Here is a 52,509-nt window from a genome sequence, read left to right on the forward strand (position 1 = left end):
CGGTCGCCGAGGCGCGAGACGGGCCGTGAACTTTGAGGCTCGGTCTCGCTTCGCTCGAAATTTGATGCGCGCCGGCCGCTGCTATGGGCCCGGTGGGACCGGTTCGCGCGTGTGGGGCTGGTCACAGCAGTTGAGCTCACACCGCCCGGCCGGGCACCCGGCGTTCATCCCGTGGTAGCGTGCCTTCCGTGCAGCGCGTGTATTTCTGGTTTAGCAAGCCGGCCCTGGGTGGGCCGGTCTGCGGCAACCGCGCGCGCTGACCAGATTCCCACCCCGAGCCGGATGATGACCGGCTCGACGGGGTTCACCACCGTGGGTCGGCCTGGAGATAAGGAACCAACCCCACGATGACCACCGCAGTAGACGTCGATTCCCGCCATTCCGATCTCGACGATCAGCGCACCCTCAGCGTCAGCCCGTTACGCTCCCCGGCTGAGGTTCGCCTTGTGCACGCCATTACCGACGAACTCGCCGACACCGTCCGCGCGGGCCGCAAGGCCACCGTCGACGTGCTCAACGGCGACGACGACCGCCTGATGGTGATCGTCGGACCGTGCTCGGTGCACGACCCGGCCGCCGCGCTCGACTACGCGCGCCGCCTGGCCGCCAAGGCCGCCGAACTCGACGACCGGCTGCACGTGGTGATGCGGGTGTACTTCGAGAAGCCGCGCACCACCCTCGGCTGGAAGGGCCTGATCAACGACCCGCACCTGGACGGCAGCTTCGACGTCAACACCGGGCTGGGCATCGGCCGCAAACTGCTCACCGACATCACCGCGCTCGGCCTGCCGGTGGCGTGTGAATTCCTCGACCCGATCACCCCGCAGTACATCGCGGATCTGGTCTCCTACGGCGCGATCGGCGCCCGCACTGCCGCCAGCCAGGTGCATCGTCAGCTGAGCAGCGCTTTGTCCATGCCGGTGGGCATCAAGAACGGCACCGACGGTGACGTGCAGGTCGCTGTCGACGGCGTGCGGGCGGCCGCGGCCAGCCACGTGTTCCCCGGCACCGACCTCGACGGGCGTTCGGCGCTCATCCGCACCACCGGCAACCCGGACTGCCACGTCATCCTGCGCGGCGGCAGCACCGGCCCCAATTACGACGCCGCCTCGGTCGCCGAGGCCTGCCTGCGGTTGGAGAAGGCGTCGCTGCCCAAGCGCATCGTCGTCGACGCCAGCCACGGCAACAGCAACAAGGACCACAACAAGCAGGTCGACGTGGTCACCGATATCGCCGAACGACTCGCTGCCGGTGAACAGGGCGTCGTCGGTGTGATGCTGGAGAGCTTCATCGAGGCCGGCCGCCAGGACCTGACCCTCGGCCACGCCGAGGACCTCACCTACGGCCAGTCCATCACCGATGCCTGCATCGACTGGAACACCACCGCCGCGCAGCTGGACCGGCTGGCCGACGCCGTGGCCCGGCGCCGCGAGCGCTGAAGTTCCGAGGCCAGCGGTGATCGAGACGACCTACCGGGGCGTGGCGATGACGCCGAGCAGCTCACCCGAGGTGACCGTGCCGACGTCGAACCTCGCCCCGGTCAGGTGGTCGGTCAGATGGCGCGGCGTCGGCGCGGGCGCCGTCGAGGTGCGGTCACCGGGTTCGCCGTAGCCGTAGAACAGGTGTAGTGCGCCGCCCGGCGCCAGGGATTCGCGCAGGACCGCCAGTTCGGCGGCGGGATCGCGGGTCCAGAACACATTTGCATTGACCGCGAGGATCTTGTCGAACCCACCCGGCGCCAACGCGGCCGCGTGCTCGCGGGTCAACTCCTCGAGCGCGAGCTGCCGCACCAGCACCCGCCCGGATTCGATCAACGCGGCATGCCGTTTCGCCGCGCGTGCAACAGCCGTGGCCGAGCGGTCGATCCCGACGATGAAGCCGGTATCGAGCGGTTCGGCCAGCACCGCGAGCGAATCGCTGGAACCCGGGCCGATCTCGAGCAGGCGATCGGCCGGGGCCGGGGCGACGATCTCGCGGAACCACAGGAATCGCGCATCGTGTGCCATACCCTGCGAAACTACGCCGGCAACCGGTCCGCGGGCGAAATCCACTGCTGTTCACTGCGCGGAACCTGTACGGTGTCGACGTTGCCGCTCCATCGCGGTGGGGTCGGAAGTGATCGGCGGGATTACTCGTCGGAGACGAGGTCCGCGGCTCGCGTGGGTGCGCTTGGCGCTAGCGCGGCCCGGACCGAGCGTGGGCGTTGTTTCAACGGATACCTGCCTCGGGCCGAGCCGGGTCCTCGAGCGTGTGCGCCGGCCAGTCCGATGCAGGGCCCGGCGGGTCGGTGACCAGCCGGGCGCCGAGCCAGCTGTCGCGCCGGACGCCACGTTGCAGGCTGCCCAACCGATCGGTGCCCTCGTAGCGGAACCCGTTGCGGCGCACCACCGCCGCCGACGCATAGTTGCCGACGAATGCGCGCCAGCTGATCCTGATCAGGCCCAGGCCCGCACGGTCGAAGCCGAAATCGCAGGCCAGACGCACGGCACGCGACATCACGCCCTTGCCACGAAAATCCGATCCGAGCCAGAAGCCGATCTCGGACGCTGTCTCGTCGCGCGCGCCGAGCGCGATCATGCCGATCACCGGTCCGTCCTCGGCGGGGCGGATGGCCCAGGTAGGGCTACGTGCGGCCCAACCCGGATCGACCATATCGGTGAGGAAGGACTCGGCCTCGCCGCGGCCGTAGGGCACCGGGATCGTCACCCATTCGCCGATGGACGGCTCCTGGCACAGTGCGGTGATCGTGTCGATATCGGCCGCACGTGGCCGCGACAACCAGACGGTGCCGTCGGTGAGTGTCCGTTCCTCCATCGCCTCATGGTGGCACGGACCCGCCGGTCGGTTCATCGGGTTTTCCTGGAGGTGAGGGCGGCGTGGGTGGATGATCCACGGTCCGTAGACTCCGACTGGTGGTAGCCGCATTGCTCGCAGACCTGTTCGAATCGCATCGGTCGCATCTGCTGTCGGTGGGCTACCGATTGACCGGCAGCGTGGCCGATGCCGAGGACGCGGTGCAGGAGAGCTGGCTGCGGCTGGCCGGCGCCAGGCAGTCCGAGATCGAGGATCTGCGGGCCTGGCTGACGACGGTGGTGAGCCGAATCTGCCTGGATCGCTTGCGCAGTGCCGCGGCGCGGCGGGAAAGCTATGTGGGGCAGTGGCTGCCGGAACCGGTGGTCACCGGGGTCGGCGCGTCGAGTGCCCCCGATCCGCTGGAAGCAGTGGTGCGCAGGCAGGAATTCCGGTTTGCCGCCATGGTGGTGCTGGATTCGCTGACCCCGGCCCAGCGGGTGGCTTTCGTGCTGCACGATGGGCTTTCGGTGCCGTTCGACGAGATCGCCGAGATTCTGGAGATCACCCCCGACGCGGCCCGGCAGCTGGCCGTGCGCGCTCGCAAGTCGGTGTCGCGCGCTCCGGAGCCGGTCGCCGACGACGACCATGCCGCCGCGGTGCAGCGTCTGCTCGAGGCGCTGACGACGGGGGATGTGCGGGCGGTGACGGCGGCGCTGCACCCGGACGCGGTGATGATCGGCGATGCCAACGGCACCACGTCGACGGCGGTCAATGTGCTGCACGGGGCGGACAAGATCGCCAGGTTCTTCGTCGGGCTGCTGCACAAGTACGGCATGGCCGATGTCGGGGAGGAATTCCTGCGCCGGATGGAGATCGTGTCGGTCAACGGCCAGCTCGGTGCGCTGGTGCCCGAGCAGGCGGGGGATGGGCGTTATCCGGGGACGCCGCGACGGGTGGTCGGATTCGCGGTGCGCGATGGGTTGGTCTGGGGCACGTACGATATCGCCAACCCGGACAAACTCAGGGGCGTCCGCGTCGGCTGAGCAGGGCGAGCGCCCCCGCCGGACCGGGCCGCGCATCCCGGCCCGGCGGGTTCTGCGCTACGGCGTAGCCGAGCCGGTGAACCAGTCGCCGGTCGAGGAACCGGTGCTGTGATCGCCGGTCGACGATCCCAGACCCCAGTCGGGGGTCGAGGAGCCGAAACCCGCGATCAGGTCGTTGGCTACGTCGCGAAGCTGACCCAACAGGAATCCGGCGACCTCCGACGCGGCCGGATTCGCTATCAGGTCGAGGTATGAGGCCATAGACGCCCCTTTCGAGATACCCGCCGTGACGGGCTGTGAAATAGAACACGGCGAGGCTAGCTGTCCATGGGGCAACGCACAACCATGCAGGTAGAAGCGGGAAAAGAAATGTGAAACATAGCCGTTCGCTATCTGGTGGCAACGCTAGCGATTCGCGGGTTAATTCTGGCGGGATTTCGCCGCGCTCTAGGCTCGCCGGTATGCGCCAGCACCCAGCGACCGTCGTCCGCCTGCGGCCCTTCGGCGCCACGATCTTCGCCGAGATGACCGAACTCGCCGTCCGGCACGACGCGATCAACCTCGGCCAGGGCTTCCCCGATTCCGACGGCCCGGCGGGCATGCTCGAGGTGGCCAGGCAGGCCATCGCCGACGGCCTCAACCAATACCCGCCCGGCCGCGGCATGCCGGTGCTGCGCCGGGCCGTCGCCGCCGACCGGGCTCGCCGCTACGGCACCGAATACGACCCGGAAACCGAGGTCCTGGTAACCGTCGGCGCGACCGAGGCGATCAGCGCGGCGGTGCTCGGCCTGGTGGAACCCGGGCAGGAGGTGGTGCTGATCGAGCCCTACTACGACTCCTACGCCGCTGCCGTGGCCCTCGCGGGTGCGCACCGCCGCACCGCCCGGCTCGTCGCCGACGGCGACCGATTCGTGCTGGATCTGGACAGCCTGCGCGCCGCGATCACCCCGAAAACCCGGATGATCATGGTCAATTCGCCGCACAACCCCACCGGAACCGTGCTCGATCGCCACGACCTCACCGCCATCGCCGAACTCGCCTGCGAACACGACCTGCTGGTGCTGGCCGACGAGGTCTACGAACACCTGGTCTTCGACGGTGCCGAGCACATCAGCCTGGCCACGCTGCCGGGAATGCGGGAACGGACGCTGGTGGTGTCGAGTGCGGCCAAGACGTTCAGCGTCACCGGATGGAAGACCGGATGGGTCTGTGCCACACCGGAATTGATCGACGGCGTGCTCGCCGCCAAGCAGTTCATGACGTTCGTGGCCGGCGGCCCGTTCCAACCCGCCGTCGCGCACGCGCTCACCGAGGAACTCGACTGGGTGGCCGCATCGCGCACCTCGCTGTCGGACCGGCGGTTACGGCTGTCATCGGCCTTGGCCGACACCGGTTTCCACGTCTACTCCAGCGCCGGCGGCTACTTCGTCTGCGGCGATATCCGGCCTTTCGGCGCCACCGACGGCCTCGCGTTCTGCCGTGAGCTGCCGACCCGGCTCGGTGTCGTCGCGGTCCCGGTCAGCGTCTTCACCGATCATCCCGAGGAGTGGAAGCACCTGGTGCGCTTCACTTTCTGCAAGCGCGACGAGACCCTGGACGAGGGAGTGCGGCGATTGCGAGTCGGTGCGCCCATCGGATGAGGCGCGGGCCGGCACCGCCGCGGCGATCTCGGCAGCCCCGGCTCGCGATCGAATCGCCAGGCCGCGGCATCGACCTCCCGGCGCGAGTCGGTGGAGATATCAGGCGGGTACCGGCCGAGCGCGGTCGGTGGCGACCACCGCGGCGATGCCCGCCAGCGCCGTCCCCATGAAGTAGCGCTGTATGCGCAACCACACCGGCCGTGCGGTGAAGAACGCCGCGACCTGACCCGCGCCGAGCACGATCAGCGCGTTGACCGTCAACGCGACGCTGATCTGGATCGCCCCGAGGCACAGGCTCTGCACCCACACCGGTGTCGGTCCCGGATGCACGAACTGCGGGATCAGTGCCATGTACATGATCGCGATCTTCGGATTCAGCAGATTGGTGACCAGGCCCATGGCGAACAGCCGCCGGACCGGATCGGCGGGCAGCGTGGTCGGCGTGAACACCGACACACCGCCCGGACGCAGCGCCTGCCAGGCCAGCCACAGCAGGTAGCAGGCGCCGGCCAGCTTCACCGCCAGGTACAGCCCGGGGACCACCGCGAACACCGCGGTGATACCGGCGACGGCGGCCAGCAGATACACCCCGAATCCGGCCGCGACACCGGTCAGCGACACCAGTCCGGCGCGCCTGCCCTGCGAGACGGTTCGCGAGACCAGATACATCATGTTGGGCCCGGGCGTGAGCACCATCCCCAGCGCGGCCGCCGCCACACCCGTCATCGCCGCGATCTCGATCATGTCGATGATCTTCGCGTGGACGGTGCCCGTTCGTCTCGGTCCAGTTGGCCGCCGGTGGCCCGCTCACCGTCGGTGAGCAGGGAGTACCGTCGTCGCGGGGGTATGTCGGTGGGTTCGGGAACAATGGGTGGGAGCAGATCACAGGAGGCACCGGTGGCCGAAGGTCCACTAATCGTTCAGAGTGACAAGACGCTGCTGCTCGAGGTCGATCACGAACTGGCCGACGCGGCGCGTCAGGCCATCGCGCCCTTCGCCGAGTTGGAGCGCGCGCCCGAGCATGTGCACACCTACCGGGTCACCCCGCTGGCCCTGTGGAACGCGCGCGCCGCCGGGCACGACGCCGAGCAGGTGGTCGACGCCCTGGTCAACTTCTCCCGCTATGCGGTGCCGCAACCGCTGCTGGTCGACATCGTCGACACCATGGCCCGCTACGGCCGATTGCAGCTGGTGAAGCATCCCGCGCACGGGCTCACCCTGGTGAGCCTGGACCGCGCGGTGCTCGAAGAGGTGCTGCGGCACAAGAAGATCGCGCCGATGCTCGGCGAACGCATCGACGACGACACGGTGATCGTGCATCCGTCCGAACGCGGCCACATCAAACAGATGTTGCTCAAGATCGGCTGGCCCGCCGAGGACCTGGCCGGCTACGTCGACGGCGAGGCGCATCCGATCGAGCTCGACTACACCGGCGGCCACTGGCATCTGCGCGACTACCAGGAGATGGCCGCCGACTCGTTCTGGGCCGGCGGCTCGGGTGTGGTGGTGCTGCCGTGTGGTGCGGGCAAGACGATGGTGGGTGCCGCCGCCATGGCGCGCGCGAAGGCCACGACGTTGATCCTGGTCACCAATACCGTCGCCGGGCGGCAGTGGCGGCGCGAGCTGCTGGCGCGCACCTCGCTCACCAAGGACGAGATCGGCGAGTACTCCGGCGAACGCAAGGAGATCCGCCCGGTCACCATCGCCACCTATCAGGTGATCACCCGGCGCACCAAGGGCGAGTACAAGCATCTGGAACTGTTCGACAGCCGTGACTGGGGCCTGGTCATCTACGACGAGGTGCATCTGCTGCCCGCGCCGGTGTTCCGGATGACCGCCGACCTGCAATCACGGCGTCGCCTCGGGCTCACCGCCACCCTGGTGCGCGAGGACGGCCGCGAAGGCGATGTGTTCTCCCTGATCGGCCCGAAACGCTATGACGCGCCGTGGAAGGACATCGAGGCGCAGGGCTGGATCGCCCCCGCCGACTGCATCGAGGTGCGGGTGACGCTCACCGATGCCGAGCGCATGGCCTACGCCACCGCCGAACCCGAGGAGCGCTACAAGCTCTGCTCCACCGCGCACACCAAGATCGCCGTCGTGGAATCCATCCTGGCCAAGCACCGGGACGCGCCGACGCTGGTGATCGGTGCCTACCTCGAACAACTGGAAGAACTGGGCGCGGCCCTCGACGCGCCGATCATCCAGGGATCGACGAGAAACAAAGAGCGCGAAGCGCTTTTCGACGCCTTCCGCCGCGGCGAGATCCCGGTACTGGTGGTGAGCAAGGTCGCCAACTTCTCCATCGACTTGCCCGAAGCCTCGGTGGCGGTGCAGGTTTCCGGTACCTTCGGGTCCAGGCAGGAGGAGGCGCAGCGACTCGGCCGGCTGCTGCGTCCCAAGCAGGACGGGGGTCAGGCGCATTTCTATTCGGTGGTCGCGCGCGACACGCTCGACGCGGAGTACGCGGCGCATCGGCAGCGTTTCCTGGCCGAACAGGGGTATGCCTATCGCATCACCGATGCCGACGACTTGCTGGGGCCTGCCGTCGGATAAGCGGAGGCAGCGGGCGCCGGATAAGCGGAGGCTCCACCTCCACAACTGTGCTAGGAATGAGACGTGCGACGCTTCGAATTCGTGGTGGACCGCAGCCATGCCCATGCGGTCAACGAAGTTGTCGCGGATCTGCGCCGGTTGCGCATCAGTGCGGTGGTCGCCGCCGCGGTCGCGGCGGCCGTCACCGCCTATCTGGTGTGGTTGAACCACCCCTGGTCCTATCTGCTGGCCGTGGCCTCCGCGCTGGGCGCGGTCACCGCGCTGTGGGTGGCGCTGTGGGCGCCGCGCCGCTCCCGCATCGACCGGCTGTACGCCGAGGGTGAGCTGGTCCCGGCCGTCGTCTCGCACACCTACCCGAGCGGGATGGTGCTGCTCGCGCTGGTGAACGTCGGCTGGCCCGATGAGACCCGCTACGCGCTGGTGGTGCGCAAGGTGCGGGCGCTGCCGGGTCATGAGGCCAAAGCGGGGGAGCGGGTGCCCGCGATCGCGGTACGCGGCGATCGCGCCTCCAGGACCGTCGGTGAGCTGCGTCAGGCCGTCGATGCCATGCCCATCGCCTGGGGTACCCGCGACGGCAGCGTCATCGAACGGGCCCGCGCCGCCATCAGCGAAGTGGAATGGCGACTGCTGTCGGACAATCTCGCCCTGGCCGACAAGGTCCGGCGCAGCTCGGCCAAACGGTTGCTGCTCGATCCGCAGCAGCTGCCAGGAGATCTCGGCTCCTGAACCGGACACCGCCTCTAGACTGAGCGGATGGTTCCGGCCGCCAACCTGCTGGCATTCGCTGTTGCTGCCACCGTGATCGTCGTCGTACCCGGGCCAGGGGTGCTGTTCACCATCGGCCGTGCGCTGGTGCTCGGCCGCCGCGCGGCGCTGGTGTCGGTGCTCGGGCACTGTGTCGGCGTTCTGGTTGCGCTGGTAGTGGTGTCGGTCGGTCTCGGCACGCTGCTGACCGCCTCGGCGGTGGCGCTGACGCTGGTGAAAATCCTCGGGCGCCGCGTATCTGATCCATCTCGGCATCCAAGCCATCCGGGAACGCAAGAGTCTGCGGGAGGCCCTCGGCAGCGAGGTCGCCGCGTTCGCCGACGCGCGGGTGTTCCGGCAGAGTTTCGTCGTCGGTATCACGAACCCGAAGGCGATCGTTTTCTTCGCCGCGGTGCTCCCGCATTTCGCCGATCCGGCCTCGGGGCCACTTCCGGTGCAGTTTCTCATCCTGGGAACCGTCTTCCTCGCGATCGCCTTGGTCAGTGACAGCGCGTGGGCGTTGCTGGCGGCCGCGGCGCGCAGCTGGTTCGCGCGTTCGCCGCGGCGACTGGAAGCGATCGGCGGAACGGGTGGCGCGATGATCGTCGGGCTCGGCGCGTCGGTGGCGTTGAGCGGAACCTCCCGCTGAGGCGACTACCATCCAACGGGGCCGGTGCACCGGTACCGGGTGGTGCGGTGTCGAACGAGGGGTGTGGGTTCGTATGAGGTTGTCCGGCGTGTCGGTCGTCGCGGTCGTGGCGGCGCTGCTGTGCGGGCTCGCGGGCCCGGTGAGCGCGCAGTCGGCGAACGATCCACTGGCCGGCGCACCCGGACTCGGTGATTCCTACTACCCGCTCGACGGCAACGGCGGCTACGACGTGCGCCATTACGAGGTCGGCATCGGCTACGAACCGCTCGCCAAGCAGCTCACCGGATCCACCCGCATCGACGCCACCGCAACCCAGGCCCTCACCTCGTTCAACCTGGATTTCGCCGGGCCGCCGGTGCAGCGGGTGACGGTGAACAACATCGCCGCCGGTTTCGAGCGCCACGGCGAACACGAACTGACCGTGCGGCCGTGGCTGCCGCTGCTGCCCGGGCTGCCGTTCACGGTGACCGTCGAGTACGCGGGACCGGCGACGGAGTCGGCGGGCGAGGGCTGGACTTTCGCACCGAGCGGCGGCGCGTTCGTCGTCGGTGAACCGCATTCGGCCACCAGCTGGTACCCGCTCAACGACACTCCCCGCGACAAGGCCACCTTCACCTTGCACGCCACCGTGCCCGCCGAATGGGAGGTGGTCTCCAACGGAATCCGCACCCGCGACGAGGTCCGCGACGGATCGCGCACGGTGAGCTGGGAGGCACGCCAGCCGATCCTCGGCTATCTGACGACCATCGCCATCGACAAATTCACCTACCTCGAGCAGCGCCGCGCCGACGGGACCCCGCTGCTGAGCGCCTTCGCGCCCGGTGCCGCGGGCAACCGCGAGCATGAGCAGCGGCTGCCGGAGATTCTCGATTTCACCGAATCCCTCTACGGCCCATACCCATTCGACACCTCCGGCGGCATCTACGTCGACGCGGACCTGTCGTTCTCGCTGGAGACCCAGACCCGTCCGATCTACGCGCCGTGGACCGATCTGAACACCGTGGTGCACGAAATCGCTCACCAGTGGTGGGGCGATTCGGTCTCGGTGTACAGCTGGGCCGATATCTGTCTCAACGAATGCCTGGCCAGCTACACCGCGGACTATCTGTGGCCCGAGCGGATGGAAGGCGCCGACGTCGACGCGATGTACCGCGAGACCGTGGCGCAGGCCGCATCGATGCCGCACTTCTGGGACATCCCGCTGCAAAACCCCGGCGCCGGAAACGAATTCACCTCCGTCTACTACCGGGGCCCGCTGTTCCTGCACGCGCTGCGCAAGCAACTGGGCGATGACGTCTTCTTCGCGGCGCTGCGCGAGTTCGCCACTGCCAACGCCTACGGCAACGCCTCGATGCCGCAGTTCCGTGACTTCATCCAGTCCGAGTCCGGCACCGATCTGAGCGGTTTCTTCGCCGCGTGGCTCGATCAGGCCGCGCCGCCGGCGGACGAATACCTGTTCCCCGGTGACCTCAGGGCCTGAGTGGCGCACACACGCCATCGTGTGATCAGAGTCACTGGCGCAGCGGAATATTGAGCTCGGGCAGGGTGATCGCAGCGGTCGCGTCGATCGGGTGCGCAGTCCATACTCGTTGGGCGTAACAACGCGCCGTCCGGCACCGACTCAGTGTTCGGATTGGACGTACGTCCATTACGTGGGCGGAATGTGGAAGGCACTACTGATGAATTATTTCGGTTTCCAAATGCTCGGCCGACTGCTCCCGAGCATTCTCGCCCTGTCGATGCTCGGCTTCTCCAGCATCTACTGAGCATCGGCTCCGCAGCCCGACCAGATGCGGCCGTCGTGATCGTGCGGGTATCCTCACCCGCGCGTTCATGATCCAGTGAACGCTTCGGTGAGAGAGGTTTTCACGTGAAGTTCCCAGGAACGCGGCTGCTGGCGCGCATCATGCTCGCTTTCGTCGCAGCGGTCGCGCTGGCGGTTGCGGTGACCGGATGTTCGATGTTCGAGGACGCGGGCAAGTCCGACACGGCCAAATCCGAGGTCGGCGACTGCATCAACGTCATCAGCTCTTCGGCGGTCGACTCGGAGACCGAGCCGGTGGATTGCTCGTCGGACAAGGCCGTCTACAAGGTCGTTCAGACCTACGACACCAAGACCGAATGCGCCGAGGACTACACCTCCTACGAGGAGACCCTCAACGGCGGAACCACCGCGTTCCTGTGCCTGGCGCCCAACTTCAAGCAGGGCAGCTGCTACGCCGACAGCATGCTCTCCGGCTACAGCTTCGCTGATTGCGCCGCTCCCGAGGCCAGCTTCCGGGTGATCCAGCGCATCGACGGTCAGGTCGACGAGCTGCTGTGCGGCGCGGACGCCAACAAGTTCATCACGGTGGCCGAGCCCAAGACCACCTTCTGCCTCGGTGATCCGAAGGCCTGATCAACCGGTCGTCCAGAACGGGCCGTGCCATTCCGGCACGGCCCGAGCTATTTCCGGGGGCGGGGGTTGTCGAGCGTGCGCGAGGCCGGCCAGTCGAGCGGCTTGCGACCTAATCGATCAGGGCGACCGACGCGATCCGGTGCAGCGTGAAGTGCCGGACGGCGCCGGTCACCGGATCCACCGCGTCGAGCTGACCGTTGCCGATCCGCACCGGCTCCACCACCCGCTGGATCGCGGTACCCGCCGCGTCGACGTAACCGATGTTCACCGCCCGGCGTCCGCGCGCGGCCAGTTGCAGCAGTGCCAGCGTCGCCGCGGTGCCGGTACGGGTCCCGTCCGGGCGCACCGATTGCGCCGACCGGGCTCCGGCCGCGCGCTCGCCGGCGCGCAATTCCCGCACCAGCAGTTCCAGTTGTTCGGTGCTCGGCGGGACCGGCCGATACGCCTGCCTGGCATTGGGCCGCACCGCGATGCGGGCGCCGCGCCGCCGCAGATCCACGATCGTGCCCGCCGAATCCTCCCCGGCCGGTGCGAAACCCGCGGCCCGCAACCGGTCGAGCAGCTCGCCAAGCGGGGCCTGCGAGATGGCGACCGTCGGGGCGATCGCGCGCAAGGCCAGCTCCGCGGCCACCGGCGCGTTCAGCACCTGGGTCAGCAGCGCCGGATCATCGCTGCGGACGAACGACTGCGCCATGCCCGCGCGTAGCTGACCGTGCCGCCGCGCCACGTCATCGATCAGGTAGGTCAGGGCCTGCGGGATCGGGGTGCGCGAGTGCCTGCTGAACAGCCCGTGTAGTTCGGCGGCGGTGAGCCCGGCGTCGAGCGCGCGCCGCACCGAGGCCTCGCCGATCCGGTACACGGTGGCCGCACCCGCGGATTCGACATCGGCGACCAACGCGATCCGACTCTGCAATTCCGCCGTGAGCGGACCGGGCGCGATCACCGTCAGATCCGCTTGCACCAGGACGTGATCCACCGGATCGGGCAGTGCCTGCTCCATCGCCGCTTCCGCCGCGCCGGCAGTGCCGGACTGTGCCGACAGCAGCGCCCGCCCCGGGCCACTCAGCGCGCCACGGCCGACGATGCCGAGGGCCGCCGCCTCCCCGAAGGTGCGTTCGACCGCTTCGAGCCGGAAATGCCTGCGCCAGCGCGGTGCCCGCCAGGCCAGCAGGCGCGCCGCGCCGGACGGCTCGAGGGCGGTGCCCGCGGGCAACTCCGCCAGCACCGCGAGCATCGCCCGCCGGTCGCGGACCGCATGCGGGGTGCGCAGTTCATGGGCGAGAGCCGCCAAGGGCTTGTCGTTGGCGTCGCGCATGCCGATCATCCACGGCACCCGATCCGATTCCAGCCAGGCCTGCGCCAGCGTCACCCAGCGCCGGGCCGGTGGCGCTTCCAGCCAGGAGTCGGCGGCCGGGGTGGGTGCCCAGAAATCGTCGGTGCTCTCGATATCCGGCGGCGGATCCGGCAGCCCGCGATCGATCAGCTTGGCGGCGGCGAGCAGTTCGATCAGCAGGCCGGTGCGCTGTTCGTCGGTGCCGGTGTGCTTGGCGATCCGGCGGGTCTCGCGCACCCCAAGACCGCCCGCGCGCAGGGCGGGTGCGGGCACCTGGCCGAGAACCTCGAGCACGCTCGCGCAATGACGCAGCAGTTCACCGACCTCGCCGGCACCCACCGCGTCCACCTCGTCCGGCGCATGAGTGGTGGTGGCCGGCGCCGGTGGGGTGAGCGCGTGCGGATCGGTGACGGGCTCGCCGCGCAGCACCTGGGCAACGGTGAGCGGTAGTTCCACGGTCTCCGCGTCCAGGGGCCGCAGCAGCCGCCGGTTCAGCAACTGCTGCACCGGACGGTCGGGCGGGGTGCCGGGGGCGGCGTCCTTGGTGCGTCCGCGCGGGCCGGTGGCGGCGAGTTTGTCGAGCAAAGCCCGTTCGGTGGGGGAGATCTCGGCCAGCGCGGCGGTGACCTCCGGTTCGGTCAGCGCGTCGGGCAGTTCGGTGGTGCTGCCCATCGGCCACGGAAGCGCCTCCGCGGCGGCGGGTACCACGCGCAGGGCGTCACCGTCGGTCCATACCAGGGCGCGGTCGGTGAGCCGCTTCAGCGCGGCGTCGACCGGCGCGGCCTTGACCCGCTCGCGCAGCAGCTTCTTCAACTCGCGACGGGTCAAGGGCGGCTGCGCGGAGGCGGCTCGCACGGCCAGGGTCTCGATGATGGCGAACTCGAGCGTGTCGAGCTCGTCGGCGGCGCGCAGCACCGAGGCCCGCTGTTCGGCGCGGGCGGCGAGCACCGTCATCGAGGAGGGCAGCGGCACCGCCAGATCGGGCCGCAGCTCGAGCAGCGACACCAGCTCGGCATCGCTGCGGGCGCCGAGCCAGTCGGCCAGAGAGTCGGTACCGGTCATCGGATTCAGCCTACGATGTGCGCCCGCACACCGCCGGAGCAGGAGCCGTGGCGGGCCTGCCACCGCATTCGGGGGCGACCATGTGCCCGGTTCGCGCCGGCCGCATGCCAGAATGGGCGCGTGGTGAACAAATCGAAGAAGCCCTATGTCGACAACGGCTGGCCGCAGGTCGCCGACGGTGAGCATGCGGTGACCGAGCTGTCGTCCTCGCGCTCCGGCAACCTGTCCCCGTTCGGCGAGGACACCGAATTCCCGGTGGCCGCCGACCAGCTGCCGTACGTCCACCCGCACACCGTTATCAACCGCTGAGCCGCGCCCCCGCGTCCGTCGACGTCGTCGCGGACCGTGGGCGACACGAAGGCTGTCGCCTTCGGTAGTTCATCGCACTCGGCAATGCTCTCGAAGTCCGTCCGCGTCGACGCATGTCCGCGGACGGCTTCGGTGTGCCCGGGGCGTGATTCAGCCTGCCCGGTGCCGAAGAGTTTTCGCCACCCGCCGCTGCCGGGTCCCGCCTTGCAGAAATAGCGCATCCAACCGAGGCGCGCGAAAACGACTGAAAACGACTGTGGCCCCGCATCCGATGGGATGCGGGGCCACAGTCGTAGTGAGACTCGGGTCAGGAGGGGAGCAGACCCTTGTTCGCCTCGAAGAAGTTCACGACGGCCGGGTCGAGCTTGGTGCCGTTGGCCTTGGCGGCGTTGAACACATCCAGCGCCTGCTGCGGCACCTGGACGCCCTGCGCCTGCACCACCGCGATGGCGCGGTCGACGGCGTCGAAGACCTGCTGGCTGCTGTCGGCGGCCGCCTGCTGCGGCGCGGCCTGCTGCTGCGGCGTGGGCTGCCAGCGCGGGCTCTCGGACTCGGCGGGGACCGAACGCTGGGTCGGGCCGCTGCTCAGGCCCAGCGAGGCCGAGCAGGAGGGCCATGCGCCCCAGCCCTGAGAGGCGAGCACGCGCTCGGCGACAGCGATCTGCTGTTCGCGGGTGGCCTGGTTCGCAGTGGCCGCGTATTCGCCGCCGCCGTGGGCCTTCCAGGTGCTCGGGGAGAATTGAAGTCCGCCTTGGTAACCGTTGCCGGTGTTGATCGCCCAGTTACCCCCGGCCTCACACTGCGCGAGTCGATCCCAGTCGGAGTCGGGTGCCGCGCTGGCGTTTCCGGCGAGGGCCACACCTGCGGTGCCCATGATGGCGCCGGTGACGGCGACCTTGGCTACGGTGCGCCCGGTGGAGGTTGGCTTGCGATGGCGTCCACTCATATCGGGTTCGTCTTCCTCTCGTACGCACCTGCGAGGCGCTCTCGCTCGGGTTCGGACTGAGAGGTCGTCCGTCCCGCCCTCACCCCTCAAGTCCGTCGGGGGTCCGGTACCCGCGGGGTGAGGTTCGGTGCGGCGGGCCGGTGGTTTGGTTGCCGGGTGGACCGGCTGGGTAAGACGGTACGACGAACTCCGCGAAAAATCACCATTTGGTAACCGGCGTGTACGCGGGGGTCTCGGCGCGGTCTCGGACGGGCATAGACCCCTCTGTGCAGCTAGGCGGGCTGCGCGGTGGGGGCGGCGACTGCAAGAACGTTCTGTTACCTGGCCGTTATGTGATGAGGATCACAGGCCGGATTGGGTAACGATTGCCCGGGGTAACTAGTTGAGGTCACTTGGCTCGTCGCCCGGAGCGCAGGGTGAACACCAGCGCCAAGACGAAGCCGATCGGCGTGAGCATCGCGAGCAGATACAGCCACAGCCCCGGCTTCCCGTCGGTGAGGATGGGCGTCAGGAAAATGGCGACGATCGCCAGCAGGCCGACCGTGAAGACACCGAGCGCGAGCTGGAGCAACCAGTCACCGGAGCGGCGCGGCGAGCCGCCCGATGGCGGCTGCGGGGGAGTGTTCGTCACCGCTGCACCGTAAAACTGATGTGCTCGAGCGGTGGGCACCGGGGTAGACTCGACGGCAATGCGCGTCCTGCATACCTGTGGGGCGCGTTCTTTCGCACAAGGGCAAGACCTGATCGCGGCGCCGCCGCGCGGGTGCTTCGAAGATGGATCCGCCCGGGCCGCAAGGGTCCGGGTTTTGAATGATGAACGGGTGAGCGCAGTGCCGACCGGCAGGGTGAAGTGGTACGACGTCGAAAAGGGCTTCGGCTTCCTTTCCCAGGACGAGGGTGAGGACGTCTACGTCCGCTCTTCCGCGCTGCCCCAAGGCATCGAGACCCTCAAGCCGGGCCAGCGCGTGGAGTTCGGGATGGCCGCGGGCCGTCGTGGACCGCAGGCGCTGAGTCTCAAGTTGCTCGAGGCGCCGCCATCGGTGCGTCAGGGCCAGGAGCGGGCCGCCCGCAAGGAGCCGGCCGCCCGCAGGCATTCCCCCGATGAGCTGCACGGCATGGTCGAGGACATGATCACCTTGCTCGAGGCCAAGGTGCAGCCCGACCTGCGCAAGGGCAAGTACCCCGATCGCAAGACCGCGCAGCGGATCTCCGAGGTCGTCCGGGCCGTCGCCCGCGAACTCGATCACTGAGCGGCGTCGTTCGCACGGCTCGGTCCATATAGCAGAACGGTCGCGGGCATCCTCGATGCTCGCGACCGTTCTGCTGTCCGGATGTGCCTACTCGGCGGTCCTGATCGACCACGCCGCATGCGGCACGTAGAACTCGGCGCCGGTCTCGTCGCGTGCCAGGATCGGCAGCTGCATCTCCACCCCGACCAGGCGTAGATCCGGTTCCGGCTGCGATTCGACGGTGATCGCGCGCACCCCGTCCGGGAATTCGGTGTGCCTGCGCACCTTGGCGATCTCCTCGCCCGAGGGCAGCGCGTACACCTGCTGGATCAGCCAGGGCGCTTCGGCGATCTCGTTGGGCAGCGACAGTTGCAGTGGATACCCCGGCGGCACCTCCAGGCTGACGGTCTCGCCGTAGCGGCAGTCCTCCATCCGCACCGTGCAGTACATGAACGGCGCCACCGTGACCGTGCGGCCGTGTGCGTACGCGGTGATCTCCGGGTCGTGCTCCTCCGCGTTCTGCACCAGCACCGTCAGCACACCGACGAAGGCGGTGGACAGCACGAGTACACCTGCGGTGAACAGCGCGACGATGGTGCGGGCGTTGAGTTTGCTCACCGGATGGGATCTCCTCGTCTGATGTCGGCGGTCCGGCTCTGGCGGCGGCCGGGGCTCGGGGTGGCGGTGGTGCCGTGGTGTGGCACCACCTGCTCGGCGTGCTGGGGCCGGTTGCCGCCGAGGCCGGGCAGCAGCGAATGGCCGCGGTAGCTCACCACAGTCTGGACCAGGCCGGCCACCAAGATCACCGACACCACCGTGAAACCCTTCCAGTAGTCGGTCGGCAGCAGCACACCGGCCGCGCCGCCGACCACCCAGCTCAGCTGCAGCACGGTTTCCGAACGCCCGAATCCGGACGCGATCGACTCCGGCGGCAGATCGTCCTGGATCGAGGCATCCAGCGACACCTTGGCCAGCGCGCTGGCACCGGCCGCGACCAGCGCCGCCACCGCCGCGCCGAGCAGATTGTCGGCGAAGATCGCGAACAGCGCGACGACCGCGCAGGCGGCCGTGCAGTTGACCACGATCAGCGAGGGCCTGCCCAGCTTGATCCTGGCGCCGCTGGCGTTACCGGCGAAATTGCCGATCGCGGCGGCCGCGCCGACCACACCGAGCATGGCCGCCTGCTGCACCGGACGATGCTCGGTGGCCTTGGCGACGAACGCCACATAGAAGGTGAGGAAGCCGGTGAGCACCCGGATACTGCTGTTGCCCCAGAGTCCCGTCACCACTGCGCGCCCCAGCGGTTGACGGCGTTTGCGGGCAGGCACCGCCGACTTCTTGCCCGAGGGGATGACTTCGGTATCGGGGTCGTCGCCGTGATAGCTCAGGGTGGCGGGCACCTCGCCCTCGGTGATCTCGACCCAGCGCGGAATCCGCAGGCTCAGGTAGGTGCCCGCGCAGGCGATGGCGACCGCGAGCACCAGCGCACCCGTCGAGCCGAAAGCGGCGGCCGCGAGCGCGGCGACCGCACCGGCGCCCATTGTCCCGCCGACCAGGCCGAACACCGTCAGCCGGGAATTGGTGCGGACCAGATCTATCCCCGGTGGCAGCACGCGCGGCGTCACCGCGCTCTTGAGCACGGCGAACGATTTGCTCAGCACCATCATGCACAGCGCCAGCGGATACAACGCCCAGGTATCGAAGTCGACGATGAGCACCACCGCCAGCACCGCGCGCACCGCGAACGACGACGCCAGCGCGAGCCTGCGCCCGCGCTGCAACCGGTCCAGCGCAGGCCCGATCAGCGGCGCGATCACCGCGAACGGCGCGATCGTGATCAGCAGATACAGCGCCACTTTGGTCTTGCTCTCGGCGGTCGCGCTGGCGAAGAACAAGGTGTTGGCCAGGGCGACGGCGATCGCGGCGTCCAGGGCGAAGTTCGTCATCGTCGCGTAGGTCAGCGCGGTCAGACCCGACTTGTCGGCGCCGTCGGCTTTGGCCGCGCGCTGGAAGGTGGCGAACCCCTTCTCGGTCAGTTCCTTACCGCGCAGCGCGGCGACCCGGGTGACGGTGAGTTTGCGCGGAACCCGGCGGTCGTCGACGCGACCGGCGTCGTCCTCGGGTGCTTGCGCGCGGTCGTCGACCCGGCGCGGCTGTTCGTCCTTGCGCATCGACCGCGTGAACCGTCCACCACGGCTCGGGTCGCGCTCGACCTCGGTCAGCGGACGGGTCGGTGGCGGCGTGGTGCCGGGATGGTCCGGGGGTAGCGGCGGCAGCGGACGACGTCTGCGTGGCGCGTTGGGGGGCGGGTACCGGTCGAACCCGGGGTGCCGCTCGTACGGTGGGTACTCTTCGCCGTCCCACCGACCGCGATCGGGACCGGGGGGATCGCTTGGAGTCGTCACAACGTCAATTCTGGCCCACAACGGCGGGTGGGGTTCACGCACGCTCCGGCGAATCCGCCGAAAGTGACGTGGTTCGCCTATGACGCGGGGACGAAACGCACTTCGAACATGGTCGGCCAGTACTTGCCGGTGAGCAGGAAGCGGTCGGTGCCGGGGATCTGGGTGATGCCGTTGAGGACGTCGGCGCCGGCGCGTTCGCTCGGCGGGAGCAGGCCGGAGGCGTCGATGGTGGCGAGGATCTCGCCGGTGCCGGGGTCGATGCGCAGGATTTCGTCGGTGGGCCAGTTGTTGGCGTAGACCGAGCCGTCGGCGGCGCACTCCAGTTCGTTCAGGCGGGCCGACGGGCGGCCGTTCAGGTCGACCGAACCGGTGCGGGCGAAGGTCACCGGGTCGCGGAAGGCCAGCGTGGCCGAGCCGTCGCTCATCACCAGCTGACCGTCACGGGCGCACAGACCCCAGCCTTCGCCCTCGTAGGAGACCTGCCCGCGCTCGGCCAGGGTGGCCGGGTCGCGGGCGAAGGCGATGCCGTCTTTCCAGGTGAGCTGCCACAGCGTGGCCCCGGCGACGGCGATGCCCTCACCGAACAGCGGCGGCGGCAACTCGGCGGCGGCGAGTTCGGCGCCGGTGGCGCGGTCGACGGCCCGCACACCCGACTCGCCCGGCATACCGGTGCTCTCGTAGAGCACCCCGTCGGTGATCTGCAAGCCCTGGGTGAAGGCGCGCGGGTCGTGCGGTGCGGTGCCGAGAACCTCCACGACCAGGTGTGGCGCCTGATCCGCCGGGTCGTCGGCGCGCGCGCAGCCGGTCGCGGTGAGCAGGCAGAGCAGGGCAGCGACGGCCAGCGAACGCCGATCGGTCTCCATACGGCAAAATGTAGGCCGTGAGCGCAGTTTCTGTTTCGGACTCCGGCGTGCGGCCCATCCTGGCCGACGCCGTCGAGCTTGCCCGTCGTGCGCTCCTCGAGCTGGAGCCATCCGGGGTCGGTGCGCATCTTGGTGTGTCCGCCGAGGACGACAACGCGGCAACACATCGCTTCGAGGCAACCCTGGCCGGCTATCGCGGCTGGCAGTGGGCGGTCGTGGTGGCGGCCCCGCCGGGCGCCGACCATCCGACGGTCAGCGAGTCGGCCCTGCTGCCCGGCCCGGACGCGTTGATCGCGCCGGAATTCGTGCCGTGGGACCAGCGGGTGCGCCCCGGTGATCTGGCACCCGGCGATCTGCTGGCCCCGCCGCCGAACGATCCGCGGCTGGCCCCCGGCTACACCGCCACCGGCGATCCGGAGATCGACGAGGTGGCCTATCAGGTGGGTCTCGGGCGCTCCCAGGTGCTCAGCCTGGAGGGCCGTGAGGAGGCCGCGCAGCGCTGGTACACCGAGTTCGGCCCCGACACCGAGATGGCCAAAGCCGCTCCGGGGACCTGCGGCACCTGCGGTTTCTACCTGCCGCTGGCCGGCGCGCTGCGGGCTTGTTTCGGTGTCTGCGGTAACGCGATGGGCGCCGACGGACACGTCGTGCACACCGAATACGGCTGCGGCGCGCACTCCGACGTCACCGTGCCGAGTGGCGCGGGTTCGCCGCTGTACGAGGCCTACGACGATGCCGCGGTGGACCTGGTTCCGACGGAATCGCTGCGCGCGGCGGGTGGTTCCGGAGCCGATGACTCCGCAACCGCGCAGATCGCCGAGGCCCCCGACTCGGGCATCAACGGTCGGCAGGACGTCGAGCCCGCCGACGCCGTCGAGTCTGCCGACCGGCCCACCGTCATCGAGCCTGCCGACGCAGCGACCGCCGCCGACGGCCCTGCTACCGCGGTCGATCCCGCCGAATCGGACACTGATCGGCCCGCCGAAACGGCAGCGCCGGACCCCGACGAGGCAGCTCCTTCGCCCGCCGAGACCGAGCAGGCCACCGCGTCGATACCGGTGACCGAATCGTCCAATGGCACTGGGGAATCAGAGTCCACCGCGGACTCTGATCGCCCCGAGACGGACGCCCAGTCGGAGTCCGGGTCATCGGCGCTGAGCTGAGCCCGGCCGGGGAAGACCCGTTCGACACCGAGTCCCTGCGCGCCGGTGTGCTCGCGGCCTGGCGGGATTCCCCGACCCGGCTGCGGGAGGATGAGGCGACCGAGGCCGACCTGGTGCGGGCCGGGTATCGGGACCGGCTGCTGACCGAGTTGGCGCAGAATGCCGCCGATGCCGCCGCGAAGGCGGGCACTGCCGGTCGGCTCGCGGTGTGGTTGGACGGCCGTTCGCTGCATATCGCGAATACCGGTGCGCCGCTGGACCGTTCCGGTGTCCATGCCCTGACCGCACTGCGCGCGTCGGGCAAGTCCGACCCGGCTGCCAGCGTCGGACGCTTCGGCGTGGGCTTCACCGCGGTGTTGACGGTCAGCGACGAGATCGAGATCCGCTCGACGACCGGGTCATTGCGGTTCTCGCGCGCCGCGACTCTGGACGCGCTGCACCAGAACGCCATTCAACCCCCCGGTGGGGCCGTTGCGGGTGAGCGGTGGCAGCCGCCGGCGCTGCGGTTGGTGTGGTCGAGTTCGACCGGCCCGGCGACGGGTTTCGATACCGAGGTCGTGCTGCGACTACGCGATGACGTCGACGCGCAGGACTTGCTGTCGGCCATGCGGTCCGAAGTTGTCGACCTCCTGCTCGAGCTGCCCTCCCTGCGTGAAGTAGGTGTCGGTGATGATGAATTCATCAGCACCACAGGGGATTACGCGAACGGAATCCAGGAACTGTGGATCAGCGGCCCGCAGGTGCATCAGCACTGGTGGCAGTTCCGTACCGCCCGCGCCCGCTGGCTGCTCCCGGTCCGGGATGGTCGACCGGTGCGCGCCGCCCCTGACGTCCTGCGCGCACCGACTCGCTCCGACGAAGAACTGTCGCTCCCGGCTCTGCTGATCGCCGATATCGCCATGCAACCCGACCGGCGCCGCCTACTGCCCGGCGCGCACGTGGCGGAGCTGGCCTCCGGCTACGCCGATTTCGCCCGCGCCCTCCCGCCACATGATCGCCTCACCCTGGTTCCCGTCCCCGGGTTCGCGCGCAGCGAGGCCGACGGACTGCTCCGCGAAGCCGTCATCCGCGAACTCCAGACCCATCCGTGGCTGCCGGTCATCGCGCCGGCGGGGCACAACACAAGCTCTGACTCTTCTCGTGCCGAACCCGAAGTTTTCGCCGAACATGCTCTGGCCGATTGGGGCCGCTCCGATGCGGAACCGCCCGGCCTCCCCGGCGATGTGCTGTCCTCCGGGGGCTCGGGTCAGGACGCCGTCGCCGTCCCCACTCGGGCCAGCGTTTTTCCTGGCCTCAGCTCCGAACTGGCCGCCCTGCTGGCCGATGTCCTCGGCCCGCTGGTGATTCCGGAACTGTCCGGCGGCCCGCACTCCGAAGCGCTGTCGGTCCTCGATGTGCACCGGATCGGCTTGGCGCGCTTGGCCGAGCTGTCGGGTGGGCTGGATCGTTCGCCCGCGTGGTGGCATGAGCTGTACGCGGCGCTCGAGCCGTACGTTACCGATCCGCTGGCCGTCGAAGAACTCGGCGCACTCGCGGTCCCGCTCGCCGACGGCCGCCTGGTCACGGGGCCGCGCACGGCCGTTCTCGATGACGAATTGCACGCACCGATCCCGGTGCACTGGGCGCGCTTGATTCATCCGGAGGCCGCGCATCCGCTGCTGTCGCGGCTGGGCGCCAGCCAGGCGACGGTGCGCGATCTGCTGTCGGATCCCGGATTGCGCGCCGAACTCGAGGACAATCCCGCCGATCCGGACACCACCGATGCGGTGCTGCGGCTGGCGGCCCAAGCGGATCCCGCCGAGCTTCCGTCCTGGCTCGGCTTGCTCGAATTGCCCGATGACGCAGGTGAATTGCTCCCTGCCGACGAGTTGCTGCTGCCCGATGCACCGCTGCGTGCGGTGCTGGTGGCGGATTCGCCATTCGGCACAGTAGACCAGGAGCTGGTCGATCGCTACGGCCCCGAGGCACTCCGTGCGGTGGGTGTCGGCTGGGATTTCGCGATCGTCAGCGAGATCGATCCGACCGGCCCCGACCACGACCTCCCGGACGAAGAGGCCTGGTGGGCGGGGCTATCGGAGGACCCGCCCGAACTGACCGCAGTGCGCGATCTCGACCTGGTCGATGACGCCGCCTGGCCGCAGGCCTTGCGTCAGCTGGCAGCGGGCGAACGCACCCGCCCGCTGCTGGCCGACCGGGATGGCTACACGGCGTGGTGGTTGCGCCGTTTCGCCCACATCGACGGCACTGCGCTCGGCGTTCTTCGTCACCCCGATGAACCCGAATTCGCCGGTCTGCTCCCCGAATTCGCCCCTCCCGGTTTCTCCCGCGCCGAGATCGACGCCCTGCGCCCGGTCCTCGCCGATCCCGCGGCGATCACCCCGGAACTGGCCGAAGCGCTGCTGAAGGCACTCGCGGACCCGGCGAAATCGCCGACTCCCCAGGTCACGGCACGTACCCACGCCCTGCTCGCGGCCGCCGAAGAGCATCTGGATCTCAGCGAACTCGAACTCCCCGACCTGGTGCGGGCGCTGTCGGGCGCGACGGTGGATTCAGGGCAGGCGATGGTGCTGGATCAGCCGTGGTTCGGTCTGGCGATTCCGCCGCATCACCTGGTGGTGGGCGCGGTGGAGTCGGCGGCCGCCTTGGCCACTCTGCTCGATCTGCCGCTCGTCTCGGAGACGGTCACGGCCGAGGTGATCAGCACCGGACGCGCGAGCACCTGGGCGAGTGAGCCGATGGGCGTGGTGCTGCGTCAGTTGTTCGGTGTGCCCGAGGACGACGGGGATCTGATCGTGCACGACGAGCTGCGCGTTCGGCTGACGGGCGCGGTGCAGCGCACGGCCGACGTGCTGTGGTGGCGCGACGGCGACACGACCCACATCCGAAACCCGCAGGCCGGGGACTGATCCGGGCGAATCTACTTCGCGTAGGTGCTGAGCATCTCGGCGAGCACATCCAGCTGCGTGCGCACGCTTTCACTGTCGTTGTCCACCAGCCAGCGCAGCACGATCCCATCGATCACGCTGAGGGTGAAGCGCGACAGGGTCTGCACCGGCACGCTCCACTCGGTGGACGTGGCGTCGCGGGCGTGGTCGAGGATATCGGCGACGGTGGAATCGTTGAACGCGTACTGTTCCCGCGCGATCGCCAATTTCGCCGGTGTCTGCTCGCCTTCGCGCAGCGCGTAGGTGGTGGTCTCGTAGGTGAGCAGCTGACGTTCCGGTGTAGCTTCGATGTTGAGCCACATCAGTTCCAGACCGTTGCGCACCAAAGATTGCAACGCCGCTTTTCCGGTTCCGGCTTCCTGCCAGACCGTTTCATTGGCGTCGACGGAATCGCGCAATTCCATCGATAGCGCTTTGACCAGCTCGGTCATCAGCGCGTCCTTGTTTTCGAAACAGTAATGCACCACACCGAGCGAGACGCCTGCCGCTTGCGCGACATCGCGCGTGGTCACGCCCGCCACACCCTTTTTCTCGGCAAGGCCGATCGCGGCCTCGATAAGGTGGGCCCGTCGTTCTTCGACGCTCAATCGGGAGGACACCTGAGCGAGTTAAGCGCTCGCAGCGCGAACAGTCAATTCGCCGACCCGAAAAATTCGTACTGGACGCCTGTCCAGATCTGTGGTTCGCTGCCAAAGATCGAAGGGAGTCTGTGATGTCGGTAACCCCCCGCAGGACGATGCTCGCCCGGACGGCGGTCGGCTCGGCCGCCCTCGCGGCGATGCCCGGGCTATCGGGCGCTTTCGCGGCAACGGCGGGTGCCGCGTCCGGCGAGTACGAGATCGGCGCCGGCCTGTCCGACATCACCGGCCCGGCAGCCGAATGCGGCATGATGGGCTACTCCCAGCTGGAACAGACCACCGCGGGCATTCATCTGCGGCCGAGGGCCAGGGCGTTCATCATCGGTGCGGGCGGGCGCCGGGTCGTGTTCGTGGTCGCCGACAACGGCATGATCTTCCAATCGGTGCATCGCGGGGTGCTGCTCGCGCTGGCCGAGCGCTTCGGCGACCTCTACACCGAGCAGAACGTGCTGCTGACCTCCACGCATTCGCACGCCACCTGCGGCGGATCCAGCCACGACTACGCCTACAACCTGTCGATTCTCGGTTTCCAGCAGCAGGTCTACGACGCCGAGGTGCAGGGCATCGTGGAGGCCATCGCCGCCGCGCACGCCGATCTGGGGCCCGGTTCGCTGGCCGTCGGCCGCGCGCAGCTGCGCGATGCCAGCGTCAACCGATCCCGAATCGCGTTCGACCGCAATCCCGAGGCCGATAAGCGGTATTTCCCCGACGCCATCGATCCAGCGGTGACGGTGCTGTCGCTACGCAAAGGCGGACGTGAGATCGGCGCCATCACCTGGTTCGCCACCCACAACACTTCGATGACCAATGAGAATCGGCTGATCAGTTCCGACAACAAGGGTTTTGCCTCGTTCAGCTTCGAACACACCGAGCACGGCGTGCGTTACCTGGACGGGCGTGCCGATTTCATCGCCGCCTTCGCACAGACCAATGCCGGTGATATGTCACCGAATCTGAATCTGCGGCCGGGCTCGGGGCCGACCGACGACGAATTCGAGAACACCCGAATCATCGGTGACCGGCAGTACCGCGCCGCGAAGTCCGCCCTCGCGGCGGCGACATCGATCGGCGGCCCGGTGGACGCCATGCTGTGCTACATCGATCTGGCCGATATCGCCGTCGACGGCCGCTTCACCCCCGACGGCCTGCCCCGGCGAACCGCGCCGGCCGCCGCCGGGGTTTCGCTCATCGCGGGCAGTGTGGAAGACGGCCCCGGCCTGCCCGGCGGCCCGATCCCGGAAGGCGTGACCAACCCGTTCGTCGCCGCACTCGGCGATCCGCGCGCCGCGGCGCCGGCGTGGCTGGCCGATGCGCAGGCCCCCAAGGCGATCGCCGCACCCCTCGGGCTGCTGCCGCCGGTGCCGTGGGTGCCGAATGTGGTGCCGATCCAGTTGGTGCGCATCGGCGAGCTGTATCTGGCCGCGGCCGGTGGTGAGTTCACCATCGTGTCCGGGCTGCGGGTGCGCCGCGCCGTCGCCGACGCGCTCGGTGTGGACGTCGAGCAGGTGCTGATGCAGGGCTACGCCAACGCCTACCACGAGTACGTGACCACACCGGAGGAGTACGACGCCCAGCACTACGAGGGCGCCTCGACCCTGTACGGCCGCTACACCCTCTGCGCCTACCAGCAGGAATTCACCCGGCTGGCAACAGCGTTCGCGGCTCGTCAGCAGATCGCGCGCGGCCCCGCCCCGCGCGATGTCTCCACATTGCAGCCGAACTTCGTTCCGGCGCCCGGTCCCGATGCGACGCCTGCGGGTCGCGTTTTCGGTGACGTCCTGGTGCAGCCGCCCGCGACGGCGTCCCCGGGCTCGCGCATCGAGGTCGAGTTCGTCTCGGCCCACCCGAAGCACAACCCGAGGCGCAACTCCACCTTCCTCGAAGTGCAGCGGCGTAGCTCGTCGGGCCGATGGGAACGCGTGGCCAACGAAGGCGAATGGGCGGTACGTTTCCACTGGCGCTCACCCGGCCCCGGCATCTCCCTGGTCCGCTTCACCTGGGACATCCCCGCCGATGCGGCTCCAGGGCGTTACCGCTTCCAGCATTTCGCCGACCGCCTCGGCACCGACGGATCGCTGACCCCGATCACCGGCACCAGCAACGAATTCGATATCGCCTGATCCGGCGATGCGCCTCGGACCCTTACCGAAACCTCAGAGAACCACCAGGCCACGCGCCACATTCTGGTTCTAGCGTCGCGGTGTGATCGGAAAACGGGCCCGCTGGGCACTTCTCGCTGCTGTCGTCGTCGCTGCCGGAGCGATGGGCGGATTCGCCGCCTGCGCTCGTTCGTCGGCGGCGCCGACCGGGATCGCGCTGGTGAACGCCGATTCCGGGCCAACGGGAAAACGGGTGGTGCAGGCGGTGCAGGAGGTCGGTGAGTACGAGTGGACGGTCCTCGCGCCCGGCGAGGCGGACGTCGACGATTATGCGGCCGTCATCACGCTGCCCGCTGATCTCACGGAGTCGATGGGCACATTGGCGGGGCCGCAGCCGCGGCGCGCGCAGGTTTCCGTGGCCACGCATGCGGGCGCCGACGGCGAGCTGGTCGACGGGGCTGTTTCGACAGTGACCCAACGCATCGGGGCCGTCGGGGTGGAGGCGGCGCTTTCGGCGACGGCCGCCGCCCGGACGGAGATGACGAGTGTGCAGTTCAGCGCCCAATTGTTGAACGCGGGCGTGAACGCGGCGGCGGCCGGTGCGGATCAGTTCTCCGCCGGCGCCGATCAGCTGCTCGGGTTCCTGGATATGGCCAAGAACGGCTCCGCGCAGTTGACCTCGGCGATCGAGCTGTTGAACACCACCGTCGACGGGGCGGCCGCGCAAGCCGAACAGCTCGCAGCCGCGCTCGATTCGACGAACCTGACCATCGCCCAGGTGCAGCAGTCGGCGAACACCATGAGCTCGGGCCTCGATCAGATCCTGCCGCTGCTGCGCGGCCTGCCGTTCGCCGGCGACCCACAGGTGGCCGATGTGATCAACAAGCTGCAAGCGCTGCGCGACGTCTCCGGCCAGGCCGGTACACAGCTCACCGGCCTCGGCGAGCTGACCGGCGCCGCCGTCGACCCGAACACCGATCTGGGCACCCTGCTGCGCACCGTGGTGGCCCGATTGACCGGTGCGAGCGACCAACTGGCGCAGGGCGCCGAGCTCGCCGAATCCCTGCCGCAGCTCGCGGAGCAGGGCGGCGCGCAGCTGCTGGCGGCCATCGGCATGATCGAGACCGGCATCGGGCAGCTCCAGGGGATCGTCGGCAACCTGAACAGCCAGACCGGCAAGGCTCTCGCCGCACTACCGCAGGGTGGCAAGGCCCAGCAGTCGGCGGTCGCACTGGCGCTCACCGATCCGGTGGAGATCGTGCGGGAGTGAGCGGGCGCCGCGGGCTCGCCGGTTCCAAGGCATGCCGCCGCCCTCGCGACCCGGGCCGGCACGGCGCTCGCCGCACGTCCGCAATGTGGCAAGGCGCAGCAGTCGGCGGTCGCGCCGGCGCTCGCCGATCCGGTGCGCCCGCGACCTTCGGCGCCAGATGTCAAGCAGGCGAACCGTTGTCGAGCGTGATCGGTAGCCGATCGGGCATTCCGAAACGCGGGTAGAGATCGTAGAGGTGGAAGCGGGTAATCGCGGAGATCCGCGCTCCCGCACAGGTCAGCACGATCAGTCCCGCCGGTGACGCGGCCGTATCGGTCGGACCGGCGTGCGGGTCGTCCAGGTAGGTGGCGAAGGCGGGCTGGGTATTGGCGCTGGTCGGCCACAGGTGCGCGCGCCGCGTTCCGCGATAGCCGAACGAGGCACGCAGGAACTCCGCGATCGCATCCGGTCCGTGGTATTCGTGCGGTGCGGGCGGCATGGTCAGCCAAGCGTCGTCGGTGAGCAGTGCGACCACCCCGTCCACGTCACCGGCGAGATAGGCCTGCGCGAAACGCTGTGCGAGCGACTGTTCGGTGGACGAGCCGGGCCGTGTCCCTTCGAGGCTCCCATGTTCGCGTCGCAATGTCGCCCGCGCGCGTTGCAGCGTTCCCTTCACTGCCGTCGGTGTGCTGTCGAGCAGATCGGCGACCTCGGCGGTCGGGAACCCGAGCACATCGCGTAGCACGACGGTCGCGGTGTGCAGCGGCGGAAGTCGTTGCAGCGCGGCCACGAAGGTGAGTTCGACGGTGGCGCGTGCCTGATGGTTCGCCTCCGGCCCCGCAGCCGGGTCGGCGACCTCCGCGAGCACGTCGTCGGGCACCGGTTGTAGCCAGGTGATCGAATCCCTGCGGGTCGGTTCCGGCGGCTGGAACGGCGGTATCGGCTCGGGTGGGCGGCGCCGAGCCGCGCGCAGGACGTTGAGGCAACGGTTGGTCGCGATCCGGTACAGCCAGGTCCGCAGCGAGGAGCGCTGTTCGAAGTCCGCCAGGCCGCGCCAGGCCGCGAGCAGCGTTTCCTGGAGGGTGTCCTCGGCCTCGGTCAACGATCCGAGCATCCGGTAGCAGTGCACCAGCAGTTCCCGCCGATACGGTTCGGTCAGCTCATCGAAGGCCCGCTCGTCACCGGTGCGGGCACGTTCGAGGACGGTCTGCTCCACCCGGCCATGGTGCCATCCGGGCAGATCCGCCCGCCGCGTTCCGTTCTCCGCCGCGGCGGTGTCGGTATCGGTGAGGGCGGCAGCGAGCGGCCCACCGACCCGGAAGGACATCATGACCAGCAGTGCATTGCAGACCGCGCTGGAGTACCACCGCGCCTGGACCGGCCACGACTTCGACCGCGCCATCACCTACCTGGCCGACGACCTCGTCTGCGAGGCGCCGTCCGGGCGGATCACCGGCCTGGCCGATTTCCGGGCCTTCATGGAACCGTTCAGCCAGATCATGACGAGCTCGCAGCTGCTCGGCGCGTTCGGCGACGACGACACCGCGATGCTGATGTACGACACCACCACCGTCCCGGTGCCGCACGCACCCGGCGCCGAGCTCTACACCGTCGCGGACGGCCGGATCACCCACATCCGGATCATCTTCGACCGTGCCCCGTTCGAGGCCGCCGCGGCGGCCGCAGCGTCTCGACCCAGCTGACACAGCACTGCGGCCCGCACTCGACGAGCGCGGGCCGCAGTGGGGAGGCCGAGATTACTTGGCGTCCAGCAGATCGATGACGAAGACCAGGGTCTTACCGGAGAGCCTGTGGCCCGCACCGGCGGGACCGTAGGCCAGCTCCGGCGGAATGGTGAGCTGACGGCGTCCGCCGACCCGCATCCCCGGAATACCGTCCTGCCAGCCCTGGATCAGGCCACGCAGCGGGAAGGTGATGGACTCGCCGCGGTTCCACGACGAATCGAACTCCTCGCCGGTGTCGAATTCGACTCCCACGTAGTGCACCTCGACGGTGCCGCCGGGCACCGCTTCCGCGCCGTCACCGACGGTGATGTCCTTGATGACGAGCTCGGTGGGCGCGGGGCCCGCCTGGAATTCGATCTCCGGCTTGCTCATTCGCATATCCCCTTCGATATGTGGGTTCTTCGTCGGCTTCAGCGGTTGGTGATTTCGTGGTAGTCGCGCGCACCGTAACCGGTGTAGATCTGGCGCGGACGGCCGATCTTGAGCGGCTCGCTGTGCATTTCCCGCCAGTGCGCGATCCAGCCGGGCAGCCGGCCCATGGCGAACAGCACGGTGAACATGCGGGTCGGGAAGCCCATGGCCTTGTAGATGACGCCGGTGTAGAAGTCGACGTTCGGGTACAGGCGGCGCTCGACGAAGTAATCGTCGGTCAGGGCGGCCTCTTCCAGCGCCTTGGCGATGTCGAACAGCTCGTCGTCGCCGCCGAGCTTGGCCAGGATGGCGTCGGCGTGCTTCTTGGCGATGGCCGCGCGCGGGTCGTAGTTGCGGTAGACGCGGTGCCCGAAGCCCATGAGCTTCACGCCGTCTTCCTTGTTCTTGACCTTGCGGATGAACTCCTTGACGTCGCCGCCCTGGGCCTTGATGTCGTTGAGCATTTCCAGCACGGCCTGGTTGGCGCCGCCGTGCAGCGGGCCCCACAGTGCGTTGATGCCACCGGAGACCGAGGTGAACAGGTTGGCATCGGAGGAACCGACCAGGCGCACGGTGGAGGTGGAGCAGTTCTGCTCGTGATCGGCGTGCAGGATCAGCAGCATGTCCAGTGCGGCGGCGATCTCCGGGTCGACCTCGTAGGGCTCGGCCGGGAAGCCGAAGGTCATCCGCAGGAAGTTCTCCACCAGGCTCAGCGAGTTGTCCGGGTAGAGGAACGGCTGGCCGACCGACTTCTTGTACGAGTAGGCGGCGATGGTCGGCAGCTTGGCCAGCAGGCGGATGGTGGACAGCTCGACCTGCTCGGGGTCGCGCGGGTCCAGCGAGTCCTGGTAGTAGGCCGACAGCGCGTTGACCGCGGACGACAGCACCGGCATCGGGTGCGCGTTGCGCGGGAAGCCGTCGAAGAATCGCTTGAGATCCTCGTGCAGCAGGGTGTGACGGCGGATCTTGTCGGTGAACGACTCGAGCTGTGCCTGGGTCGGTAGCTCGCCGTAGATGAGCAGGTAGCTCACCTCGATGAAGGTCGAGCGCTCGGCCAGCTGATCGATCGGGTACCCGCGGTAGCGCAGGATGCCTGCCTCGCCGTCGATGTAGGTGATGGCCGACTTGGTGGAGGCGGTGTTGACGAAGCCGGGGTCGTAGGTGGTGTATCCCGTGCTCGCCAGCAGCTTGCCCAGATCGATGCCGTCGTTGCCCTCGGAGGCCTCGGCGATCGTCATGGGGTATTCGCCACCGGGGTACGTCAGCACCGGCTTGGCGTCGTTGATGTGATTCTCGGGCACGGAAGGATCCCTCTCAGGCTATGACCGTCGGCACCGGGTGCGGTCGGCACGGCGGTGCGCTTGACCATGACGCTAGTCGCTGCTTCGCCGGGCTCGGGCAGGAGGGTGCCCACCGCACGATCTCACAAACGTACAGCCGGGCGGTGAGGCCGGGGTGCTCACGCCGGCACCGGTTCGGCCGCTGACCGGCCCACCCGGTATCGCACGAAGGCCGGGAAGGCCAGCGCCGCGAGCACCACACCGACCACCACCAGCACTCCACCGCCGGCGGCGGCCACGGCGGTACCCAGGCTCGCGGCGGCAAAACCGTGCGCAACATCACCGATCCGCGGGCCGCCCGCGACCACGACGATGAACACGCCTTGCAGCCTGCCGCGCATTTCGTCGGTCGCGACGGTCTGCAACATCGTCATCCGCAGCGCGGCCGAGACCATGTCCACCGCACCGCCGAAGGCGGAGCAGGCCAGCGCGATCCACAGGCCGGCGGCGACGCCGAGCCCGTGTCCGGTGAACCCGACCGCGAGCCCGAAACCGACCATGGCCAACCCCCACAGCGCGATGCACACGATCACCGCGAGCCCTTGCCGGCGCACCCGCGGAATCCACCCCGAGAACACCCCACCGAGCACGGCGCCCGCCGACATCGACGCGAACAACAGCCCGAGTGCGACGCCGCCGGTGGCCGGATCGCCGAAGGTCTCGTGCGCGATCTGCGGGAACAACGCGCGCGGCATCCCGAACACCATGGCGATGATGTCGACGGCGAACGAGGCGAGCAGGATCCGCTGGGTGGCCAGGTAGGCGAAGCCGTCGAACACCGTGCGCAGGCCCGCGCGGCGCACCGAACCGGTCGGCGGCAGCGACGGTAGCCGCCACACCGCCCACAGCGTGACCAGCAGTGCGATCGCGTCGATCAGGTACAACGTGGACAGCCCGATCAGCGGGATGAGCGCACCGGCGAGCACCGGTCCGGCGATGGCGCCGAACTGGGTGACCGTCATCGACAGCGAATTGGCCGCGGCCAGTTGGCTTTCCGGCAGCAGCCGGGGGATGGTCGCGCTGCGCGTCGGCTGGTTGACGGCGAAGAAGCCCTGCTGCACCGCGAACAGGCCGAGCACCAGCCACACATTGCCCGCACCGACCGCGGCCTGGATCCAGAAGGCGAGCGCGGTGAGTCCGGTGCCCGCGTTGGTGATCAGCAGCAGCGTGCGCCGGTCCATCACGTCGGCGAGGGCGCCGCCCCACAGCCCGAACACGATCAGCGGCACCAGCCCGAACAGCCCGGCCAGTCCGACATAGCCGGAGCTGCCGGTGAGCTGGAAGATCTGGGTCGGCACCGCGACGACCGAGAGCTGGGCCCCGATCGTGGTGACGATGCCGGAGGTCCACAGCCTGCGGTAGTCCGGGTCGCGCAGCGGCCTGGTGTCGGCGAGCACTTTCACCGGCCGCAGATTATGCGAGCCGCACCCGATCCGGCCAGATCTTATTCATCACATGATTGGATGCATTGCCCGTCCGTGGATCAGGGCTGTAGGCGCTGGACCGTCATGGTGTCGCCGTCGACGTCGACCCGGATGCGGTTGTGTAGGCGTCCCTGCCGTCCCTGCCAGAATTCGACCTCATCGGGACGCAGCAGGTATCCACCCCAGTGCGGCGGCACCGGAATCTCGTCGACGCCGGCGAACCGCGCCGTGGTCTCGGCCAGCGCGCGATCGAGTTCGGCCCGCGAGGCGATCGGCCTGGACTGATGCGAGGCCCAGGCGCTGAGCTGAGAATCACGCGGGCGCGAGCGCCAGTAGACGGCGGTGGTCTCGGCCGAGACCCGCTGCACCGGGCCGCGCAGATGCACCTGTCTGCCCAGCGCGGGCCAGACGAAGGTGGCCGCCGCGAACGGCACCGCGGCCAGTTGCGTCCCCTTTGCCGAGTCGTAATTCGTGTAGAAAGTCACACCTTCGGGCGAGAGTCCTTTACACAGCACGGTCCGCGCGACCGGGCGCGGTGTGCCATCGGCGGTGAGCGCGACGGTGGCCAGCACCATGGCGTTGGGCTCGGCGATGCCGACCGCGGTGGCCTGCTCGATCCAGTGCCGCAGCAACGGTTCCCAGCCGCCTGCCAGCCAGTTCTCGTCCAGATCGGCATCGCGGGCCCCGGTGCCGGGCGTGCCTTCGCTGTCGAAGGGCCCGGCACCGTACTCGACGCGCATGGCGGCGAGATCCGGGTAGGAATTGTCCAGGTCACGCATGGGGCAGACGTTACTCCGCAGTAGCTAGGGGCTAAGGTTTTGGTGATCGGCATGTGCCGCGACCACCGTGCACCGCGAGCCATGCGACCCGACGTGCAAGGAGAGTCACCACATGACTACCAGCCCCGCGGTTCCCCCGGATTTCGTCAGCGGTCTCGAGGGTGTCGTCGCGTTCACCACCGATATCGCCGAACCCGACAAGGACGGTGGCGCACTGCGCTACCGCGGGGTGGATATCGAAGATCTGGTCGCCAACCGGGTGACCTTCGGTGACGCCTGGGCGCTGCTGGTCGACGGCGAATTCGGCCGCGGCCTGCCGCCCGCGGAGCCGTTCCCGCTCCCGGTGCACACCGGCGACGTCCGGGTCGACGTGCAGGCAGGCCTTGCCATGCTCGCCCCGATCTGGGGTTACGAGCCGCTGCTCGACATCGACGACGAAACCGCGCGGGAGAACCTGGCGCGCGCCTCGGTGATGGCGCTGTCCTACGTGGCGCAGTCCGCGCGTGGCATCTACCAGCCCGCCGTCCCGCAGCAGAAGATCGACGAGTGCACCACGGTCACCGAGCGGTTCATGACCCGCTGGAAGGGCGACCCGGATCCGCGACACACCGAGGCCATCGACGCCTACTGGGTCTCGGCCGCCGAACACGGCATGAACGCCTCCACCTTCACCGCGCGCGTGATCGCCTCAACCGGTGCGGACGTGGCGGCCTCGCTCTCGGGCGCGATCGGCGCCATGTCGGGTCCGCTGCACGGCGGCGCTCCGGCCCGCGTGCTGCCGATGATCGAAGAAGTCGAGCGCACCGGCGACGCCCGCGCACTGGTCAAGGGCATCCTCGACCGCAAGGAGAAGCTGATGGGCTTCGGCCACCGGGTCTACCGGGCCGAGGACCCGCGGGCCCGGGTGCTGCGCAGCACCGCCCAGCGGCTGAGCGCCCCGCGCTTCGAGGTGGCCGCCGCCCTGGAGCAGGCCGCGCTGGCCGAACTGCGCGAGCGTCGCCCGGACCGTGCCATCGAGACCAACGTGGAGTTCTGGGCCGCGGTCATCCTCGACTTCGCCGAGGTGCCCGCGCACATGATGCCGGCCATGTTCACCTGCGGCCGGACCGCGGGCTGGTGTGCGCACATCCTGGAACAGAAGCAGCTCGGCAAGCTGGTGCGCCCGGCCGCCATCTACACCGGGCCGGGGCCGCGCAAGCCCGAAGAGGTCGCCGGCTGGGCGTCGATCGCGCACAGCTGATGCCGCCCGGTCGCGGGGCGGCGCGTTTTCACCACGCGCCGCTACCGGACCGCTGGGTCGCCTCGGCGCGGCGACGGCTACTGATCACCGCAGCGCATCCCGCAGTACCGCATTCACCTGTGCACAGGCGGCGCGGGTGCCGACGCCGGTCTACCGCTCACCCAGCGACGCGGCCCAGTCGACGGCCACCGATTCGCCCCGGTCGACGGTGAAGAAGGCGACCTCGAGCCGTTTACCGAGATCCACCAGGCCGATCGCGGACAGCGGTACCGGCTGCACCAGCCGCACCCGCCAGGGCGCGGGCTCGTCCCAGGCCTGCAATTCCAGATCCAGCCGAAGCACCGGATCGTCGCGGCCGGAGTAGTCGGCGGCCATGGGTGTCGCGGCGAGCACCGTGGCCTGGGCGCGGCGGCCGTCGGCCAAGATCTTCGCGATGCCGACCCGGCCCGGTTCGGCATCGTCGGACACCTGCAGCACCACGCGCTCGCGGTCGCCCGGGTCGACCCGGCAGCACACCACGTCGCCCGGACGCATTCGGTCCAGGTCCTCTTCCCGCATCCGCTGCCGCACTCTGGTCTCGTAGGGCGGTTCGCCGTCGAGCTGTACCCGCACCCAGAACACGTGCCCGGCCTCCCTGCGGCGTGGTCGCACACCGAGCACGGTGGCGGTGCCGTGGGTGCCGCGCAACAGCAGCTCGCGCCGAGCCGAGCCGGTGAGCACGCCGGCCTGCGGGCCGATGCGCCACCGCAGCCGCGGACGCAGGCTCGACACCGCCAACGCGATGCCGAGCAACCACAGGCCGATCCCCGAACGCCGAGCACCCGCCGCGACGCCCCGCGGCCCGCTCCGGCGACGCCGCCGCCCGGCCCACGCCGACCGCACCCCATGCCCACCGCGTGATCGCCGCCCGGAGTTTGCCGACAGCATGCTCATGAGGGTTCAGGTTAGCCGGAGGGTGGTACACACCACAGCGATACCGCGACTACGCTGTTCGCCATGACCAGTGCGTTCCCGACCATTCCCGACGACCTCAAGCCTGCCGACGGACGTTTCGGTTGCGGCCCCTCCAAGGTGCGACCGGAGCAGCTGCGGTCCCTGGTCGAGGTGGGCGCCTCGGTGTTCGGTACCTCGCATCGGCAGAAGCCGGTCAAGGATGTGGTGGCTCGGGTGCGCTCGGGTCTGCGCGAGCTGTTCTCGCTGCCCGACGGCTACGAGGTCGTGCTCGGCAACGGCGGCACCACCGCGTTCTGGGACGCGGCGGCCTTCGGCCTGATCCGGGAACGTTCGCTGCACCTGACCAACGGTGAGTTCAGCTCGAAGTTCGCCTCGGTGGCCAAGAACAACCCGTTCATCGGCGACCCGGTCGTGGTCTCGGCCGAGCCGGGCAGCGCGCCGGAGCCGGTCGCCGACCCCTCGGCCGACCTGATCGGCTGGGCCCACAACGAGACCTCCACCGGTGTCGCCATCCCGGTGCAGCGTCCGGCCGGTTCGGAGAACGCGCTCATCGCCATCGACGCCACCTCCGGCGCCGGCGGTCTGCCGGTCAACATCACCGACGCCGACGTCTACTACTTCGCCCCGCAGAAGTGCTTCGCCGCCGATGGTGGCCTGTGGATCGCGCTGATGAGCCCGGCCGCGCTGGCCCGCGTCGAGGAGATCAAGTCCTCCGGTCGCTGGACCCCCGACTTCCTGTCGCTGCCGATCGCCATCGACAACAGCACCAAGGACCAGACCTACAACACCCCGGCGCTGGCCACCCTGCTGCTGTTCGCCGACCAGATCGAATGGCTCAACGGCAACGGCGGCCTGGACTGGGCGGTCAAGCGGACGCTGGATTCGTCGTCGCGGCTGTACTCGTGGGCCGAGTCGAGCGAATACGCCACCCCGTACGTCGCCGATCCGGCGCACCGTTCGCAGGTCGTCGGCACCATCGATTTCGCTGATTCGGTGGACGCCGCCGCGGTGGCCAAGGTGCTGCGTGCCAATGGCATCGTCGACACCGAGCCCTACCGCAAGCTCGGCCGTAACCAGCTGCGTATCGGCATGTTCCCGGCCATCGATCCCGACGACGTCAGCCGGCTGACCGAGGCCGTCGACTGGGTCGTGGAAAAGCTGAGCTGAACCACCGGAAACCAGCGAGAACCCGCCGCGCCGAACGCGTGGCGGGTTCTCTTTTTGTCAAGTGGGGGAAACTGCTTGGTTCGCAACGGAATAGAGCAGATTAGCCGTGCGCGGTGTGATAGGGGTAGATTTCGATGCCGCGTGTCTTGCGGCGGGATTTACAGAAGTGCACTACTGTTCCAGAACGTGGGCGGTGTCGCGAGCCGACGCGATAAGGAGGTAACGGTGCGTGAACTTCGAGTGATCGGCGTGACGCCCGATTCCGCCCATATCGTCTGTGTGGACACCGAAAGCGGCCAGAAATTCCGGCTTCCCGCCGATGACAAACTGCGTGCCGCTGCCCGCGGAGACCTTGCCCGATTCGGCCAGATCGAGATCGAAATGGAAGCGACTATGCGACCACGCGATATCCAGGCCCGTATCCGTGCCGGTGCCTCCGTAGCCCAGGTCACCGAAGAATCCGGCATGCCCGCCAGCCGGGTCGAACGTTTCGCCTACCCGGTGCTGCTCGAGCGCGCCCGCGCCGCGGAACTGGCGCAGAAGGCGCATCCGGTGCGGCCGGACGGTCCCGCGGTCGAAATTCTGATCGACGTCGTCACCGCCGCGTTCACCGCACGTGGGCACACCCTGGAAAACGCCGAATGGGACGCTTGGAAAGACGAGAAGGGTTTCTGGGTCGCCCAGCTGCAGTGGCAGAACGGGCGTTCGGAGATCGCCGCGCATTGGCGTTACCAGCCGGACGCACACGGCGGCACGGTGTCCCCGCTCGATGATCCGGCCGCCGATCTGATCGATCCCGATTTCGGGCGCGCGCTGCGCGGTCTCGCGACGATCCTGCCGGAAGAGCCCGAAGCTCCGGCGCCGGTGGAGCCGCCCGCCGAGCCGCGGCCGCGGGAAAGCGCCGCGCTTCCGCAGAATCAGCCGGTGCTGGAGGAGTACTACGGGCAGCGCGCCGTCGCCGCCGGTGGTGCCACCGCACTGCCTGCCGCGTCGTCGTCCACGGGTTCGATTCCGGCGGCCGGTGGTTCGGCCACCGGTGCCGCCGCGACCGGATCCAAGGTTCCCGCCGCAGGCGGTCGAGTCGAGGCCGAGCCGGCGGCGCGCGCCGACGCCGAGGTCAGGGCCGAAGCCACCGCGCGCGTCGAGCCCGCTGCCGAGCGCACGGCGGCGAGCACCGTCGAGGTGCCGCCGACGGCACCGGAATCGGCCGAGCCGGAGGCCGAGAACACTGCCGCCGAAGCCAAGCCCGCCGCGGTCAAGGCCACCAAGCCCGCCCGCACCAAGCGCGGCAAGGCGCCGATGCCGTCGTGGGAAGACGTGCTGCTCGGGGTCCGCAGCTCCGGTCACTGAGCCACGTCGGCGCAGGTAGGCCGATGTCATAACCGGCGAAGCCGCGATATGACGCGGCCGGGGCGAGTAGATTTTTCGGTGTGTCGTCGACTCGGTCGGCGCAGGGCGGTGCCGGGAACGCGTTCGACGCACCGGGCGTTGCCCGAAGTTCGCGGAGCTCTTTTCGTGCAACACGGGAGGTGCCGAAAATGCTGTCCAAGGCTTCGTCGCTCTGGTACGTCGACGCACCCGATCCGCACGCGGTGCTGCGCGAGAATCACGACTCCGATCCCGACGCCGCGCGGGCGCTGGCCGAGCAGCTGCATCCCGACCGTGACGTGGTGCCGATCATGGTCGGCACGCTCGGCGGCTGCGCCGGTCCCGACGCCGACGAGGTGTACATCGGCTGCTATCCCGGTGTGACCGTGGTGTGTTCGCCCCAGGTGGCGCGGGTGCGGCCGACCGCCCTGCCCACGCCGCTGATCCGGCCGCTGGCCTCCGAACACACCTACCTCATCGCCTTCGATACCGGGCACCGCTGGGGTTCGTTCGCGCATTGGGAGCGTGGCGAATTCCGGCGCGCGTTCAGCGCCAACCGGGTGCACATCCTGGAAGACGAAGGCCTGCCGCTGGTGTGGGAGCGCCCGTACTGGGCGGGTGAGCATCCGGTGCGGTTGCAGGTGGGCGATATGCCCGACCCGCAGATCCTGCCGTTCGACCCGCCCGATTTCGCCGACGCCGCCAATCACGAATGGCTCGGATTTCATTACCGCACACCGGCCGCCGAGGGCGCGCTGCTGCCCGGCGACATCTCGGTGTGCGGGTTCACGCTGTACCCGAAGGGTCAGGCGCCCGATCCGGCGGCACACGCCGGTGACGGCCTGCCGCATATCGCGAACGGGAAGCCGCGGCGCGGGCTGCTGTCGTGGTTGCGCCGCGGCGATCCGGTGGGGTGAGTCGGCCTCAGTACGCCGGGCGTTGCAGCCACCTGCGTAGGGCGTCGGTGACCTCGGCGGGACGTTGCTCCATCAGAAAATGGTCGGCGTCGATGCGGATCAGTTCGGCGCCCTCGATATCGCGGGCCAATTGTTCGGCGGTGGCCATCGGGATGGCGGGTTCGCGGGTGCCCCAGATGACGGTGGCCGGGCAGCTGATCTCGGCCAGCCGGATCGCGAGCTCCGGCCGTTCCCGCACGTCATAGCCCGCCCAGAATTGGGCGTACTCGCGACGGCCCTGCGGGGTGCGCAGCATGGCCAGGTAGTGGTCGAGACGCTCGCTGTCGAAGGTGCCGTTGCGCAGGTAGCCGGCCATACCGAGGCGGTGCACCCAGTAGATCGGCGCGGTGGTGAGCAGCGGCCGCAGGAGCCGGTGCCTTGCGGCGACCGTGAACAGGCCGAACAGCAGGTAGAACGCCGGGGTGAAGGTGCCCTGCGCCCGTGAGTTGAGAATCGCGAAACGGCGGACCCGATCGGGATGACGCTGCACGAACCCGAGGCCGAGAAAGCCGCCGTAATCGTGACAGGCGAAATCGACGCGGTCCAGGCCGAGCGCGTCCAGCATCCGGGCGATCCGGTCGACCTCGCTGTCGTAGTCGCAGTTCCATCCGGGCGCGCGGGTGGATTCGCCCCAGCCGAACCAGTCCGGCGCGATCACCCGGCGCAGCCGCGACAGCGGTTCGAGCTGGTGTTCCCAAGCGAGATGGCTTTCCGGCCAGCCGTGCAGCAGGACCAGCGGATCGCCGGTGCCGGCCTCGGCGTAGCGCAGCCGGGCGCCGTCGACGGCGACCTCTCGTAGTGTGATCGCCGATGGGGTGGTTGCCGGTTCGGTTCGGTCGGTGGTCATGCCGCCTCCTGCTCGTCGTGGCTGGTCGCGGCGCTACCGCCGCGTGGTCCGGTTCCGCTGACGTGCCTGCCGTGCGCGTTGTCGTCCCGGTATCGTCGCGCCCATGACACGGTCGGCACTTCCGGAAACGTGCTCCGATACCGCGACTGCGCGGTTGTGGATCCGGCCGGGGCATGCGGTCTATCTGGGGCCGAGCCTGGGTCTGGCCGCGCATTCCACCGCCATCGCCGCGCTGGGGGTCGGGGTCGACGCGCCGTTCCGGGTCCGGGTCGCCGACGGACCCGATATCACTGCCCGCAGCTTCCTGTTCCGGGCCCGGGTGACCCACCATCTGGTCGAGAGCCAGGGGCGAATGCTGTTCTGCTTCTTCGATCCGACCTCGGCGCGGGTGGCGCGATGCCTGGGCGGGATGACGCGGTCGGTCGGCGCCTACTCGGCCGACCATGGACGCGAAGCCGACATCATCGCGCTGTGCCGCGACCCCGAACCCGATGTGGAACGGCTGCTCGAGCTGGCAAGCATCCCGGTGCCCGCGGTACGTGACCCGCGCATCGCCACCATCGCCGCCGCGATCCGCGCGGACCCGGCCCTGCCCAAGCGCGCGCGGGAAAGCGCCGGTCTCGCCGGGCTTTCCACCTCACATTTCCTGCGTACCTTCGCCGAGCAGACCGGCACCAGCTTCCGCCGCTACGTGCAATGGGCCCGGATGCTGCGGGTGGGCCGGGCGTACGCGGCCGGCCACGACCTGACCAGGGCGGCGGTCGACGCGGGTTTCGCCTCGCCCTCGCATTTCAGCGACGTGTTCCGGGCGATGTTCGGGCTGACGCCGACCGCCTTCCTCGGTGTCGGCAGCGAGGTGCGGATCATCGACGACGCGGACTGAGGTGCTGCGCTGTCTCGACCGGCTCAACGCTCACAACCCGAGCAGCAGACCCAGCCAGGCCAGCAGCACACCGATGGCACCACCCGCGAGGACCCAGCGGGTCACCGGCGCGCTACGCCAGCGCCACGCCGTCGGCGCCACCCCACCGACCGCGACCACATTCACCCCGATCGACAGCAGCGGATGCACCTCGGCCAGCGCCGCGCCGAAGGCGTAGACCGCGACCGTCGTCAGCGCCGCGACCAGCACCGTCACCGTGATGCCCGCCGCCCACGGGGTGGGGTCCTGGCAGTCGCGGTACGGGTCGTAGCGGTTGTTCGACAGCTCGCTCATCTCGTCCTCACCCGCTCATAGAACGCCATCGCGGCTGCGGTCGCCACATTCAGCGAATCGGTGCCGGGGCTCATCGGGATGCGGGCCCGGATATCGGTGGCGGCCATGGCTTCTTCGGTCAACCCGGGGCCTTCGGCGCCGAGCAGCAGGGCGACCCGATCGCCGGTCATCGCTGCCGCCAGGTTCACCGCGGACGGGTCGGGGGTCAACGCGATGATCTGAAAACCTTCGCGGCGCAGCAGGTCCAGGCCACCGGGCCAATCGGGCACGCGCGCGAACGGCACCCGCAGCACATGCCCCATCGACACCCGCACCGCGCGCCGATACAGCGGATCGGCGCAGCGCTCGCCGAACAGGATCGCGTCGGCGCCGAGCCCGGCGGCATTGCGGAACATCGAGCCGAGGTTCTCGTGATCGTTGACGCCCTCGAGGACGGCCACCGTCCGCGCACCGGCCAGGACCTCGTCGAGGGTGCGTTCGGGCAGCCGATGCGCGACGGCGAGCACCCCGCGATTGAGGTGGAACCCGACCACCTCGGCCATGACCTCGGCCGTGGCGCGGTAGTAGGGCGCGTCGACGTCGGCGAGATCCTCGGCCAGCTCCGCCAGCCGTTTGCCGGTCCCGAGCAGCGCGTGCGGGCGGAACGGCGAATCCAGCATCCGCCGCACCACCACCGTGCCCTCGGCGATCACCAGGCCCTTGCCACCGGGCCGGTCGGGCCTGCGATCGACCGACTTCAGATCCCGGAAGTCGTCGACCCGCGGATCGTCCACCTCGTCGATATCCACAACCACCGCCACAGCCGACATCCTGCCAATCCCGGCCCGCCGCGGCGGAGGCGGCCCGGGCCGGAAAATCGGGTGCGCGTGCGGCGCGACAGTGCCATCGTTCGAGACATGGCCATCAACGACGACATCGTCATCCGATTGGCGCGTCCGGCCGACGCCGACGCCATCCAGCTGCTGCTAGAGACCTGTTTCGCCACCAGGACCTCGGCGGTGGAGAACGAACAGATCCCGCGCATCTTCCCGCCGGAACAGGCGCTGGTCGCCGAGGTGGGCGGCCGGGTCGTCGGGCACACCCAGTCCACCACGATGACGCTCACCGTCCCTGGTGGCCGCGAGGTCGACGTCACCGGAATCGCGGGCGTCGCGGTGGCGCCGACGCATCGGCGCCGCGGCATCCTGCGCGCGATGTACACCGAGCAGCATCGCCGGACCGAGGCCGCCGGGCTTCCGCTGACCATCTTCACCGCCAGTGAAGGCAGCATCTACGGCCGTTTCGGATACGGGCCAACCGTGGTCGAGAAGGCCATCCGGGTGGATCGGCGGCGCGCCGCCTTCCTGCCGATGGTTCCCGATCCCGGTGGCGTCGAGCTGGTTCCGTTGCCCGCCGCGCAGGAGCGCATCCGCGACGTCTACGACCGCTGGCGCAGGCTCGTCCCCGGTGCACAGGTGCGGCCCGACGGCGCGTGGGCGATCCGGTTCGCCGACCCCGAGCGGTTCCGCGGCGGCGGGACCGACCTGTTCAGCCTGGTGCATCCCGACGGCTATGCCCTCTACCGCTACCGGCACGGCGCCGACGGCTCGGTCGCCGAGGTGAGCGAACTGCGCGCCGTGACCACCGACGCGCATGCGGCGCTGTGGCGGGTGCTGCTCGGGCTCGATCTGATCGACCGGATCGAGACCGAGATCACCGATGACGATCCGCTGCCCTATCTGCTCACCGATCCGCGTCAGGTCCGCACCACCGGCCGCTACGACGGACTGTGGTTGCGGCTCATGGACATTCCGGCCGCGCTCACCGCCCGCGCCTACGCGGCCGATCTGGACGTGGTGCTCGCGGTGCACGATCCGTTCCGCGAGGCCGGCGGTACCTTCGCGCTGCGGATCCGCGACGGTGTGGCCGAGTGTGCGCCAACCGATCGGGAGGCCGACCTGGAACTGGGCATAGACGTGCTCGGCAGCATGTACCTCGGCGCCCATCCGGCTCGCGCGTTCGCCGCGGCGAACCGGTTGCGGGCCAAGGATTCCGGGCTGGTGCGTGCGGTGGAGCAGGCCTTTTCCGCTGATCGCGCCGCGGAGGTCGGCTGGTTCTTCTGACCGCGAGCGCCACCGACCGGCCCGATCGGATGCGCAACCCGAGCCGGTCCTGGCATGCTGGAGGCATGCAGGTGATCCGGCTGGTCCTCAATATCCTCTGGCTGATCCTGGCCGGCTTCTGGATGGCGGTCGGCTACCTGGTGGCGGCAGTGATCTGCTTCATCCTGATCATCACCATTCCGTTCGGCATCGCCGCGCTCCGCAATGCCGCCTACGTGCTGTGGCCGTTCGGCCGCACCACCGTCGACAAGCCGGGCGCCGGTGCGGGATCGCTGATCGGCAACATCATCTGGTTCGTGGTCGCGGGCTGGTGGCTGGCGCTGGGCCATCTGCTCACCAGCATTCCGCTGTTCGTGTCGATCATCGGCATTCCGTTCGGCTGGGCCAACCTGAAGCTGATCCCGCTGGCGCTGTTCCCGCTGGGCAAGGACATCGTGGATTCGGACCAGGCGTTCGCCCCGAACTACCGCTACTCCTCCTGAGCGGCGACCTATTCGGATTCGGCGACGATCTGCTTCATGATCGTCACCGCCCGCGACAGCACCTCGAGCTGCTCCGGCGTGAGGTGGGACAGCTGATCGGTCATCCAGGCTTCGCGGGCGCTGGCCTCATCGGCGATCAGCGCACGTCCGGCCGGTGACAGCGACACGATGATCTGCCTGCCGTCGGTGGGATGCGGTTCGCGCGCCACCAGCCCGAGATCGGTGAGCGAGGCGATGACCCTGGTCATCGACGGCGGCTGCACCCGTTCGCGCGCGGCGAGCGCACCAGGGGTCATGGCGCCGTCGCGGTGCAGGGTGGCCAGCACCGACAGCTGGGTCAGCGAGATCTGCGAATCGGTCCGTCGCCCGCGCAGATGCCGCGTCAAACGCACGACCGCCAGCGACAGCTCACCCGCGAGCTCTCGAACATCCGATGGCGTTGTCACAGTTGAGCACGATACGGGACCGTGCCCGGAGTTCACGCATGTTCGCCTAGGCTGAGCACTGTGACCCAGAAGGTGCCGCAGATTCCGCCTCGACTCACCGACCCACGGCCGGTTCTCGCGGTCGGCTGCGCGCTGTGGGCGCTGGCCACGCTCGTCGTCTGGGTGAGCGGAGATCGTTGGGAGACCGCGCGTCCGGTCTGCCTGATGGGGCTTGCGGTCGGGTTGCTCGGGTACACGATCTTCCTCGTCCAGCGCAGGGGAGCCCGGCGCGGCGACAAGGGCGCGCAGACCGGGCTCTGACCTGCTCGCGGAATCGGCTGAGGGCTAGCCGGTGGGCGCCGGCCGTGCCGGGAGATCCAGCACCAGCCGCACCCCGCCGAGCGTCCCGTCATCGAAAAACGCCTGCCCGCCGTGTAATTGGGCCTGCTGCGCGACCAACGCCAAGCCCAGCCCGGAACCGCCCTTGGTGGCCTGGGTGCCGCGGTAGAAGCGATCGAACACGGCTTGGCGTTCCTCCACCGGGATGCCGCGGCCGTTGTCGTCGATGGCGACGATGATGTGGCCGTTCGGTGCGCGGTGCGCGGAGACGAGGGCCTCGGTGGCGGCGCCGTGTTTGACGGAGTTGGCCAGGGCATTGTCGACGGCCAGGCGCAGGCCCGCGGGCAGGCCGCGGGTGACGAGTTCGGCGTCGGAGTCGATGCGCACGGTGAGACCGGGGAAGTGGCGCATGGCGTCATGGGCGGCCTGGTCGCACAGGTCGCCGACATCGGTGTCGACGTGGTCGCGTTCGTGGGTGAGGTCGCCGGAGGCCAGCCGTTCCAGCGCCGACAGCGTCGCCTCCACGCGACCTTGGCTGCGGTGCAGGTCGTCGAGGATTTCGGCGCGCTGGGCCTCGTCCAGGTCGAGGGTGCGCAGCACCTCGAGATCGGTGCGCATGGCGGTCAGCGGGGTGCGCAGTTCGTGCGCGGACACGGCGGCGAAATCACGGGCGGTCTCCAGGGCGGCGGCGGTTTCGCCCTGCGCCTGATCGACGCGCGAGAGCATCGTGTTGACCGCATCGGCGAGTTGCTCGGCTTCGAGCACACCGGAACCATCCACCGGTTGCGGCGGATGCTCGGGATCGCGGTAGCCGCTGCGCGTCCCCACCTGACGGGTCAGATCGACGATGGGCCGCACCGCGCGCCCGCCGAACAGCCAGCCGAGCCCCGCCGCGGCCGCGATCGCCACCAGCCCACCGGCCAGCACCCACCGCTGCTGTTCGGCCGTGGCACGGGCAGCGTCGGCATTCGGAATACCCAGTGAGACAGTGCGTCCCGCTTGTTGGTTCTCGGTGGTGGTGAGCACGCGATAGGACGCGCCGTCCACGGTGACGGTGTGCGACCCCGTCGGCAGATCGGGCAGTTCGATCGCGGTGGTGGCGGTGAGCTCGCCGTTGTCGCGGACGGTCAGCGCCAGGTTCTCGTTCGGGCCGATGAGGTTGACCAGCCCGACCGCGATCACCGGGTCGATCAGCACCAAACGGGACGCGAGCGTGAGCTGCTGATCGGTCTGCTCGACATTGACGCGCTCGATCGCCTGCAACGTGATGACGCTGAGGATCGTGATGATGAGAATCGCACCGGCCGCCGCGGCGCCCGCGACCCTGGTGCGCAGTGAGTAGGACCGTCGTCGGCCGGGCTTCTCCGGAGACCCGGCGCTCACAACTGCCCGCTCATTTCGGCGCCCGCAGCACGAACCCGACCCCGCGAATGGTGTGCAACAACCGCGGTGTTCCTTCCACTTCGAGCTTGCGCCGCAGGTATCCGACGAAGACATCGACCACATTGGTGTCGGCGGCGAAGTCGTAACCCCACACCAGCTCCAGCAGCCGCTCCCGGCTCAACACCACACCGGCATTGCGGGCCAGCGTGGACAGCAGCTCGAATTCCCGCTTGGTGAGGTCGATTTCGCGCCCGTGCAGCAGCGCCCGATACCCGGCTACATCCACTTCCAGCGGCCCGACGGTGACCGCGCCCGGCGTGGACGCGGCAGGAGCATCGGTGCGGCGGCGCAGCAGCGCCTTGATCCGCGCCACCAATTCGGCCAGCACGAACGGCTTCACCAGGTAGTCGTCCGCGCCCGACTCCAGACCGGCGATCCGGTCGTCCACCGAACTGCGGGCGCTGAGCACACAGATCGGGACCTCGTTGCCCATGGCGCGCAGTGCGGTCACCACGCCGGCGCCGTCGAGCACCGGCATGTTCATATCGAGCACGATGGCGTCGGGGGAGTGCTCGTTGACGGCGCGCAGGGCCGCGCCACCGTCGCGGGCCACCAGGACTTGGAAGCCGGACAGGCGCAGCCCGCGCTCCACCGAGGCGAGCACGTCCTCGTCGTCATCGACGACGAGGACGGTCGGGTTGGTCGTGCGATCGGCGCTCACGTCGTTCATTCTGCCGTCGTTTCCCGGCGCGGCCCGGTCGCGACGCTCGCCGGGCGGCCACGACGCCGCGCCAGGGCGTCCGGCATGAGCGCCGATCAGCTCAGTAGTTCTTGCAGGTCTCGGCGACCTTCTGAATGGTCTGGCTCAGGCCCGCGGCACGCGGATCGTTCTCGGCCTGCTGCGCGGCCTCCGGGTTCTCGTCGAGGTAGCGCTGGAGTTCGGCGCGACGCTGCTCGACCGGCTGTTCGAACTTGGCCTGTAGTTCTGCCTTGACCTCGGGGTTGGCGTCGAGCATCGCGGCCAGCTGCGGCGCCTGATCGTGCAGGGCGGCGTCGACCTGGGCGAACGAACACTCCGATTCCAGCAGCGGCGCCGCCAGCTCCATCGGACCCGCGGACGCGATCGCGGGGCTGAGGAAGGCGGTCACGGTGGCGGCCCCGGCCACGGTGAATGCCGCGAGGGTGGCCCTGCCACGAAAACGTTTCATATTGCTGCCTCCTACAAGATCGGTGACGGACGCCTCGACGGTATTGCCCAGGGCTGGCACCCGTGTGAACCGTTGCTGTGAAAACTCTGAGGAGCCGAGCAGATCCGTTATGGGGCGACCTGATTCGAATCCGGCACGACTTCGCCGTTGCCATTGCCGTTGCCGTCTCCATTGCCAGGACGGCTGGTGAACAGTTCCGGCTGCGCGGCCAGGATCTGATCCTCCAATGCCACCAGCACGGCCGGATCCTCGATGGTGGAGGGGACCTCGTATTCCTCACCGGCGGTGATCTGGCGGATGGTCTTGCGCAGGATCTTGCCCGAGCGGGTCTTGGGCAGCCCGGCCACCACCACCGCGTCGTGCAGGGTCGCGATGGCGCCGATCTGTTCGCGCACCCGCTGGATCAGTTCCTCGCGCAGCCGGTCTTTGTCCACTTCGACGCCGGTCTTGAGCACCACGTACGCGATCGGCCGCTGCCCCTTGAGTTCATCGGGCAGGCCGATCACCGCGCATTCGGCCACCGCTTCGTGGCCGGCGATCGCGGCTTCGATGCTGCCCGCCGAGAGCCGATGCCCGGCCATATTGATCACGTCGTCGCTGCGACCGAGCACGAACAGATAGCCGTCGTCGTCGAAATAGCCGGAGTCGCCGGTCAGATAGTGGCCGGGATAGGCCGACAGATAGGAGCGCTTGTACCGCTCGTCGTCGCGCCACAGCCCGCTGAGCGCGCCCGGCGGCAACGGCAGTCCGATGACGATATTGCCCTCGACATTGGCTGCCACCGGGTTGCCGTTGGAGTCCAGCACACGCAGCCGATATCCCGGCACCGGCACCGATGCCGACCCCGGCTTGATCGGCAACTGTTGCAGCCCGAGCGGATTGGCGCAGATGGGCCAGCCGGTTTCGGTCTGCCACCAGTGGTCGACCACCGGGCAGTCCGGCCGCTCGGCGAGCAGGGTGCCGACGGCCCACTCGTAGGTGGTGGGGTCGAGCCGTTCACCCGCGCAGAACAGGGCCCGCAGCGAGGACAGGTCGTAGGTGTGCGCCAGGGTCGCGTTCGGATCGGCGCGGCGGATGGCGCGCAGCGCGGTCGGCGCGGTGAACAGCACGTGCACCCCGTATTCGGCGACCACCCGCCAGTAGGCACCGGCGTCCGGGGTCCCGATCGGCTTGCCCTCGTACAGCAGCGTGGTGGCACCGACCAGCAGCGGCGCGTAGACGATGTAGGAGTGGCCGACCACCCAGCCCACATCCGAGGCCGCCCACATCACCTGACCCGGGCCGACGTCGTAGATATTGCGCATCGACCAGCACAGCGCCACCGCATGTCCGCCGTTGTCGCGGACCACGCCCTTGGGGCGGCCGGTGGTGCCGGAGGTGTAGAGGATGTAGAGCGGATCGGTCGCCGCGACGGTCACCGGCTCGGCGAACGGGGCATCGCGCACCGCCTCTTCCCAGTCCATCCACCGAGCGGCCACGGTCTCGGCCGAACTCGGCAGCGATTCGGTGGCAGGCTGCGGCGCCGGGAACGGGATCGTCGGGAAGGCGGCGCGCTGCTTGACGATGACGTTGCGCGGAGCGGTGGTCCTGGCCAGGTCGAGCGCCTGCATGACGATCGGCGGGTACTCGATCCGGCGTCCGGGCTCCAGGCCGCCGGAGGCGGTGATGATGAGCACGGGTTCGGCGTCATCGATGCGGGCGGCCAGTTCGGGCGCGGCGAACCCGCCGAAGACCACCGAATGCACCGCGCCGATCCGCGCGCAGGCCAGCATGGCGATCACGGCCTCGGGGATCATCGGCAGATAGATCACCACGCGGTCGCCCTTGGTGACACCTAGTCGTGACATGGCGCCGGCGAACCGTGACACTTCCGTCAGCAACTCGGCGTAGGTGTATACCCCCCTGTTACCGGTCATAGCCGAGTCGTATATGAGTGCGGGTTGGTCGGCTCGGCCGCCGGTGCCCTCGGAACCCTCCGGCAGTGCGCGCACGTGCCGGTCCAGCGCGTTGAACGAGGTGTTGAGCGTGGCGTCGGGGAACCAGCGGGCGGCAGGCCTGGCCGTGGTGTCGATCACCTGCTCAGGGGGTACCTCCCAGTCGACGGCGGTGGCAGCATGGGCCCAGAACTCGGCGGGATCGACGAGGCTGGTCTGGTAGACCGGTCGGTACTCGTTCCTCGCGTTCAACCCGTGCTCCCTAGCCTCGCTTCGATGCCCGCCTCGATAGATCAGCACGATTGTGGCAGACTTCACGCGACGCCCGGGTGGGTGCCGCGACCTTTGGTTTTGCCTGGAACGGGCTGGTCACTGGGCGAGTGCCGATGCGGGGTCAACCAAGAAGTTATTGATCCGTTAGAATCTGATGTCACTTATTCGGTCCGTCGTAGACGCAATTTCTCGGCCAGCCGCAGATCTCGGCCAGCACTGTCTGTCGAGCCAGCATGCGATTGTGGAGGTTCCGCTGATGGCGCGTGGCTGGGGCCAGTTTGGAAAGTGAGTGGGAGATGCGTGACGCCGCTAGGTCCGGCAGAAAGCGCTGGGCGCTCAGCAACTGGGACCTGCGCTGGAAGGTTACGGCGGTCCTCGCCGTACCGCTGGCGGTCGCGGTCGGACTCGGCGTGTCCAAGATTTCGTCCGAGTGGAGCGAGGCCAATCGACTCGCCTCCGCCGCCGACAACGTCGAGGTCATTCCGGTCGTCACCGGTCTGAGTGCCGCGACCTCTACCGTCGCCGGTTCGCAGGTCATCAATATCGGGGGCCGATCGCTGGTCACCGACGAGAACCTGGTCGACCTGGACAAGGCGATCGCCGCCGCCGAAGGCGCGGTCGGTGAACTCTCCGACCTCCCGAGTGCGCAGCAGCCGCTGCAGGAGATGATCGATCTCGCCAAGCAGGTGCGGGCGCAGGGGTTGACCCCGACGCCGCTCACGCCCACCGAGGCTGCCGCAGAGATCGACCGGTACCGCGGCGCCGGTGTGCGGGCCGTGGAACAGATCGTCACCCAGGTCAGCGACCCGGTGATCGACGAGGCCAAGCTGCGCCTGGTCGACTCGCTCAACACCCGCGCGTCGATGGTCGGCGAGATCGTCGGTGTCGCCGACTACCTGCGCGATCGGGAGACCGGTCTGCAGACCTATCTGGTCGCCAACAACACCGAGCGCGCGCTGCTCAACCTGCTCGCACAGCGATTCCCGGCCAACGACCGCAATATCCAGGACCTGCGCACCGGCGTCGAGACCCGCGCGGCGATGATCCAAGGCCCGGAGGCCCAAGCCGGGCAGCTGCCGCTCGGTGAGGCCCGCCAATCGATCCTGTCCAGTCTCGACACCACCGAGGCGCTGGTCGCGATGGCCACCGACGACATCGTCAGCGGTGTGCGCGACCTCGCCGACAACGCCCGCTCCGACGCCATCATGTACAGCGTCGTGGTGCTGCTCACCATCCTGGCCGCGCTGCTGCTCGCGGTGTTCGTCGCGAGGTCGATGATCGTGCCGCTGCACCGGCTGCGCCTGGCCGCGCTGCGCGTCGCCGAGAGCGACCTGCCGCATGAGGTCGCCCAGCTGCGTAACGGCGCGTCGCCGGAGGAAGTGCCGCTGGAGCCGATGCCGATCCGCTCTGAGGAGGAGATCGGTCAGCTGGCCCGCGCCGTCGACGACATCCATGGTCAGGCCCTGCGCCTGGCCAGTGATCAGGCGCAGATGCGTACCCAGGTCAACGACATGTTCGAGACCCTGGCTCGCCGCTCCAAGTCGCTGGTCGATCATCAGCTCACGCTGATCGAGGCGATGGAGTACGACGAGAAGGACCCGCGCCTGCTGGAGAACCTGTTCCGGCTGGACCACCTCGCCGCCCGTATGCGCCGAAACGGCGACAACCTGCTGATTCTGGCCGGTACCAAACAGCGCCGCGCCAAGTCCGCGCCGGTCGAGATCGCCGACGTGCTGCGTGCGGCGATCTCCGAGGTCGAGGACTACGAGCGGGTCAAGCTCGGCGCCACCCCGCGCGGTTCGCTCAAGGAACCGGCCGCCTCCGACCTCGCGCATCTGTTCGCCGAGCTGCTCGACAACGCGCTGCGAGCCTCGCCGCCGGAAACCGATGTGAAGTTCACCTTCGCCCAGGCACACGATCAGGGCCTGCTCATCGAGGTCGCCGACCGCGGTATCGGTATGCCGCCCACGGAGATGGCCGAGATCAACCGCAGGCTCGAAACCACCGCCGAGCCCGGCCCCGATACCGCCCGCCACATGGGTCTGTTCGTGGTCGGCCGGCTCGCCGAGCGGCACGGGCTGAGCGTGCGGCTGCGCCCGACCTTCGACACCGCGCGCGATCCCGGCGTCACCGTCACCGTGCACGTTCCGGTCGGGCTGATCGTCGCCGACAAGAGCGGCTCCGGTCCGCTGGTTCCGCAGCCGTCGCCGGTGCAGGCCGGTGGCCCGCAGCGGCCCTCGGCTCCCTCGTCGATGCAGATGCGCTCGGTCAGCCGCACTCCTGGCGGCAACGTGATGGTCACCGTCGATCCCGGCGTGAGCGGTCCGATCCCGGCCAGTGCCGAGGATCGCGCGGCCGCGGCCGGTGCGCCCGCCACCCCCGGCGGCGGACTGCCGCAGCGTCAGCCCGGCTCGGCGATGGCCTCGGGTCTGCGCGGTGACGCCGAGCAGTCCGGCGCCACCCTGCGCCCCGCACCCGGCCAGCGGGGCACGGGCCCGCAGCGCGGCAAGCTGGCCGCCGCGGCCATGCCCAAGCGCAATGTCGTACCCGGCGGCCCGGTGCCGCCGCGGCCGGGTGGCCCGCAGGCCGAACGTCCGGCCGCCACCCCGCCGCCGCGCGATCCGAACACCGGTCTGCCGCAGCGTCAACCCGGATCCAACGGCGTGCCGCAGCCGACCGGTGGGCTCCCGCAGCGTGAGGCCGGCCCGGCAGCTCAGCCGGGCGCCGCAGGCGGTCTGCCGCAGCGTGGTCCCGGTGGCCTGCCGCAGCGTCAGCCCGGTCAAGCCGGGCCGGGCGGTTTGCCACAGCGTGAGCCCGGACAGAGCGGACTCGCGGCGCGTGAGGCGGGCCCC

Annotated in this window: 48 protein-coding genes and 1 pseudogene; 24 read left to right on the forward strand and 25 right to left on the reverse strand. The window is 69.1% G+C overall.

Features of this window, described 5'->3' with window-relative positions:
• Positions 1–347 precede the first annotated feature (347 nt).
• The gene (locus RJ05_RS03175) at positions 348–1,439 is read left to right on the forward strand and encodes a 3-deoxy-7-phosphoheptulonate synthase (protein WP_036532916.1); all 1,092 of its coding nucleotides are present in this window, start codon (positions 348–350) and stop codon (positions 1,437–1,439) included.
• A gap of 30 nt (positions 1,440–1,469) precedes the next feature.
• On the opposite strand, the gene RJ05_RS03180 is transcribed toward RJ05_RS03175, so the two are convergent.
• Together RJ05_RS03180 and RJ05_RS03185 are read right to left on the reverse strand one after the other, a co-directional pair.
• Positions 1,470–2,006 (reverse strand): class I SAM-dependent methyltransferase, encoded by a 537-nt coding sequence (locus RJ05_RS03180; protein ID WP_036532919.1) that lies wholly within the window; start codon positions 2,004–2,006, stop codon positions 1,470–1,472.
• A 202-nt stretch (positions 2,007–2,208) separates the two neighbouring features.
• On the reverse strand, positions 2,209–2,814 hold the full coding sequence (locus tag RJ05_RS03185) for a GNAT family N-acetyltransferase (RefSeq protein WP_036532921.1): 606 nt from the start codon (positions 2,812–2,814) through the stop codon (positions 2,209–2,211).
• A 98-nt stretch (positions 2,815–2,912) separates the two neighbouring features.
• Between RJ05_RS03185 and RJ05_RS03190 the strand changes: the two genes are divergently transcribed.
• Positions 2,913–3,836, forward strand: a complete 924-nt coding sequence (locus tag RJ05_RS03190) for a sigma-70 family RNA polymerase sigma factor (RefSeq protein WP_036532923.1) — start codon at positions 2,913–2,915, stop codon at positions 3,834–3,836.
• Between the two features lie 57 nt (positions 3,837–3,893).
• Here RJ05_RS03190 and RJ05_RS03195 read toward each other — a convergent pair whose 3' ends face one another.
• Complete coding sequence (locus RJ05_RS03195) at positions 3,894–4,097, reverse strand: hypothetical protein (RefSeq protein ID WP_036532925.1); 204 nt, start codon at positions 4,095–4,097, stop codon at positions 3,894–3,896.
• Positions 4,098–4,297: 200 nt separating this feature from the next.
• On the opposite strand from RJ05_RS03195, the gene RJ05_RS03200 reads away from it, so the two are divergent.
• On the forward strand, positions 4,298–5,476 hold the full coding sequence (locus RJ05_RS03200) for a pyridoxal phosphate-dependent aminotransferase (protein ID WP_036532926.1): 1,179 nt from the start codon (positions 4,298–4,300) through the stop codon (positions 5,474–5,476).
• 99 nt (positions 5,477–5,575) lie between these two features.
• Here the strand turns inward: RJ05_RS03200 and RJ05_RS03205 are convergent, their stop codons facing one another.
• Positions 5,576–6,220, reverse strand: coding sequence for a LysE family translocator (locus tag RJ05_RS03205; protein ID WP_036532928.1), 645 nt, complete (start codon positions 6,218–6,220; stop codon positions 5,576–5,578).
• Positions 6,221–6,373: 153 nt separating this feature from the next.
• Between RJ05_RS03205 and RJ05_RS03210 the strand changes: the two genes are divergently transcribed.
• From RJ05_RS03210 to RJ05_RS03230, 5 genes and pseudogenes are all read left to right on the forward strand, one after another.
• Positions 6,374–8,032: a DNA repair helicase XPB gene (locus tag RJ05_RS03210; protein WP_036532929.1), complete on the forward strand. Its 1,659-nt coding sequence runs from the start codon at positions 6,374–6,376 to the stop codon at positions 8,030–8,032.
• A 63-nt stretch (positions 8,033–8,095) separates the two neighbouring features.
• Positions 8,096–8,758, forward strand: a complete 663-nt coding sequence (locus tag RJ05_RS03215; protein WP_051016164.1) for a DUF3239 domain-containing protein — start codon at positions 8,096–8,098, stop codon at positions 8,756–8,758.
• A gap of 27 nt (positions 8,759–8,785) precedes the next feature.
• A pseudogene (locus tag RJ05_RS03220) lies at positions 8,786–9,425 on the forward strand (LysE family translocator).
• A gap of 88 nt (positions 9,426–9,513) precedes the next feature.
• Positions 9,514–10,905: a M1 family metallopeptidase gene (locus RJ05_RS03225; protein WP_306306369.1), complete on the forward strand. Its 1,392-nt coding sequence runs from the start codon at positions 9,514–9,516 to the stop codon at positions 10,903–10,905.
• Positions 10,906–11,295: 390 nt separating this feature from the next.
• Positions 11,296–11,823 (forward strand): LppU/SCO3897 family protein, encoded by a 528-nt coding sequence (locus tag RJ05_RS03230; RefSeq protein ID WP_036532933.1) that lies wholly within the window; start codon positions 11,296–11,298, stop codon positions 11,821–11,823.
• A 109-nt stretch (positions 11,824–11,932) separates the two neighbouring features.
• Here RJ05_RS03230 and RJ05_RS03235 read toward each other — a convergent pair whose 3' ends face one another.
• Positions 11,933–14,218: a helicase-associated domain-containing protein gene (locus RJ05_RS03235; protein ID WP_036532934.1), complete on the reverse strand. Its 2,286-nt coding sequence runs from the start codon at positions 14,216–14,218 to the stop codon at positions 11,933–11,935.
• 120 nt (positions 14,219–14,338) lie between these two features.
• Here RJ05_RS03235 and RJ05_RS03240 point away from each other — a divergent pair, with 120 nt between their 5' ends.
• Positions 14,339–14,527: a hypothetical protein gene (locus RJ05_RS03240; protein WP_036532937.1), complete on the forward strand. Its 189-nt coding sequence runs from the start codon at positions 14,339–14,341 to the stop codon at positions 14,525–14,527.
• A 307-nt stretch (positions 14,528–14,834) separates the two neighbouring features.
• Here RJ05_RS03240 and RJ05_RS03245 read toward each other — a convergent pair whose 3' ends face one another.
• Positions 14,835–15,473, reverse strand: coding sequence for a resuscitation-promoting factor Rpf1 domain-containing protein (locus RJ05_RS03245; protein ID WP_036532939.1), 639 nt, complete (start codon positions 15,471–15,473; stop codon positions 14,835–14,837).
• Between the two features lie 388 nt (positions 15,474–15,861).
• The gene (locus RJ05_RS03250) at positions 15,862–16,104 is read right to left on the reverse strand and encodes a hypothetical protein (protein WP_051016166.1); all 243 of its coding nucleotides are present in this window, start codon (positions 16,102–16,104) and stop codon (positions 15,862–15,864) included.
• A gap of 199 nt (positions 16,105–16,303) precedes the next feature.
• Between RJ05_RS03250 and RJ05_RS03255 the strand changes: the two genes are divergently transcribed.
• Positions 16,304–16,723, forward strand: coding sequence for a cold-shock protein (locus RJ05_RS03255; RefSeq protein WP_171048022.1), 420 nt, complete (start codon positions 16,304–16,306; stop codon positions 16,721–16,723).
• A gap of 87 nt (positions 16,724–16,810) precedes the next feature.
• Here RJ05_RS03255 and RJ05_RS03260 read toward each other — a convergent pair whose 3' ends face one another.
• The 3 genes from RJ05_RS03260 to RJ05_RS03270 all read right to left on the reverse strand — a co-directional run bounded on the left by RJ05_RS03260 (position 16,811) and on the right by RJ05_RS03270 (position 19,970).
• The gene (locus RJ05_RS03260; protein WP_036532943.1) at positions 16,811–17,320 is read right to left on the reverse strand and encodes a DUF2771 domain-containing protein; all 510 of its coding nucleotides are present in this window, start codon (positions 17,318–17,320) and stop codon (positions 16,811–16,813) included.
• Positions 17,317–19,107 carry an MFS transporter gene (locus RJ05_RS03265; protein ID WP_085996149.1) on the reverse strand — a complete coding sequence of 597 codons (1,791 nt, stop codon included), beginning with the start codon at positions 19,105–19,107 and terminating at the stop codon, positions 17,317–17,319. Before RJ05_RS03265 ends, RJ05_RS03260 begins: the two co-directional genes overlap by 4 nt.
• 77 nt (positions 19,108–19,184) lie before the next feature.
• Positions 19,185–19,970, reverse strand: a complete 786-nt coding sequence (locus tag RJ05_RS03270; RefSeq protein ID WP_036532945.1) for a glutaminyl-peptide cyclotransferase — start codon at positions 19,968–19,970, stop codon at positions 19,185–19,187.
• Positions 19,971–19,987: 17 nt separating this feature from the next.
• Between RJ05_RS03270 and RJ05_RS03275 the strand changes: the two genes are divergently transcribed.
• Positions 19,988–21,133 (forward strand): DUF3027 domain-containing protein, encoded by a 1,146-nt coding sequence (locus tag RJ05_RS03275; protein WP_249040590.1) that lies wholly within the window; start codon positions 19,988–19,990, stop codon positions 21,131–21,133.
• 47 nt (positions 21,134–21,180) lie between these two features.
• Positions 21,181–24,039, forward strand: coding sequence for a sacsin N-terminal ATP-binding-like domain-containing protein (locus tag RJ05_RS03280; protein ID WP_036532950.1), 2,859 nt, complete (start codon positions 21,181–21,183; stop codon positions 24,037–24,039).
• 11 nt (positions 24,040–24,050) lie between these two features.
• On the opposite strand, the gene RJ05_RS03285 is transcribed toward RJ05_RS03280, so the two are convergent.
• Entirely contained in the window at positions 24,051–24,677 is a 627-nt protein-coding gene (locus RJ05_RS03285) for a TetR/AcrR family transcriptional regulator (RefSeq protein ID WP_036532951.1), read from the reverse strand.
• Positions 24,678–24,790: 113 nt separating this feature from the next.
• On the opposite strand from RJ05_RS03285, the gene RJ05_RS03290 reads away from it, so the two are divergent.
• Together RJ05_RS03290 and RJ05_RS03295 are read left to right on the forward strand one after the other, a co-directional pair.
• Positions 24,791–26,836 (forward strand): neutral/alkaline ceramidase, encoded by a 2,046-nt coding sequence (locus RJ05_RS03290; protein WP_036532953.1) that lies wholly within the window; start codon positions 24,791–24,793, stop codon positions 26,834–26,836.
• A gap of 82 nt (positions 26,837–26,918) precedes the next feature.
• A complete protein-coding gene (locus tag RJ05_RS03295) occupies positions 26,919–28,085 on the forward strand; it encodes a YhgE/Pip domain-containing protein (RefSeq protein WP_036532955.1) in 1,167 nt (388 codons plus the stop codon).
• Between the two features lie 160 nt (positions 28,086–28,245).
• Here the strand turns inward: RJ05_RS03295 and RJ05_RS03300 are convergent, their stop codons facing one another.
• Positions 28,246–29,394, reverse strand: a complete 1,149-nt coding sequence (locus RJ05_RS03300; protein WP_249040591.1) for an RNA polymerase subunit sigma-70 — start codon at positions 29,392–29,394, stop codon at positions 28,246–28,248.
• On the opposite strand from RJ05_RS03300, the gene RJ05_RS03305 reads away from it, so the two are divergent.
• On the forward strand, positions 29,393–29,767 hold the full coding sequence (locus RJ05_RS03305) for a nuclear transport factor 2 family protein (protein ID WP_036532957.1): 375 nt from the start codon (positions 29,393–29,395) through the stop codon (positions 29,765–29,767). The two genes, RJ05_RS03300 and RJ05_RS03305, sit on opposite strands and share 2 nt — an antisense overlap.
• A gap of 54 nt (positions 29,768–29,821) precedes the next feature.
• Here the strand turns inward: RJ05_RS03305 and RJ05_RS03310 are convergent, their stop codons facing one another.
• The 4 genes from RJ05_RS03310 to pdxH all read right to left on the reverse strand — a co-directional run bounded on the left by RJ05_RS03310 (position 29,822) and on the right by pdxH (position 33,763).
• Positions 29,822–30,181 carry an FKBP-type peptidyl-prolyl cis-trans isomerase gene (locus RJ05_RS03310; protein WP_036532959.1) on the reverse strand — a complete coding sequence of 120 codons (360 nt, stop codon included), beginning with the start codon at positions 30,179–30,181 and terminating at the stop codon, positions 29,822–29,824.
• Between the two features lie 38 nt (positions 30,182–30,219).
• A complete protein-coding gene (locus tag RJ05_RS03315; RefSeq protein WP_081597144.1) occupies positions 30,220–31,521 on the reverse strand; it encodes a citrate synthase in 1,302 nt (433 codons plus the stop codon).
• A gap of 158 nt (positions 31,522–31,679) precedes the next feature.
• A complete protein-coding gene (locus RJ05_RS03320) occupies positions 31,680–32,963 on the reverse strand; it encodes an MFS transporter (protein WP_036532961.1) in 1,284 nt (427 codons plus the stop codon).
• Between the two features lie 80 nt (positions 32,964–33,043).
• Positions 33,044–33,763, reverse strand: coding sequence for a pyridoxamine 5'-phosphate oxidase (gene pdxH / locus RJ05_RS03325; protein WP_036532963.1), 720 nt, complete (start codon positions 33,761–33,763; stop codon positions 33,044–33,046).
• A gap of 112 nt (positions 33,764–33,875) precedes the next feature.
• Here pdxH and RJ05_RS03330 point away from each other — a divergent pair, with 112 nt between their 5' ends.
• A complete protein-coding gene (locus RJ05_RS03330; RefSeq protein WP_036532965.1) occupies positions 33,876–35,003 on the forward strand; it encodes a citrate synthase 2 in 1,128 nt (375 codons plus the stop codon).
• 150 nt (positions 35,004–35,153) lie between these two features.
• Here RJ05_RS03330 and RJ05_RS03335 read toward each other — a convergent pair whose 3' ends face one another.
• Positions 35,154–35,936, reverse strand: coding sequence for a hypothetical protein (locus RJ05_RS03335; RefSeq protein ID WP_228783557.1), 783 nt, complete (start codon positions 35,934–35,936; stop codon positions 35,154–35,156).
• 63 nt (positions 35,937–35,999) lie between these two features.
• On the opposite strand from RJ05_RS03335, the gene serC reads away from it, so the two are divergent.
• From serC to RJ05_RS03350, 3 genes are all read left to right on the forward strand, one after another.
• A complete protein-coding gene (gene serC / locus RJ05_RS03340) occupies positions 36,000–37,124 on the forward strand; it encodes a phosphoserine transaminase (protein ID WP_036532968.1) in 1,125 nt (374 codons plus the stop codon).
• A 225-nt stretch (positions 37,125–37,349) separates the two neighbouring features.
• Entirely contained in the window at positions 37,350–38,474 is a 1,125-nt protein-coding gene (gene sepH / locus RJ05_RS03345) for a septation protein SepH (protein WP_036532971.1), read from the forward strand.
• 188 nt (positions 38,475–38,662) lie between these two features.
• Complete coding sequence (locus tag RJ05_RS03350) at positions 38,663–39,409, forward strand: DUF6928 family protein (protein WP_036532972.1); 747 nt, start codon at positions 38,663–38,665, stop codon at positions 39,407–39,409.
• 7 nt (positions 39,410–39,416) lie between these two features.
• Here RJ05_RS03350 and RJ05_RS03355 read toward each other — a convergent pair whose 3' ends face one another.
• A complete protein-coding gene (locus tag RJ05_RS03355; protein ID WP_051016170.1) occupies positions 39,417–40,295 on the reverse strand; it encodes an alpha/beta fold hydrolase in 879 nt (292 codons plus the stop codon).
• A 103-nt stretch (positions 40,296–40,398) separates the two neighbouring features.
• Between RJ05_RS03355 and RJ05_RS03360 the strand changes: the two genes are divergently transcribed.
• Positions 40,399–41,178 carry a helix-turn-helix domain-containing protein gene (locus RJ05_RS03360; protein WP_036532974.1) on the forward strand — a complete coding sequence of 260 codons (780 nt, stop codon included), beginning with the start codon at positions 40,399–40,401 and terminating at the stop codon, positions 41,176–41,178.
• 30 nt (positions 41,179–41,208) lie between these two features.
• Here RJ05_RS03360 and RJ05_RS03365 read toward each other — a convergent pair whose 3' ends face one another.
• Together RJ05_RS03365 and RJ05_RS03370 are read right to left on the reverse strand one after the other, a co-directional pair.
• A complete protein-coding gene (locus tag RJ05_RS03365; protein WP_051016172.1) occupies positions 41,209–41,511 on the reverse strand; it encodes a DUF2537 domain-containing protein in 303 nt (100 codons plus the stop codon).
• A complete protein-coding gene (locus tag RJ05_RS03370) occupies positions 41,508–42,311 on the reverse strand; it encodes a TrmH family RNA methyltransferase (RefSeq protein ID WP_085996150.1) in 804 nt (267 codons plus the stop codon). Before RJ05_RS03370 ends, RJ05_RS03365 begins: the two co-directional genes overlap by 4 nt.
• 96 nt (positions 42,312–42,407) lie before the next feature.
• On the opposite strand from RJ05_RS03370, the gene RJ05_RS03375 reads away from it, so the two are divergent.
• Both RJ05_RS03375 and RJ05_RS03380 read left to right on the forward strand, forming a co-directional pair.
• On the forward strand, positions 42,408–43,613 hold the full coding sequence (locus RJ05_RS03375) for a GNAT family N-acetyltransferase (protein ID WP_036532977.1): 1,206 nt from the start codon (positions 42,408–42,410) through the stop codon (positions 43,611–43,613).
• A gap of 65 nt (positions 43,614–43,678) precedes the next feature.
• Entirely contained in the window at positions 43,679–44,095 is a 417-nt protein-coding gene (locus RJ05_RS03380) for a YccF domain-containing protein (protein ID WP_036532979.1), read from the forward strand.
• An 8-nt stretch (positions 44,096–44,103) separates the two neighbouring features.
• Here RJ05_RS03380 and RJ05_RS03385 read toward each other — a convergent pair whose 3' ends face one another.
• Complete coding sequence (locus RJ05_RS03385) at positions 44,104–44,541, reverse strand: Rv0880 family HTH-type transcriptional regulator (RefSeq protein WP_036532982.1); 438 nt, start codon at positions 44,539–44,541, stop codon at positions 44,104–44,106.
• Positions 44,542–44,601: 60 nt separating this feature from the next.
• On the opposite strand from RJ05_RS03385, the gene RJ05_RS03390 reads away from it, so the two are divergent.
• Positions 44,602–44,841, forward strand: coding sequence for a DUF2530 domain-containing protein (locus RJ05_RS03390; RefSeq protein ID WP_036532984.1), 240 nt, complete (start codon positions 44,602–44,604; stop codon positions 44,839–44,841).
• A gap of 24 nt (positions 44,842–44,865) precedes the next feature.
• On the opposite strand, the gene RJ05_RS03395 is transcribed toward RJ05_RS03390, so the two are convergent.
• The 4 genes from RJ05_RS03395 to RJ05_RS03410 form a co-directional block, all read right to left on the reverse strand.
• Positions 44,866–46,242, reverse strand: a complete 1,377-nt coding sequence (locus tag RJ05_RS03395) for a HAMP domain-containing sensor histidine kinase (protein WP_081597145.1) — start codon at positions 46,240–46,242, stop codon at positions 44,866–44,868.
• A 10-nt stretch (positions 46,243–46,252) separates the two neighbouring features.
• Complete coding sequence (locus RJ05_RS03400) at positions 46,253–46,972, reverse strand: response regulator transcription factor (protein WP_036532986.1); 720 nt, start codon at positions 46,970–46,972, stop codon at positions 46,253–46,255.
• Between the two features lie 91 nt (positions 46,973–47,063).
• Positions 47,064–47,450 (reverse strand): hemophore-related protein, encoded by a 387-nt coding sequence (locus RJ05_RS03405; protein WP_036532989.1) that lies wholly within the window; start codon positions 47,448–47,450, stop codon positions 47,064–47,066.
• A 107-nt stretch (positions 47,451–47,557) separates the two neighbouring features.
• Positions 47,558–49,636 carry an AMP-binding protein gene (locus tag RJ05_RS03410; RefSeq protein WP_036532991.1) on the reverse strand — a complete coding sequence of 693 codons (2,079 nt, stop codon included), beginning with the start codon at positions 49,634–49,636 and terminating at the stop codon, positions 47,558–47,560.
• Between the two features lie 317 nt (positions 49,637–49,953).
• Between RJ05_RS03410 and RJ05_RS03415 the strand changes: the two genes are divergently transcribed.
• Positions 49,954–52,509 (forward strand): sensor histidine kinase (locus RJ05_RS03415; RefSeq protein WP_217998992.1); only part of this gene is annotated, 2,556 nt, incomplete at its 3' end.

It is taken from the genome of Nocardia cyriacigeorgica NBRC 100375 (assembly GCF_000308555.1).
Lineage (GTDB): Bacteria > Actinomycetota > Actinomycetes > Mycobacteriales > Mycobacteriaceae > Nocardia > Nocardia cyriacigeorgica.

Excerpts from the sequence above, each read along its gene's own strand:
- RJ05_RS03175 (WP_036532916.1), top strand. The coding sequence starts at position 348 with ATGACCACCGCAGTAGACGTCGATTCCCGCCATTCCGATCTCGACGAT.
- RJ05_RS03180 (WP_036532919.1), bottom strand. The coding sequence starts at position 2,006 with ATGGCACACGATGCGCGATTCCTGTGGTTCCGCGAGATCGTCGCCCCG.
- RJ05_RS03185 (WP_036532921.1), bottom strand. The coding sequence starts at position 2,814 with ATGGAGGAACGGACACTCACCGACGGCACCGTCTGGTTGTCGCGGCCA.
- RJ05_RS03195 (WP_036532925.1), bottom strand. The coding sequence starts at position 4,097 with ATGGCCTCATACCTCGACCTGATAGCGAATCCGGCCGCGTCGGAGGTC.
- RJ05_RS03200 (WP_036532926.1), top strand. The coding sequence starts at position 4,298 with ATGCGCCAGCACCCAGCGACCGTCGTCCGCCTGCGGCCCTTCGGCGCC.
- RJ05_RS03205 (WP_036532928.1), bottom strand. The coding sequence starts at position 6,220 with ATGATCGAGATCGCGGCGATGACGGGTGTGGCGGCGGCCGCGCTGGGG.
- RJ05_RS03235 (WP_036532934.1), bottom strand. The coding sequence starts at position 14,218 with ATGACCGGTACCGACTCTCTGGCCGACTGGCTCGGCGCCCGCAGCGAT.
- RJ05_RS03245 (WP_036532939.1), bottom strand. The coding sequence starts at position 15,473 with ATGAGTGGACGCCATCGCAAGCCAACCTCCACCGGGCGCACCGTAGCC.
- RJ05_RS03270 (WP_036532945.1), bottom strand. The coding sequence starts at position 19,970 with ATGGAGACCGATCGGCGTTCGCTGGCCGTCGCTGCCCTGCTCTGCCTG.
- RJ05_RS03290 (WP_036532953.1), top strand. The coding sequence starts at position 24,791 with ATGTCGGTAACCCCCCGCAGGACGATGCTCGCCCGGACGGCGGTCGGC.
- RJ05_RS03305 (WP_036532957.1), top strand. The coding sequence starts at position 29,393 with ATGACCAGCAGTGCATTGCAGACCGCGCTGGAGTACCACCGCGCCTGG.
- RJ05_RS03300 (WP_249040591.1), bottom strand. The coding sequence starts at position 29,394 with ATGATGTCCTTCCGGGTCGGTGGGCCGCTCGCTGCCGCCCTCACCGAT.
- RJ05_RS03310 (WP_036532959.1), bottom strand. The coding sequence starts at position 30,181 with ATGAGCAAGCCGGAGATCGAATTCCAGGCGGGCCCCGCGCCCACCGAG.
- pdxH (WP_036532963.1), bottom strand. The coding sequence starts at position 33,763 with ATGCGTGACCTGGACAATTCCTACCCGGATCTCGCCGCCATGCGCGTC.
- RJ05_RS03330 (WP_036532965.1), top strand. The coding sequence starts at position 33,876 with ATGACTACCAGCCCCGCGGTTCCCCCGGATTTCGTCAGCGGTCTCGAG.
- RJ05_RS03335 (WP_228783557.1), bottom strand. The coding sequence starts at position 35,936 with ATGAGCATGCTGTCGGCAAACTCCGGGCGGCGATCACGCGGTGGGCAT.
- serC (WP_036532968.1), top strand. The coding sequence starts at position 36,000 with ATGACCAGTGCGTTCCCGACCATTCCCGACGACCTCAAGCCTGCCGAC.
- RJ05_RS03350 (WP_036532972.1), top strand. The coding sequence starts at position 38,663 with ATGCTGTCCAAGGCTTCGTCGCTCTGGTACGTCGACGCACCCGATCCG.
- RJ05_RS03355 (WP_051016170.1), bottom strand. The coding sequence starts at position 40,295 with ATGACCACCGACCGAACCGAACCGGCAACCACCCCATCGGCGATCACA.
- RJ05_RS03360 (WP_036532974.1), top strand. The coding sequence starts at position 40,399 with ATGACACGGTCGGCACTTCCGGAAACGTGCTCCGATACCGCGACTGCG.
- RJ05_RS03365 (WP_051016172.1), bottom strand. The coding sequence starts at position 41,511 with ATGAGCGAGCTGTCGAACAACCGCTACGACCCGTACCGCGACTGCCAG.
- RJ05_RS03375 (WP_036532977.1), top strand. The coding sequence starts at position 42,408 with ATGGCCATCAACGACGACATCGTCATCCGATTGGCGCGTCCGGCCGAC.
- RJ05_RS03380 (WP_036532979.1), top strand. The coding sequence starts at position 43,679 with ATGCAGGTGATCCGGCTGGTCCTCAATATCCTCTGGCTGATCCTGGCC.
- RJ05_RS03400 (WP_036532986.1), bottom strand. The coding sequence starts at position 46,972 with ATGAACGACGTGAGCGCCGATCGCACGACCAACCCGACCGTCCTCGTC.
- RJ05_RS03405 (WP_036532989.1), bottom strand. The coding sequence starts at position 47,450 with ATGAAACGTTTTCGTGGCAGGGCCACCCTCGCGGCATTCACCGTGGCC.